The sequence below is a fragment of the Amycolatopsis sp. NPDC059235 genome, assembly GCF_042754125.1.
In the GTDB taxonomy this organism is placed as follows: Bacteria; Actinomycetota; Actinomycetes; order Mycobacteriales; family Pseudonocardiaceae; genus Amycolatopsis; species Amycolatopsis albidoflava.
The window spans coordinates 1-57,671 of sequence record NZ_JBHZAG010000058.1; the positions used below are offsets into that span (position 1 = coordinate 1).

The window sequence follows — 57,671 nt, forward strand, 5'->3', positions numbered from 1 at the left end:
GCCCCCAGGCCGTGCGCACTGCCCCTCCACACGCCGACTTAAAGGCGATCCCGCCGCGGCGGCGGAGCCGACGCCATAAAACACAGTTTGCCGCGCAGACCCGCAAACCCATCCCCGGCTAACCCGGCCACGCCAAACCCAGCCCCGGCCAACCCGGCTCCGGCTAACCCGGCCACGCCAAACCCAACCCCCGCTAACCGAGCCCCGGCTAACTCAACCCCCGGCCAACCCAGCCACACCAAACTCAGCTCCAGCTAACCCAGCCACTTCACCCCCACCCCCGGCACCCCCAACCCTGGCAACCCCACCCCCGTCAAATACAACTCCGCACCGCCTCCACGATCCAAGCCTCCGCAGTCCCCCGAGTAGCCGGTGACCACGTCACCACCCATCCACCCCCACCCTTCGGCGCGGCCCGAAACTGATACCGCCCCTGGTCGTTGTCCACCAGCCCGAACGCCCCGTGCGGATACTCCGCCAACACCGAGTCCCGCACAGCCAAATCCACCAGCACCGTCCCCTGCCGAGGCCGAGCCACCGCCGCCCGGATCACATCCAGATCCCCCCACGCCGCCCGAGGGATCAGGCCGCTGTCATCAGTCTCAATACGCACCGCGGGGCCCGGACCAGGCGGCCGGTCCGGCAGGCCGTCGAACACCCATCCGGGCAGTGCGCTGAGCATTCCGGACCGCAGCCGCGCCCGGCGGCCCAGTTTGCTCATCACCGTGGTGAAGTCCTCGTCTCCGAAGAACCGCACCTCCCACGGCTCCTCGCTCGCCGGGAACACCCCGGTGACCACTCCCCGGATGAACCCTCCGCGCAGCACTCGGTACAGCTCGACCGCCTCGGCGGTCACCTCGCCGTCGGCGGCGAGCCCGAGCGCGGCCATCCCGGCGACGAACCGCGTGTACTGCTCCACCTCCTCGGCCAGCCCGGCGCCGAGCATCGGCCCGAACGACTGCCGGACCTCCTCGGCGAGGCTCAGTCCCGAAGCCGCTCCGGCGGGCTCCTCCTCGGCCAGCACGGGCGGCACCTCGAAATGCGGGTCGTAGAACTCCATCACCGAAGGCCGCTGCGGCATCTCAGCCCGCAGCGGTCCGATGACCTCGTCGATGACGTCGAAGACGACGGGTGCTGAACTGCTCACCCCGTCATTGAACACCCTGGTACCGACAATTTCTCGAACTTTTGTTCGAGTCAACCCATCCGTGCGCCGAGCGGTCGGTCAGCGCCGCGAAACCGGATCGCCGGCACGCATCGTCGGGGCCAGGAAGCCGACCGCCACCACGAGAGCGCCGACCACCGCGAGCGCCCAGTGCAGGCCGATCCCGCCGCTCAGGCCGCTGACCAGCACCGGACCGGCGAGGAACCCGAGATACCCGCACGCCGCGACAGCCGCGATCGCCCGGCCCGGCACCTCCGGCTGCTTGCGTCCGGCCGCGCTCCACGCGAGCGGCACCATCCCGGACACCCCAAGCCCGACCACGGCGAACCCGATCACCGAGACCACCGGCACCGGAACCGCGACCACCAGCACGAACCCGGCGACCGTCACCGCGGTCGCGACCCGCATGAACAGCACCGCACCAACGCGCTCGACGACCCGGTCCGCCACCGTGCGCACCGCGATCATCGTGATCGAGAACGCGAAGTAACCCAACGACGCGACGGCCGCGCTCGCCGTGGTGACCTCGCGGAGGTACACCGCACTCCAGTCGTTCACCGTGCCTTCCGCGACGAAACCGCAGAACGCGATCACGCCCAATGGGATCAATGCCTTGCTGGGCAAGGCAAACGCCGCTTCACCCTGTCCGCGGTCAGCGCCCGGCAGGAATTGCGAAGCAGCGAAGATCGCGAGCACCAGAAGCACCACGCCAGCGGCAGTGAAGTGCGCTTCGATCGGCACGCGCCACAGCTCCATCAGCGCCGCGACACCCGAGCCAGCCAGCCCGCCGATGTTCCAGAAAGCGTGGAACCCGGCGAAAATCGGTCGCCCGTAAGCCTCTTCGACGCGCGCGGCGTGCGCGTTCATCGACACATCCAGCAGGCTGTTGCCCACCCCGAGCACCACCAGCGCGGCGACGAACAGCGGCACGTCCGGCGCGAAGGCGACGAGCGGCAGTCCTCCGCACAGCACGGCAGCCCCGCACAGCACCCCGCGCCGGCTGCCGATCTTCGTGATCAACGGTCCCGCGGCCAGCAACGCGACGACCGAACCCGCAGCAAGCCCGAACAGCCCGATCCCGAGTTCTCCGGCGCTGAGTCCGAGTTTCGCTTGCACCGCAGGCACTCGAGCCGCCCACGAAGCGAATGCCGCACCACACACCGCGAAAACCACGGAAACCGCGGCGCGAGCGCGCTGTGTCTCCCCCAACCGTGTCTCCCCCATCCGTCCCCCTGACACGAGAAAGGGCCACCCGGAGTTTTCCAGGTGGCCCTTCAGATCCTCGTTACTTCGACTTCGTCGCCGTACTGCTCCGCTTGGCCGGAGCCTTCTTCGCAGTCGTCGACTTCGCCGCCGCCGACTTGGTCGTGGTCGACTTCGCCGCGGTGGACTTCGCCGGCGCCTTGCGCGTCGTGGTCCGCTTCTTCGGAGCCGGACCCTTCGCGCGCTTCTCCGCCAGCAGTTCGGCCCCGCGCTCCGCGGTGAGTTCCTCGATGCTGTCGGACTTCCGCAATGTCGCGTTGTACTCGCCGTCGGTCACGTACGGGCCGAAGCGGCCGTCCTTGACCACCATCGGCTTGCCCGACACCGGGTCGTCGCCGAGTTCCTTCAGCGGCGGACGCGCGGTAGCCGACCGGCCGCGCTGCTTCGGCTCCGAATAGATCTTCAGCGCCTCTTCCAGCGTGATCGAGAACAGCTGGTCCTCGGTCTGGATCGACCGCGAGTCCGTGCCCTTCTTCAGGTACGGCCCGTAGCGCCCGTTCTGCGCGGTGATCTCGTCGCCCGACTCTGGGTCCTTGCCCACGACGCGCGGCAGCGACAGCAGCTTCAGCGCGTCGTCGAGCGTGATCGTCTCGACCGACATCGACTTGAACAGCGAGCCCGTACGCGGCTTCGGCAGCTTCGCCTTCGCGGCCTTCTTCTGCGCCGCGGTGGCGTCCTCGGGCAGCTCCGGCTCAGGCAGCAGCTCCGTGACGTACGGGCCGAAGCGGCCTTCCTTCGCCACGATCTCGTGTCCGCTGACCGGGTCGGTGCCCAGCACCCGGCCTTCCTGCGGCGTCGCGAAGAGCTTCTCCGCGATCTCCGCGGTCAGCTCGTCCGGCGGCAGGTCTTCGGGCAGGTTCGCGCGCTGCGACTCGCCGTTGACCTCGCGCTCCAGATACGGGCCGTACCGGCCGACGCGCACCACGACCTGGTGGCCTTCGGCGTCGCTGAACATCGGGATCGAGTTGATCTCGCGCGCGTCGATGCCCTCGACGCTGCCGTCGACCAGCTTCTTCAGCCCGCCCAGCCGGCCGACCGAGCCCTCGACGCCGAAGTCGCCGCCGAAGTAGAACTTCGACAGCCATTCGACGCGGTGCTCGTCGCCGCTGGCGATGCGGTCCAGCTCGTCCTCGAGACCGGCGGTGAAGTTGTAGTCCACCAGCCGTTCGAAGTGCCGCTCCAGCAAGCCGATCACCGCGAACGCGACCCACGACGGGACAAGGGCGGAGCCCTTCTTCCAGACGTAGCCGCGGTCCTGGATGGTCTTGATGATCGACGCGTAGGTCGACGGGCGGCCGATGCCCAGCTCTTCCAGCTTGCTGACCAGGCTCGGCTCGGAGTAGCGCGCGGGCGGCGACGTGGAGTGGCCGTCCGCGGACAGCTCGGGCGCGGTCAGGCCCTGGTCCTTGACCAGCACCGGAAGCCGGCTCTGCTTGTCGTCGGCCTCGCCGCCGGCCTCGCTGTCGACTGCCTCGACGTACGCCTTCAGGAAGCCCGCGAAGGTGATCGTGCGACCCGAAGAGGCGAAGGTGCACTCCTCGCCGGTCGCCGCGGTGCCGACGATGCGCACCGACATCGTGGTGCCCTTCGCGTCCGCCATCTGCGACGCGATGGTGCGCTGCCAGATCATCTCGTAGAGCCGGAACTCGTCGGTGTCCAGCTCTTTCGCGACCTGCCCCGGCGTACGGAAGACCTCGCCCGACGGACGGATCGCCTCGTGCGCTTCCTGCGCGTTCTTGACCTTGCGCGTGTACTGGCGCGGCGACGGCGAGACGTACTCCTTGCCGTACAGCTGCGTTGCCTGGCTGCGCGCGGCCGTGATCGCCGACTCCGACAGCGTCGTGGAGTCGGTACGCATATAGGTGATGTAACCGTTCTCGTACAGCTTCTGCGCGACTCGCATCGTGCGCTCGGAGGTGAAGCGCAGCTTGCGGCCCGCCTCCTGCTGCAGCGTCGACGTCATGAACGGCGCGTACGGCTTCCGCGTGTACGGCTTCTCTTCGACGCTCGCGACCTTGAAGTCACGCCCGTTCAACGCCTGAGCCAGCGCCCGCGCGTCGGACTCGCCGAGCACGCGGATGTCCGCGGCGTTGCCCTTGAGCTGACCGTTGGAGTCGAAGTCGCGACCCGTCGCGAGGCGCGAGCCGTCGACCGCGACGAGGCGCGAGGGGAACGTACGCGGCGAAGCGTCCGCACCGGCGTCCATGGTCGCCGAGATGTCCCAGTACGACGCCGAGGTGAAGCGCATCCGCTCGCGCTCGCGCTCCACGACGATCCGCGTCGCCACGGACTGCACGCGGCCTGCCGAGAGCTTCGGCATGACCTTCTTCCACAGCACCGGCGAGACCTCGTAGCCGTACAGCCGGTCGAGGATGCGGCGGGTCTCCTGCGCGTCGACGAGGTCGGCGTCCAGCTCGCGGGTGGCCGCGGCGGCCGCCTGGATGGCCTGCTCGGTGACCTCGTGGAAGACCATCCGGCGCACCGGGACCTTGGGCTTCAAGGTCTCCAGCAGGTGCCACGCGATGGCCTCGCCCTCGCGGTCGGGGTCCGTCGCGAGGTAGAGCTCGTCGACGTCCTTCAGCAGCCCCTTCAGCTCGGTGACCTTGGACTTCTTGTCCGGGGTGACGATGTACAGCGGCTTGAAGTCGTTGTCGATGTCGACCCCGAGCCGCGCCCACGACTCGCCCTTGTACTGCGCGGGGACGTCGGCGGCGCCGCGGGGCAGGTCCCGGATGTGCCCGACGGAGGACTCGACGACGTAGTTGCCGCCGAGATAGGGGGCGATCTTGCGGGCCTTGGTTGGCGACTCGACGATCACCAGCCGCCGTCGATCGGCACCGCTGCCCCCGGTACCGCTCTTCTTGGTCCGTGTTCCTGCCACGCTGCCCTGCTCTCCACTCATCTCCGCGCCGCCGCAGCGGCGCTCTCACCCCTGCACCAGAGGGGTACTGCGCCCGCGTCTCGACCTGTCAGTGTGCACGTCCCCGGTGTCCGCGCAGCGTCGAGGTGCCCTGTCGAGCCGCCGGGCCCTTGCCCGTCGGATCGCCGCTGACCTCGGCGATGTTTCTCCTCCACACCTAGCACGTGATGTCGGACACGTGCCGTGCAGGGTAACTGGTCATACCACCGATACCCTCCGTTAGACGGTGGCGGGTCCAAGTAAGTCGACGGTTCACTTATTCCTCCCCCCAGCCGAAAGGAACCCACCATGATCCGCCGACTGGTTGGCGTCGCGATCGCCGTCACGGCGACATTCGCGCTGGTCACCGCCCCCGAAGCAAGTGCGGCGACCACCACGTTCACCGGCGCCGTGGCGCTGTCCAACTGCTCCGGTTCAGTCGTGAAACCGGCCGCCACGCCGATGGACGCGCCCGCGATGGTGCTGTCGAACGGCCACTGCCTCGAGGAAGGCATGCCCGATCCGGGCCAGGTGATCGTCGGACAGGCCTCGAACCGGTCGTTCGACCTCCTCTCGCCGGACGGGCAGAGCTCGGTGGGCACCGTGACCGCGACCAAGGTCGTCTACGCGACGATGACCGACACCGACATCTCGCTGTACCAGCTGTCCGACACCTACGCCGACATCCAGCAGAAGTACAACGTGCCGCCGCTCGAGCTGGTCAACAGCCACCCGCAGGCGGGCACGCCGATCGACGTGGTGTCCGGGTACTGGAAGCAGATCTACTCCTGCTCGATCGACGGTTTCGTGCACGAACTGCACGAGAACAACTGGGTCTGGAAGGACTCGATCCGCTACGTGCCGGGCTGCGCGACCATCGGCGGCACGTCGGGTTCGCCGGTCGTCGACCGCACCACCGGCAAGGTCATCGGCGTGAACAACACGTCCAACGACAACGGCGAGAGCTGCACGCTGAACAACCCGTGCGAGGTCGACGAAGCCGGCAACACGACCGTGCGGCCGAACTACAAGTACGGCCAGGAGACCTACGGCATTCCGGCCTGCCTGACCCCGGCCAACGAGATCGACCTCAACCAGCAAGGCTGCACCCTGCCGAAACCGTAAGACTTCCCCACCGGAAAGGTCCCTCGTCGCTTCGCTGAGCGACGGGGGCCTTTTCTTGTGCGCAGCTACCCGACAGCCTCCAGTAAATACTGTGCGGGGCTCTCCGCCGGAGCCCCTCGACGCGGCCCGTCTGGCGTCCGTTCGCGGCGCTCCCCGGCCGGTGGCAGCTCCGGCCAGACCGACTCCGCCCCAGCGGGCGGTTCGCCGATCAGCTCCAGCAGTCCGGCCAGCTTCCGTCGCCCGCTCACCCGCACCGCGGGCAGCTCCGCCTTCGGCCCGAGCAGCCGCGCCTGGACGCCCAGCGCCGCGAGCGCGGTCAGCAATTCCTCGTGCATCCCCGGGGCCAGCGGATCGACGCCCAGCAGGTAGCCGCCGGGTTCGGGACGGCCTGCCGCGAGCGCCCACATCCGCAGCATCGCGCCGCTCAGCCGGAAGCCGCCCGGCACCGCCTTGCCCGAATCGTCCTCCACCGGACCGGTGTGCCCCGGCCGCAGCCATTGCTCGGCGAACCCGAGCAGATCGACCCGGAACGACGTGCGCACCTGCGATCTGCCGCATTCGGCCACCGCGACCTGCGCGTCCGCGCCCCGGCCGCGGCATTCCCTCGCCAGCACCCGAGCCCGCCACGACTCCTCGACCAGCACCGACAGCCGCGCCGCCGTGCGGCCGAACCCGGTGATCTGTCCTTGGCAGCACAACAGCCCGGCCAGGTCTGGCAGGCCTGGGCCGGTCGCCTCCGCCGAAAACAGCGAGATCGTCCGATCCACGCCGCCGATGATAGAACACAAGTTCGATTGAACGCGAGGGTCACGCTCAGGTTTTCCCCGATCGGTCAGCAGGTGCTGGGAGCGGGGCTTCCGGCGAAGCGCCCGGCAAGCCAGTCGAGCGCGGTGGGCGTGGCGACGGCGTAGTTGGCGATGTGGCCGAGCGCGGTGCCGGGCAGGACCGAAGGGAGCCGGATGTCGTCGACTTGCACAGTCGCGCCGCGACGGCACCAGTCGGCGGCAGTGGTGCGTACGGCTGGCGCGGGGACGATGTCGTCGTTGTCGCCAGTGGACATGAGCACCGGCGCGGACGGCGAGATGGCACCGAGCCGATGGGACGCGAGGATGGCGCGAGTTTCGGGATTCGCGTTGAGCATCGCGATAATCGACTCGCCGCGGGCGGTGAAGTCGCCGGAGCGGCGGTAACCGTAGTCGAGCGCGGTTTCCACGACGCATTGCCCGGAAACCTTCTGCAGCATGGCTTTCCCCGCGTCGTTGAGTCCGGCCTGGATGACCGGCGCGGTGTGCGGATAGGCGGCGATGATCCCGTTGAGGTAGTAGCCGAGAACGCCGGACAGCAGGGTGTCGGAGAGCTTGTCGGAGAGTGCCGCGAGATCAGTGGGAGCAGCGCCCACATAGGACCCGCGGAGATCGAGTTCGGGAGCGTAGGCACGCGCCGCTTCGGCCGCGCCGCCCGCTGCGCCGCCGCCCTGGGAGTAGCCCCAGAAGGCGACCGGGCCGCTCGGGGCCGGAGTGCCCGGCAGCCGCTGAGCGGCGCGGGCGGCGTCGATGACCGCGTAGCCGCGGATGAGCAGGCTGGCCATGGCAGCGACTTCGTAGCCCGCCATGAGATCGAAGGGCGGGCGGTAGTGCACGGGTGTGTTGAGCAGCTTCGACGGCGCGCACTGGTCGCCCTGCCCGTGCGTGCCGACCGCGAGGGAGACCAGCGGACGCGGTCCCGGGCCGCGCCAAGCTACCGTCGGCGCGAGCGGCCCAGAGGCGAGGGTTCGGTACGGATCAGGTCGCCAGGCTTCCCCGCAGGCAGGAAACCGGCGGGGTGCAGAAGTCCGTCGACGCTACAGCCGCGCTGATCAGCGCAGAGACCGCGACCAGCACGGCTGCGGCTGCGCGATCGGCGCTGTCGAGGGGATGCCTGCGTCATTGATTGCAGCCTGAAGCGCCAGTGCCGGTATACTAATACCGGTATGGCAATACCGGCCTGGGAGGGAGCTTGTTCAAGGTCGCCGAACGCGTCCAGATCCGCGACGAGCTGATCGCCTCGGCCCGCCAGGACGTCGACATCGCCGGAGCCGCCCTGGTCGGTTCGACCGCTCGCGGAACCGAGGACCGATGGTCGGACATCGATCTCGTCCTCCAGCTCGCGGAGAACGCGAACGAAGCCGCGGTAGTCGCGCGCTGGACGCGCTCGCTCGACGAGAAGTTCGGAGTCGCCGACACCCTCGACGTCATCTCACGCGAGGGAGTTCGCTACCGAGTCTTCCTCCTCGGCTCCTCGCTTCAGGTCGATGTGTCGTTCTGGCCGCACGAGCTCTTCCGCGCCACCGAGGACAGCTTCCAGCTCGTTTTCGGTCAGGCCAACGAACCGACCAGAGCCCCAAAACCGGGCAGCGAGCAGGTGATCGGCATGGCGTGGCTGTACGCGCTGCATGCCCGCTCGGCCATCGCCCGAGGTCGGACGTGGCAGGCCGTCCTGATGCTCGACGACCTACGCACCCAGATCATCGCGCTGGAATGCCTGCGGCACGGCTTGAATCCTTGGCACGGACGTGAAGTCGACCAGCTGCCCGCGCCGGTGCTGGAGACGTTGCGGGACGGCCGGGCGGCGTCGGTCGGCTTGGATGAGCTCGAACGGTCTCGGCAGGTCCTGCTTCAGCACTACCTGGCCGTCGTCGAACACCACGACGCGGAGCGGGCCGTCGCCCTTCGGCGGGCACTCGATCCTGTTCAGCGCGGCGCGGGCGGCACCACCAATTGCTGACAGCCCGCCGCGCGCTTGCCCGCCGCGGACAGGGCTGGTGTCGCGTCCAAGCCCTTGAGGACGTCGAGGCGGGAAATCTGGTCGATAGCCGACTTCGCGTCGTCCAGCGCTGCCTTCACCGCGTCGGGATCGGCGGCCGCCTCGAGTTTGCCGCGCACCTCGTCGGCCTGCTGCCGCACCGAGGTGAATTGACCGAGCAAAGCGGTGCGCGCCGGTTCGCCGCCGGGCAACGGCGCGGGGCCGACCCGGTGCAGTCCGGACACGGTCTGGTCGATGCCGGTGGCGACTGACGCCAGGAGATCGCTGGACGTGCGCGTGGCCTGCGCCGACGAACTCGGGTCGATCGAGGGCAGATTCGCCAAAGCACGAACCAGATGCGTGACCGCGCCGCAGTATCCGTCGGCCCACTTCGCGGCCGGATCGACCTGGCTCGCCGCCTCCGCGTGCCCGCCGGAGGAGACCTGCTCAGCCGGCGGCGGCGGTTGCCCGCAACCCGTCAACCCGATGCCGATTCCTGTTGCCAGCGCGGCTAAACCGGTCCACCGCGGCCGCACTCGCACCACTCCCGTCCCTCGAAATCCGTGTCCTCCGCACGGTACCGACCCGCCGGTAGTCCGCAACTCGCCCCGTCTTCCGGACGCGAAAGGGCCCGGCACGCACGAGGCGTACCGGGCCCGAATGGAGCAACGCGTCAGGCTTTCGCCTCCGCCGGAGTCTCCGCCATGACACTGCCGCGCCGCTTGGACACGACGATCGCCGCGACGATCACCGCGACCGCGACCACCGCGATCACGATCCGCCACGTGGTGTCCGCGCCGCCGCCGAGCGTCAGCGTGACCACCGCGGGCGCGATCAGCACCGAGACCAGGTTCATGACCTTGATCAGCGGGTTGATCGCGGGACCGGCGGTGTCCTTGAACGGGTCGCCGACGGTGTCGCCGATGATCGTCGCCTCGTGCGCGTCGGAACCCTTGCCGCCGTGGTTGCCGTCCTCGACGAGCTTCTTGGCGTTGTCCCACGCGCCACCGGAGTTGGCGAGGAAGATCGCCATCAGCGTGCCGGTCGCGATCGCGCCGGCCAGGTACCCGGCGAGCGCACCGGTGCCGAGGCCGAAACCGACCGCGATCGGCGCGAAAACGGCCAGCAGACCCGGCGTCGCCAGCTCCCGCAGCGAATCGCGGGTGACGATGTCGACGACCCGGCCGTACTCGGGCCGCGTGGTGCCCTCCATGATCCCCGGGATCTCCCGGAACTGGCGGCGCACCTCGTACACCACCGCGCCCGCGGCGCGCGAGACCGCGTTGACCGCGAGACCGGAGAAGAGGAACACCACGGCCGCGCCGACGATCACGCCGACCAGGGTCTCCGGGCTGACGATGTTCGCGACGAACGAACCCGTGCTGCCGACGGCCTTCGAGATCGCGTCCGAGTAGGACCCGAACAGCGCGGTCGCCGCGAGCACCGCGGTGGCGATCGCGATGCCCTTGGTGATGGCCTTGGTGGTGTTGCCGACCGCGTCCAGCTCGGTGAGGATCTGCGCGGCCTTCTCGTCCACGTCGCCGGACATCTCGGCGATGCCCTGCGCGTTGTCCGAAACCGGGCCGAAGGTGTCCATCGCGACGATGACGCCGACGGTGGTCAGCAGGCCGGTGCCGGCCAGCGCCACCGCGAACAGCGCGACGCCGCCGCCGAGCAGGAACGCGCCGAACACCGCGGCGGCGATCACCAGCGCGGTGTACACGGCGGACTCGAACCCGACCGAGATACCGGACAGGATCACCGTCGCCGCACCGGTTTCCGACGTCTTGCCGACGTCCTTCACCGGCTTGTGCTCGGTGCCGGTGTAGTAGCCGGTGATGCGCAGGATCAGCGCGGCGAGCACGATGCCGATGATCACCGCGACCGTCGCGATCACCGCCGGGTTGCCGGTGTTGTGCGCGAAGCCCTCGCCGAAATCGGCGAAGCTGCTCGGCAGGTAGATGAACGCGGCGACCGCCGACAGCACCGCGGAAATGACCGCGGAGATGTAGAACGAGCGGTTGATCGTGACCAGACCGCCCTCGCCCGCGCGCGCCTTCGTGATGTAGACGCCGATCACCGCGGTGATCACGCCGATGGCGGGCACGATCAGCGGGAAGATCAGGCCGTGCGCGCCGAACGCGGAGCTGCCGAGGATCAGCGCGGCCACGAGCATCACCGCGTAGGACTCGAAGAGGTCCGCGGCCATGCCGGCGCAGTCGCCCACGTTGTCGCCGACGTTGTCCGCGATCGTCGCGGCGTTGCGCGGGTCGTCCTCGGGGATACCCTGCTCGACCTTGCCGACCAGGTCAGCGCCGACGTCGGCGGCCTTCGTGAAGATGCCGCCGCCGACTCGCATGAACATGGCGATCAGCGCCGCGCCGAAACCGAAGCCCTCCAACACCTTCGGTGCCTGGCCGGTGTAGACGAGCACCACGATCGCCGCGCCGAAAAGGCCGAGCCCGACGGTGATCATGCCGACCACGCCGCCGGTGCGGAACGCCACGCGCATCGCCTTCTCGCGGCCGCCTTCCTCGCGCGACGCGGCGGCCACGCGCAGGTTCGCCTGCGTGGCCAGCCACATGCCGAGGTAGCCGATGGTGAACGAGAACACCGCCCCGACGAGGAAGAAGATCGACCGGCCGATCCGTTCGCTCCAGTCGTCCGCGGGAAGCGCGAACAGGAGCAGGAACACGATCACGCCGAAGATGGCGAGGGTGTTGCGCTGCCGCTTCAGGTATGCGGCCGCACCTTCCTGCACTGCCTTCGCGATGTCCTGCATCTTGGCGGTGCCCTGGCCCGCGGCCAGCACCTCCTTGAGCAGCACGTAACCGATAGCCAGTGCGACAAGGGCGACCACGGCGACCACACCGACGATGGTGTAGCCACCCCCGGTGAGCGTGATGCCGCCCTCCGCGAGGAACTGCCGGGACATTCGTCCTCCTGGGAACGCCGTCTGGCCAGCGCGGGCCCGTCGTACCCGGCGCGCCTGCACTGGCGGGGATCTGTGCCGAAGGACACGCTAGCCGTGCAAGCAATGCACGTCTCACATGACGCTCGCCACAGTGGGTGTGGATCGAGGGAGTGTATTGGTAGTGATCTGCGCGTCCGCAATGCGTCCCGGTCACAGCACGTTCGGTAACCTTGTGTGATTGGTCACTGGATCGATCTCGGCCAGGTTTTGTCGGTGCCCTGTGCGAAGCTTCGGCACGTGGTGGGAGAGCGAGGACGGAGGCTGCTGGACCGGGTCACAGCGGGGATCCCGGCGCACGAGAATCCGGTGACGCACGTGTCCCGGCTGCCGGAACGCGCGGCCCGGCACGAGCCGTGGCCGGAGTGGGCGGAGCCGTCGGTCGTGGCCGCGTTCGGCGCGGCCGGAGTGGAAAAACCGTGGCGGCACCAGGCCGAGGCGGCTTCGCTGGCGCATTCGGGCACGCATGTCGTGGTGTCCACCGGCACCGCGTCCGGGAAGTCGCTGGCGTATCAGCTGCCGGTGCTCAGCGCGCTGGCCGCGGACGGGCGGGCGACCGCGCTGTACCTCTCGCCGACGAAGGCGCTCGGCGCTGATCAGCTGCGCGCGGTGTCCACTTTGGACGTCGCGGGCGTGCGCGCGGCGGCGTTCGACGGGGACACCCCGATGACAGAGCGCGACTGGGTCCGCGCACACGCGAACTGGGTGTTCAGCAACCCCGACATGCTGCACCGCGGCATCCTTTCGGCGCACTCCCGATGGACGCAGTTCTTCCGCCGGCTGCGGTATGTGGTGGTCGACGAATGCCACAGCTATCGCGGCGTCTTCGGCTCGCACGTCGCGCTGTTGCTGCGCCGCCTGCGCCGGGTGGCGGAGCACTACGGCGCGTCGCCGGTGTTCGTGCTGGCTTCGGCGACCACCGCTTCGCCTGCCTCATTCGCCACGCGCCTCACCGGGGTCGAGTGTTCCGCGGTCACCGATGACGCATCGCCGCGCGGGGCGCGCACGGTCGCGCTGTGGGAGCCGCCGCTGCTGGACGAACTGACTGGGGAGAACGGCGCGCCCGTCCGCCGTCCGGCCGGGGTCGAGACCGCGCGGATTCTCACCGAGCTGGTGGTCGAAGGCGCGCGATCGCTGGCTTTCGTCCGCTCCCGCCGCGGAGCCGAGCTGACCGCGCTTGGCACCCGCCGCCTGCTGTCCGAAGTGGACCCTCGGTTGGCGGATACCGTTGCCGCGTACCGGTCCGGCTATCTCCCTGAGGAGCGTCGGGCGCTAGAGCAAGCCCTGCTCTCTGGTCGCCTGCTAGGTGTCGCGACCACGAATGCGTTGGAGCTGGGCGTCGACATCGCCGGACTGGACGCCGTGGTCCTGGCGGGTTATCCCGGAACTCTCGCGTCTTTCTGGCAGCAATCCGGCCGCGCCGGGCGTTCGGGCGATGAAGCCTTGGTGGTGTTCGTCGCGCGGGATGATCCGCTCGACACGTACCTGGTGCACCATCCGGCCGCGTTGCTGGAACGCCCGGTGGAGACGGCGGTGCTGGACCCGACGAACCCGTACGTGCTGGGCCCGCAGCTCGCGTGCGCCGTCGCGGAGTTGCCGCTCACCGAACCAGAACTGGAAACCTTCGGCGGCGACGCGGCCCGGGCGGTGCTGGCGGATCTGGCGTCGGAGAAGCTGCTGCGCCGCCGGTCGAGCGGCTGGTACTGGACTTCGCGCGACCGCCCGCACGGCGAAGTCGGCATCCGCGGCTCGGGCGGCGACCAGATCGCGGTAGTGGAAGCGGACTCGGGCCGAATGCTGGGCACCGTCGACCCCGGCTCGGTTTGCTACTCGGTCCATCCGGGTGCGGTGTATTTGCACCAGGGTTCGTCGTACGTCGTCGATGAGCTGGATCTGGAGACGGGTCTCGCGCTGGTGCACGCGGAGGATCCGGACTGGACGACTTCGCCGCGCGAGATCGTGGACATTTCGGTGCTGTCGACGGAAGAACAATGCCGCCACGACGGGGTGACGGTGTGCCTGGGCGAGGTCGCGGTGACGTCGCAGGTAGTGGGATATCTGCGACGGCGGCCGTCGGGCGAGGTGCTGGACCATACGCCGCTCGACCTGCCGGAGCAGAGCCTCCACACGAGGGCGGTTTGGTACACGGTTTCGGGTGAGCTGCTGGAATCTCCGCCTGGGGTTGGCCGGGGTTCGGTGGGCTCGCGGACCGCTGGGGATCTCGGCAGAGTCGCTGCCGGGTCGGCGACCGATGGGGCGGGCGGCGAGTCGGCGGGAACCGAGTACACGTCACCAGCCATCGGGAATCCCAGCCGAATCGGCGCGGGCCCAACGAGCGGCGGGGGAGCGGGAGAGCCGGCGGGGACCGGGAGTTCGCCGGACTCCGCGGAAACCGGCGGGGCCGCCACGGCGTCATCGATCAGTGGTGCGGGTGGCGAACCAGCGGGGATCGGAAGCGTGTCACCGACCGCCGCGGAGAACGACGGGGCCGCTGCGGGGAGAGCGGCCAGCCGGGCGACTGATGAGCCGGTGGGGACCGGAAGCAAGTCGCCAACCGCCGCGGAGAACGGCGGGACCACTGAGGCGTCGGCGGCCAGCCGTGCGGTTGGCGAACCAGTGGGGACCGGAAGCACATCGCCGACTGCTGCGGAGAACGACGGGACCACTGAGGCGTCGGCGGCCAGCCGTGCGGTTGGCGAACCAGCGGGGACCGGAAGCACAGAGCCAACCGCCGCGGAGAACGGCGGGGCCGCTGCGGGGTCAGCGGCCCGTCGGGCGGATGGAGAACCGGTGGGGACCGGGGGCGCCTCGTCGGTTGTCGGGGTAACCGGCGAAGTTTCGGGGCAACCGGCGGGTGGGCGGGGGCCCGGTGCCGAGGTCGAGATCGGTGGTGCGGTGGGACCGGTGGGGACCGGGGGTGCTGGCAGAGCACCGGGGGGCGCCGGTTTGCTTCCGGCGCGCGTCCCCGGTGCCCTGCATGCCGCCGAGCACGCGGCGATCGGCCTGCTACCGCTGTTCGCTACGTGCGACCGCTGGGACATCGGCGGGGTGTCTACCGCGTGGCACGAGGACACCGGGGAGGCGACGGTGTTCGTGCACGATGGGCATCCCGGGGGTGCGGGGTTTGCCGACCGCGGTTATGCCGCGATTGTCCCGTGGCTGGCCGCTACGCGGGAGGCGATCGTCTCCTGCGAGTGCCCGACGGGCTGCCCGTCCTGCGTCCAGTCGCCGAAGTGCGGGAACGGCAACGATCCGCTGGACAAGGCAGGGGCGGTGGCCGTGCTGGGATCCGTGCTCGGGGCGTTGCGTCAGCACGGGGAACAGTGCGGCCACGGTGGAACGTGAAGACTGTCTTCGGTTGTCGCGTGCTGCCTGCCGGGGTTGAACCGGATCAGGCGGCGGTGCTCTCGACCAGCATCGGGGCGTGCTCGTCGGCGAGAGCGCGGACCAGCACGTCCTGCACCTCGGCGGCGGGCGGCAGCTGCCAGCCGCACACCTCGGGCTTCACGCGCCAGTGCACGACACCGTGCTGGAACGGCGACGGGGGCAGCGGGATGTAGCTGTCCTTGCCGTGCCACTGCACGGAAATCTGGTCGGCGAGTTCGGCCGGGAGGTGCTCGGAGGGCGAGGTGAGGAACAGCCACCGGCCGTTCGGCATCGCGACGATCGGGGCCGGGTGCCCGATGGACCGCAGCAGCCGCGCGGCGCGCTTGCCCAGTTCCTGGTCGACCTCGACCGCGTCAAGCACGGTGCCGGTCGCCACGAGCAGGCTGTGGGTGCGGTCGGAGAACCAGCTGGCGACCTCGTGGGCGTGCGAGCCGACCAGCTCACGCCACTCGTCGCGCACCGGCACCGGCCGGCGCCAGGTCAGGTCGTCCCCCTCCGCGGTGATCGGTTCCGGGGTCGCCCCCGGAAGGACCGGCCAGCCGCGCCAGGCGAGGCCGATCGCCTCCGCACGCAGTTCGATGCGGAAGGCGTTCCGCCAGCTGTCCGGCCAATTCGCGTCCAACATTGCTTTCCTGCCTTCGAGGTCCGGTTTTCGCGCCGTCCGGGTCGGGGCCGTGGTGGCGCATGTCTCACTAAACGGCAAGTTGCACATTGCGGGGAAGACTCCGCGCGACAACCGGCCGTTACCGAGCGATGAACGCCCAGTAGCCCACTGTCCGGCCGATAACAACGCACCGATCACCGGCCGCTGACCCCGCCGCCGGTCCCGCGAGAACGTGCCCACCACGGGATTCGACACTTTCTCGCCTTTCCGCAGGTGTGCTGACGCATCCCGTCGAGCAGTGCGCTGACCTGGGGATTCAACCGCTCGGCGTCCGCCAGCGACCGCTGCTCGTGGCGTTCGCCACTCGTCGCCGGCGCCGGAAAAGTCCGGACGGACGGGGTGACCCGGGGACTGGTCACCGGTCCGTCGCGCCGCCGATGAGCGGTTCCGGCGGGTGACCGGAAGGCCTCCGGCGGAGGCCCACGGTGACGGTGCAGGCGGGGCCGCGCGGGGCGTGCGGGGGCGGTTGGCAGGTTGCAACTCCCTTCGGTTGGGGCGGGCGAGGCCGGTACGGGAGTGGTTCGCGCGACTGGGCGGCAGGCCGGCGGCGGGATGGTCGGCTGGCAGCGGACTGGTGGCTGGGCGGCCGGTCGGCGGGCTGGTGGCTGGGCGGCGGGCTGGCGACTGGCCGGCTGCCAGTCGGCGGACCGGTGGAGGGCTGGGCGGCGGGCTGGCGGCTGGTTGGCAGACTGGCGACCGGCCGCGCGGCCAGCCATGGCGCTGGCGGGCCAGGTGCCGGACTGGCCGCGCATTTCGCTGTCAGTCCGGCAGCGCTCGCGTGAGCCCGCCGACCGGCCGCCGAGCGTGCGGGGACACCAGTCGCAGGTGTCGGCCCACCTCCGCTAAGCGGCCGCCGGCTCCCCGGGCTGCTCGGAGTGGTTGTCGGTCAGGGAGGTTCGTCTACTGGGCCGGCGCGGGCTTTTGCGGTGGGGGCGGGCAGGCCGGGGATCGGAGCGGTCGTGGCGCGGACCTCGATGTAAGCGTCGCGGTTGTGCCAGCGGCAGCTTGTCAGCACGGCGCGCTCGTGGTCGGCGACTTCCTGGGCCCGGGCGCAGGCGGTGGTCGGCCCGGCGGCGGCGTGCGCGGCCGCGGCCAGTGCGCCCAGGTCGGCGGCGGCTTCGGTGCGGTGGCGGGCGGTGATGGCCGCCGCCAGCCACCACACCAGGACTGTCAGGGTGATCAGGGTGGCTGCGGCCAGGGCGGTCCAGATGGTGGCGACGCCGGCGTCGCCACGGCGTTCTTGGGTCATGAGGATGGGCCTGGTTCGACGATGGCGTAGGCGGTCGCGCTCAGGTGAAGAGCTGCCAGTGCGTCAGTAGTTACTTCGGCGGTGAGGCCGTCGCCGGTGCGGTGGATGGTGAGGTGCGCGCCATTCGGGGCAATGGTTTGGACCACTGCGTCGGCGGCTCCTGGCTGTCCGGCCGCGGTGAGGCGGGCGGCTTCGCGGGCGGCGTCCAGGCATCGGAGGTGTCCGGCGATCGCGCCGGTGCCCGCTAGCAAGATCGCCAGCACGGCGGTCAGCGCGCCCAAGGACAGGGCGGCTTCTACCGTGACGAATCCGCCGTCCCGGCGACGGCTGGCCATCAGGTGGCCACCGTGAGGGCTTTTTGCACCAATCCGGCCAACGCCGCGGAGACCGAGTCTCCGCTGAGGAGCACGTAGAGCGCGACGGCGAACGCCGCCGCGGCTACCGTGCCAATGGCGTATTCGGCGGTGGTGGTGCCCTCGTCTCCGGGCAGGAACCACATGGTCGGTTGTCCTTTCTCTCGTTGACGGGTTCACAGCAGGCCGCCGATTCGCCCGGCGAGGCCGAGCACTACCGGCAGCACGCCGAGGGCGAAGAACGCTGGCAGGAAGCACAAACCGACTGGCAGGGCCAGTGCGACCCCGGCTCGTTCGGCGCGTTCTTCGGCTTCGACGCCCAGTCCGTCGCGGATGCGACGGGCCAGGTCGGCCGCGGTCGAGGCGAGTGCTGCTCCGGACCGCGCGGTACGGGTCGCGGCTACTGCCAGTTCGGCGAAGCCTGGTCTCGCTCGGGTCGGTGCCCAGGAGGGGATCGGGTCGGCGCCGAGAGCTAGCAGGTTTGCTGTTGCGTGCAGGGCGTTTTCGGTGTCTGGCGGTGCGCCGGGCGCTACCGCTTCCAGGGCGGTGGGGACTGGCATCCCGGCGCGCAGACAGGCGGCGAGCATGTCCAGAACTGACGCTGAGCGGAGTCGTTCTGAGGTGTCGTCTGGGTTTTTGGGGTGGCGGGATCGACGGAGAAGCCACCAGGTGCCCGCTCCGGCGGCTAGTCCTACTGGGATTCCGGTTAGGACGGTGGCGGACAGGGCTATGACGATTGCGGCTGCGGGATGCCAGACCTCTGGTCTCGGGGCGCGGTGGGGGCGGCTGGGTTGGGCTAGGTGCCGGGGTGGGGCGGTGTTTGGCCAGAGCAGTAACGCGGCGGCAACTAGGGCGAGGGGCAGGGCGGTCATGGGGTGGCCTTGCGGTTGGTCAGGGTTCTTGACCAGGCGGTGCCTGCCCACAGCAGAGCTGCGCCTGCGACCAGGAATGCTTGTCCGATAAGGGTTTCGGTGAGGACTGCGAGCGGGTTGGCACCGATTAGCTGCCCCATGGCCAGGCAGCCGACGGGGAGCACGGTCAGGACTATCGCGCTCATCCGCGGTCCGGCCATTCTCGCGTGCAGGCGGCGGGTGAAGGCGACTTCGGCGTCGACGTCTCGGCGGGTGGCGTCTAGGGCGTCGGCGATGGGCAGGCCGTGGCGGCGGGCGAGGTTCCAGGATTGGGCGAGCGCGGGGAGCGCGGGTGAGTCCAGGGTTCCGTCGAGGCGGGCCGCGGTGGCGAGGTTGTGGAGTTCTGAGGCTAGTTCGGGGACGGCGTCGGCGGCTGCTTCGGCGGCCATTACTGGGTGGGCACCGGCTCGTAGTTCGGAGACCATCGTGCGGAGGACGGTCGAGGTGCGTTCGGCGCGGGTCAGGGTTTCGGCGGCTTCCTTTCTGCTGCGCCATTCCTGGCGGACGGCGAGGGTGAGCAGCGCGGTGGCTATCGCTGCGCCTATTCCGCCCAGTGGCAGGGCGACGGCGGCTGGGGTTAGCCAGAGCGCGCGGCGGGGCGGGATGGGGAGACGGAAAGGGAGGCGGGGTGATGGGAGGAGACGGCTTGGGACGGCGGGCCAGCACAGGATTCCGGTGCCTGCGCAGAGGAACGGCCATGCGGAGATCAACGGGGGCACCTCGATGCTGGGGCGGTTGGGTGGCGGCGGGTTATTGCAGGGGGCGTTGTTTCTGGACGGAGTTGGGGGCGGCAGGGAGGAAGGGGCGCTCGTGTTGCGGGCTAGCCGCGGAGTCGGGGCAAAGGTCGAACGGTGAGTGGTTGATTAGGACGGGCACAGTTGGGGAACGTCGGCCGGTGAGTAGTTGCGCAGGACAGGCGCGAGGTCGGTTGAGACAGGCGCGGGATCAGTTGGGAGCAGGTGCGGGCCAGTTGGGGCAGGCCGGGGGGCGGTCGGGGCAGACGCGGGATCAGTTGGAGAAGGTCGGCTGGTGAGTGGTTGCCCGGTGTGAGCGCGGGAGCTGGCAAGCGCAGAAGTCGCGAATGCGGAAGCAGCGCGCTGGCGGCGAGCGGCCGCGCGTAGAGCTAGTCATGAGTTGGCTCCGATGTGGTCAAGGCGGTGAAGAGGGGGCGGCGGCTCGTCCAGTGACCGTCGCGCCAGATGGGGTGGGTTTTTACTTCTCCGTGGTACCGCTGCAGTACCGCGACTTCCGTCAGGCGGCGGCCAGCGGTTGTGCGGCGCATGTGGAGGATTACGCGGACTGCTGCGGATAGTTGGCTGTGCAAGGCATCCCTGGGGAGACCGCCCAGAGCAGCTAAGGCTTCCAGGCGGGCGGGGGCTTCCGCGGGAGAGTTCGCGTGCAGGGTGCAGGCGCCGCCGTCGTGGCCGGTGTTCATGGCGTTCAGCAGGGAGCACACTTCTGCTCCGCGGACTTCTCCGACGATCAGGCGGTCTGGGCGCATTCGCAGCGCTTGGCGGACTAATTCTGGGAGTTCCACTGCGCCTGCGCCTTCTACGTTGGCGGGGCGGGCGACGAGGCTGACGAACTGGGGATGGGTCGGGCGCAGTTCGCCGGCATCTTCTACGCAGACGATTCGCTCGGTTGGGGCTACTGCGCTGAGCAGGGCGCTCAGGAGGGTCGTTTTTCCGGCGCCGGTGCCGCCCGTGACGAGGAAAGCTAGGCGGTGCTTGAGGATTGCTTGGAGGATGCTCAAAGCGGTGGCGTCGATGGAGCCGTGTGCTTGGAGGGCGGCCAGGTCGTGAGTCACCGGGCGTAGGACGCGCAGCGACAGGCAGGTGCCGTTGGCGGCGATGGGCGGAAGTACGGCGTGGACGCGGATTCGGCCTTGGCGGGCGGGGAGCCAGCCGTCTACGTAGGGCTGGGCGTCGTCCAGGCGGCGGCCCGCGGCTAGGGCCAGGCGTTGCGCTAGGCGGCGGACGGCGTCCTCGTCGGGGAAGCGGATTGTGGTGTGGGTGAGGCCAAGTGGGCCGTCGGTCCATACCTCGTCGGGGGCGGTTACTAGGACGTCGGTGATGGTGTCGTCTTCCAATAAAGAGGCGAGGGGGCCTGCGCCTACGAACTCGTCTCGGGCTTGGCGGACGGCGGCTAGCACTGCGTCGTGGCTCAAGGCGCCGCCGGCTTCTGCGCGGACGGCTTCGGCTAGGGCGATGGGGTCGGTGCCCCGGCTTTGGCCTGCCAGGCGGTGGCGGACTCGTTCTACTAGGTCGGTCGTCATCTACGCGGCCTGTTCGAGGGGAAGGGGACGCAGGTTCGCCAGCACGGATCGGGCGGCGGTGGCCAGTGCGCCCTTCGGGGGCAGGTCGAATTCGCCGGATTCCAAGGTGGTGGCTACTCGGCGTTCTGGAGGTACGGAAGCGAGCACGGGCGGGCCTAGCATGCCTGCGGTTTGCGCGGCTGAGACGCCGTCGATGGGGTGTCCACTTGCGACGATCGCGAAACGCTCGGTGTGCGGGCGGAGGCGGTTCAGGACCTGTTTCGCCGCCATGCAGGCGCGGAATTCGACGGGGACGACCAGGACGACCAAGTCGGCGACGGAGGCTACGGCGACGGTGCCTTCGTCGAAGTGGCGGGGCAAATCGCAGACGACGGTGCGGCCTGCGCGGCTGCCTGCGGCGACGACTGCCGACAAGGCTCGTGGGGCCGGGCCGTCGCCGGAGCGGCCGCAGGACAGTACGGGGAGCTTGCCGCGAGTCGGGAGCGAAGCGATCAGCGAAGGGACGGAGACTCGGCCGGACAGCCGAACTTCCGGCCAACGCAGGCCTTTCGTGTGTTCCAGACCTAGCGGGAGGTCCAATCCGCCGCCTAACGGGTCGCAATCGACTAATAGCGCGGTGCTGGTGCGGGCGGCTTCTACGGCGACCGCGGCAGCAAGTACGGAGGTGCCGGAACCGCCTCGGCCGCCTACGAAAGCTATTACCGGGCCTGGGGATTCCGCTGGCGCGTCGGTGACATCGGCGAACGCGCCGGTCAGACCCGCTTCGTCGTCGGGCAGGCTGAAGACGCGGCGAGCGCCGAGTGCGGCCGCGCGGCGCCAGGTTTCCAGGCTGGGTGTGCCTTTGCAGACGAGGACGACGCTGTCGCGTGCTGGCATTGGCGGGCTGTCAGCGGCGATGTCCTCGTCCAATACCACGAGCGGGGCGCGCGTCCATCGTCCGCGTGCGGCGGCTAGGTCTGGCGCGTGGTCGAACTCGCAGCCGACTACGGCGGCGACGCGGCGGATCTCTTCGAAGACGGTTCCCTCGCCGGAGACGACGAGCGGTTGTGCGGTGGCCATGTGCCCCTCCCCTGGGTCTCGTGGGCCGGACTTCCACCGTCGCCCTCCGCCGGAGCGGTCGGCAATGCCTGTTTTTCCGTCCTGTGGATAACCCGGGGGTTGTGGACAACCGGAGGGGCGAAATCGATCCAGAACCGCCGGAGTGTCCGGCCGTACCGGACAATGCGCGGACCCGCACATTCGGACGAGAAAACGATTGCTGCGGAGAACCTCCGGAAAATCAAGTGAAAAGAAGTAAATTTGCCGCACCGGGACAAGTAACCAGCACAGCCGCAGGAGAAAACGCAGAAAAGGTAAGCGTGCGGTTAATTGATCTTGCTCGTAGACCGCGCCGGGAACGACCGGAACAGCCCAGGTCAGGGGCGAAAAAGCAGTCCGTGCAACGGTTTCCGCGGCAGACCTGAAAATTGTTCGCTCATCCGGAAACGGGGAGAATAGAAGGCGGCCCTCGCCAGGGGGGAGGGACGAGGGCCGCCAGGGGTTCAGCCCCGGGGGGTCGGACTGAACCAGCCCGGTTCACGACCGGGTCCGTTCACTGTAACTCCGTTAGCTATGAGTTGGCTGTGTGAGTGACACATACGATTCGATAACGGCACCCGAGGCCGTAAGCGAGCCGATGTCATCGATTTTCCGGCCGACGCCACGACCGGTGTGCTGCCAACAACACGGCGCGGTACGCCTATCCTGATCACGTGGCCGAACCCCGCAGCGAAGAAGCACCCCGGCGCGTCGCCGCCTTCTTCGATCTCGACAAGACGATCATCGCGTCGTCCAGCGCGCTCGCGTTCAGCAAGCCGTTGCTGCGCGAAGGACTGATCAACCGTCGCGCGGCGCTGCGAAGTGCTTACGCGCAACTGGTTTTCTCGCTCGCCGGCGCGGACGCGGACAAGACCGAGCGGATGCGCGCCGAGGTTTCCGCGCTGTGCGCGGGCTGGGATGTCGCACAGGTTTCCGCCATCGTGCGCGAAACATTGCACGACGTAGTCGATCCGCTCGTCTACGTGGAGGCGACCGACCTCATCGCGCGCCACCTCGCCGACGGACACGACGTGATCGTGCTTTCCGCGACCGGCGAGGAGGTCGCCGCTCCGGTCGCCGAGATGCTCGGCGCGACCCGCTGCGTCGCCACCCGCATGGAGATCGTCGGCGGCCGCTACTCCGGCGAGGTCGATTTCTATTGCTACGGCGAGAACAAAGCCGTCGCCGCGAAGCAGCAAGCCGCCACCTACGGCTACGACCTCGCCGACTGCTTCGCCTACACCGATTCCAGCACCGACATCCCCCTGCTGGAGGTGGTGGGTCACCCGCACGCGGTGAATCCGGACAAGGTGCTGCGCCGCACCGCGGACGAGCACGAGTGGCCGGTCCTCGCGTTCGAGCGGCCGATGTCGCTGCGCACCCGGATCCCGGCCAAGTCCGCGGGGATGGTCGCGCTCGGCGTGGGCGCGGTGGCGGCGGGCGCGACCTGGTACAGCCTCAGCCGTCGCCGCCGGTCTCGCGGCACCGACGACTGAGCACCCGCGTGGCGGTACCAATACTCCGGTTTCCGCAGCTAGGTCCGTTGCTGAGGGTGGTGTTGTCACCGGATCGAGCCTCTGTACCGGTGCACCCGTACGCGCACTTGAAGTGACCGCGCTCACGGCGTAGAAAGTAGGTGCGGACGTTGATTCGGCCAGGACAGAGGTAGAAGAGAAGCCTCTGTCACCCCGGGCAACCTCCGTGCGCGGACTCCGGGTACCCACGCGCAGCACGCCGCGGGAGGCTCGTCGTCTAGGGACTGCGTACCGGGACGCCGGACGCCGAGTCCATGAAGGTACGACCAGAGTTGCACGCTTGGTCGCCCGAGATGTTCGCGCTGACTGGCGGCGCCCGTTGGCTTCGGCTGACGGGCGCCGCCAGTGTTTATGTCCAGGCAGGCGCAGCCAGCTCCGGAGCGAGCGCAGCGGACCGAGCCAGGCTCGAAGAAATCCGCGCGCGGCCAGACCCGCACCAGGTGCCGTCCTCCCAGGTGAACCCGGCCGTTCCTGCGCTCGGCCGATGGACAACCCCGTATCGCGGTGAGTAGCTTCCCGATACCGGTGCTGCCCGGTGGACGCTTCACGACTCGCGTCCGCACCCGCGGCGGCACGCGACACTGGGAGGCAATTCGTGACGAACCGACTCGCGCGCACGCGGAGGATGCAGGTGTTCGCCGTTCCCCTTGCGGGGGTGCTCGCCGTCGGGGGGTTGAGTTCCTCGGCGTTCGCGGCGCCGAAACACCAGCAGCAGACACCCCAGCAGCAGACGGCGCAGCTCGACGCCGCGGCCGCACAGGCGTTGCGCGGCATGAGCCTGGAAGAAAAAGTGGGGCAGCTGTTCGTCACGTGGGTGAACGGCAAGTCCGCGGACGAGGTCAACCCCAAGAACCAGACCGACTTCGGCGTCGACACCGCCGCGCAGGCCGTGCAGAAATACCACCTCGGCGGCGTCATCTACTTCCACAACACCAGCCGCGACAACTTCGAGAGCCCCACGCAGGTCGCGAAGCTGTCCAACGGCCTGCAGCGCGCCGCGATCTCCAGCGGCGCGCACATCCCGCTGCAGATCGGCACCGATCAGGAGGGCGGCACGGTCACGCGGATGAGCGCGCCGGCCACCGAGTTCCCCAACTCGATGGCCATCGCCGCCGGCCGCGACACCGGCAGCGCGACCAAGGCCGCCACGATCCTCGGCCACGAGCTGCGCGCGGTCGGCATCAACCAGGACTACGCGCCGGACGCGGACGTCAACTCCAACCCGGCCAACCCGGTGATCGGCGTCCGGTCTTTCTCCGGACGACCTGACCTGGCCAGCAGTTTCGTGACCGCGGAGGTCAAGGGCTACCAGGAATCCGGACCGGCGAGCCAGACCGTCTCGTCCACCGCGAAGCACTTCCCCGGCCACGGCGACGCGGCGACCGACAGTCACACCGGGTTGCCGAAGATCAATCGCACCGAAGCGGAATGGCGGGCGATCGACGTGCCGCCGTTCAAGGCCGCGATCGCCGCGGGCATCGACTCGATCATGAGCGCGCACATCCAGTTCCCGAGCCTCGACCCGTCCGGCGAGCCGGCGACGCTGTCGAAGCCGATCATCACCGGCAAGCTGCGCGGCGAACTCGGCTACAACGGCGTCGTGATCACCGATTCGCTCGAGATGCAGGGCGTGCGGGAGATGCACAGCGACGCCGAAATCCCCGTCCTCGCCCTGAAAGCGGGCGTGGACCAGCTGCTCATGCCGGTGCACCTGGACGTCGCGATCAACGCCGTGCTCGCCGCGGTGAAGTCCGGCGACCTGCCGATGCAGCGGATCGACCAGAGCGTGCTGCGGGTGCTGAAGCTCAAGCTGAAGCGCGGAATCCTGTACGCGCCGTTCAACAACCCTTCGCAGGTCATGAAGAAGGTCGGTACGCCGGAGCACCTGGCGACCGCGCAGGGCATCGCCGACCGGTCGGTCACCGCGATCGCCAACGACGCCGGAGTGCTGCCGCTGAAGCAGAAGCCGTCGACCGTTCTGGTCACCGGCTGGGGCGCGACCACGACGCAAACGCTTGCCGCCCGCTTCAACGCGCACGGCACGAAGGCAACCGCGCTGGCCACCGGGCAGACTCCGACCGACGCGCAGATCGCCGAGGCCGCCGCAGCCGCGAAGCAGAACGACGCTGTCGTGGTGCTGACCAACAACCTCGGCGGATTCCCCTTGCAGGGCAAGCTTCTTCAAGCGCTGATGGACACGGGCAAGCCGGTGGTCGCGGTCGCCGCACAGATTCCGTACGACGCCGGATACGCGAACCCGGTGCCGACCTGGCTCGCCACCTACGGCTACATCACGCCGTCGCTCGAAGCGCTGGCCAAGGTCGTGCTCGGCGAGACGAAGCCCAGCGGGAAGCTGCCGGTCGACGTCCCGGCCGGGGCGGACGTGCACACCGTCAAATACCCCTTCGGACACGGACTGACCTGGTGACTCTCAACCGCAGGAATTTCCTGGCCGTTCCGGCGCTCGCCGTCCCAGTGCTGGCGAGCGGCTCGGCGGCGGCACAGGCGGCACCTGAAGCAGCACAAGCTGAGCTGGAACGCCGGGTCCTCACCGGTGCCGAACAGCTCGCCGCGCAGGGCTGGCGTCCGCTCGCCGGACGCAAGCTCGGCGTGCTGTCCAACCCGACGGGCGTGCTCGCCAACGGGGACCACATCGTCGACTCGATGGTCGCGGCGGGCGTACGTCCCGTCGCGGCCTTCGGGCCAGAGCACGGCTTTCGCGGCAGCGCGCAAGCCGGTGGCTCCGAAGGCGACTACACGGACCCGCGCACCGGCATCCCCGTGTACGACGCGTACGGCGCTGACGCGACGAAGCTCGCTTCGCTGTTCCAGAAAGCCGGACTGGACACTGTCGTCTTCGACATCGCCGACGTCGGCGCGCGCTTCTACACCTACATCTGGTCGCTGTACACGGCGATGGTCGCCGCTGCGAAGGTCAACGCGGCCTTCGTAGTCCTAGACCGGCCAAACCCCATCGGCGGAAGACTGTCCGGCCCAGTCCTCGACCCGAAGTTCTCGTCCGGCGTCGGGCTGAAGCCGATCGCGCAGCAACACGGCATGACGGTCGGCGAGCTGGCGCGCTTCTTCGCCGCTGAGTTCCTACCTGGCGAAGGCGTGAAGCTGGCGAAGCTCGAAGTCGTTCAGGTACGCGGCTGGCGACGCGACAGCTTCTTCGCCGACAGCGGTCTCCGTTGGATCCTGCCAAGCCCGAACATGCCGACGCCGGACACAGCGCTCGTGTATCCAGGCACAGGCATGTTCGAGGGCACTGTGTTCTCCGAAGGACGCGGCACGACACGGCCGTTCGAAATCATTGGCGCGCCCGGCCTCGACTGGCATTGGCGCGAGGAACTCGAGAAGCTCCGCCTGCCGGGCGCAGCGTTCCGCGAGATCTACTTCGTGCCCACCTTCGGCAAATTCGTGAATCAGCCGTGCGGCGGCGTACAGGTCACCGTCACCGATCCCCGGGCCTTCGACGCGATCAACACCACCGTCTCGATGTTCGTGACGGCCAAGCGCGTCGCGCCCGACAAATTCGGCTGGCGGCCGGACCACATGATCGACAAGCTGTCCGGATCCGCGCGGCTGCGCACCATGGTCGACGCCGGCGCCGGAGTGGACGAGATCACCGGCGCGTGGCGCGCCGAACTCGCCGACTTCGCCCGCAGACGCCGCCCCCACCTGATCTATCGCTGAGGAGAGCGGCCATGCGTGCTAGGAAAGTGCTCGTCGCGACGTTGGCCGTACTGGTCGCGGCCACGACGACCGCGGGAGCAGCAACGATCGACAACCGACACGGCGGCTTCGCCGGGCGCTTCGACCGTCCGCAGCACGGGTTCGCCCCGGCGAGCACGAAGCTGCGCGACGGCAGCCCGGGCGAGGTCAACCTCGATCCGCAGCCGATCCGCGACGCCGAGCAGTTCCTGAAGAGCTGGACACAGCCGGACGCCAGCGGGCATCCGCACTTCTCCGGCGCGGTCGGCCTGCTCGCGCACGACGGCGTGGTCGTGGACCGCTACGCCGTCGGCGGCGCGCTCCGGTACGCCGACGCCAAGGGCACCGAACTGCCGCCGGAGCAGCAGGTTCCGATCCGTAACGACACCATTTTCGACATGGCGTCGATCTCGAAGCTGTTCACCTCGATCGCCGCGCTGCAGCTGACCGAGCAGGGCAAGCTGGACGTCAACGCGCCGGTCGTGCGCTATCTGCCGGAGTTCGGCGTCAACGGCAAGCAGGACGTCACCGTGCTGCAGCTGCTCACGCACACCTCCGGTTTCGACGCCGACCCGTCGCCGTCGCTCTGGCAGGGCTATCCGGACATCCCCTCGCGGCGCAAGGCGGTGCTCGACAGCCCGCTCAAGAACGCGCCGGGCAGCACCTACCTGTACTCCGACCTCAACATGCTGACCCTCGGCTTCCTGATCGAGAAGCTGTCCGGCAAGCCGCTGGACCAGGTGGTGCACGACCGCATCACCGCGCCGCTCGGCATGGTCGACACCGGCTACAACCCGCCCGCGTCGAAGCTCTCGAGGATCGCCGCGACCGAGTACGAGACCACCCCGCCGCGCGGGCTCGTGCGCGGACAGGTGCACGACGAGAACGCCTGGTCGCTCGGCGGCGTCGCCGGGCACGCGGGCGTGTTCTCGACGGCCGGCGACATGGCCGTGCTTTCCCAGACCATCCTCAACGGCGGCAGTTACCGCGGGCACCGGATCCTGCGCCCGGACACCGTCACGAAGATGCTCACGAACTACAACCAGCGCTTCCCCGGCGATGAGCACGGGCTCGGTTTCGAGCTGGACCAGCCCTGGTACATGGGCGCGCTGGCGTCGCCGATCACCGCGGGCCACACCGGTTTCACCGGCACGACGCTGGTCATCGACCCGGAATCGCGGTCGTTCGCATTGCTGCTCACCAACCGCGTGCACCCCACGCGCACCTGGGGTTCCATCAACCCCGCCCGTCAGGTCTGGGCGACCTCGCTCGCCAAGGCGATGGCCGTACAGCCGGTCGAAGGCCCCGACGCTTGGTACGCGAGCTTGGGAAACAACGGCGTCGCTACGCTCAGCACACAACCGCTTCCAGCGGGTGCGCCACTGCGCGTGTCCTTCGCCGCTTTCGTCGACACCGAGGGCCCGAGCGACCCGTTGCAGCTGGAATCGAGCACTGACGGGGTTAATTGGCAACCTGTTCCGATGCAGGCCTGTGGCCCGGGTGCGCCCGACGACGAGACGCCCACGCTGGGCGGACACGGGCACCGTTCCTGGTGGCGGGTGTCCGCAGAGGTGCCCGCGCCGGCCGCTACCTCGCTCCGGTGGCGTTACAGCACCGATCCGAATTACACGGGTCGGGGAGTTTCCCTCGATAGTGTGAAAGTCACCCAACGCGGCCAGGTCGTTCTCGATGGTGAGCGAAACCCCTCGGAGCTGGCCTCTTCGGGATGGAAATTGAGCACTCGGTAGGCACCCCGCCGCGCATTGCCACCTTGGTGTCCCCACTCAGTGGAACAAGACTCCTTCGCTAGACACACTTAGTTGCCAAGTCGTTAGCTTGAGGTCGTTAACACCGTGGACTCGGTTGGCGACTTTCTTGACAACGATTAATCGCAAACCGAAGTCCGCAGACACGGACGGGTTGTGGTTCTGCCGAAGGATGTGGGTAGCCTTGTCGCAAATGCCAACGGTTAGTAACTTTCCGACGGCGGATGATACCGATTCCGTAGTCAGCAGCGCACCCTCTGAGCACTTCGCAGGTCAGACCGCGGTGCGCGACGCGGATGCGAGCCCCTTGGTTCGCATCCGCTCCCTGCTGCCCGGACTCGCCCGCGCCGAGCAGCGCGTCGCGAAGGTTGTCCTGGAAGACCCGGCCGCTGTCGCGCGCCGCAGCATCACCGAGGTCGCGCTGGCCGCGAACACCTCCGAGACCACCGTTACGCGGTTCTGCAAGGCCGTCGGCGTCGGCGGCTACCCGCAGCTGCGCATCGCGCTCGCCGCGGACACCGCCCGCACCGAGGCGCGCACCTCGCGCAACCTCGGCGGCGAGATCGGCCCTGGCGACGACCTGGCGTCCGTCATCGGCAAGGTCAGCTTCGCCGACGCGCGCGCCGTCGAGGAGACCGCCGACCAGCTCGACGTCGCCTCGCTGCAGAGCGTGATCGACCTCGTCGCCGAAGCCGGCCGGGTCGACGTGTACGGCGTGGGCGCAAGCGCTTTCGTCGCCGCTGACCTGCAGCAGAAGCTGCACCGGATCGGCCGCGTGAGCTTCTCCTGGTCGGACACGCACATCATGCTGACCTCGGCCGCCGTGCTGAAGCCGGGCGACGTCGCGGTCGGCGTTTCGCACACCGGCGCGACCACGGACACCGTCGAGGCGCTGCGGGTCGCGCGCGAGCACGGCGCGGTGACCGTCGCGGTCACGAACTTCCCGCGCTCGCCGATCACCGAGGTCGCCGACCACGTGCTCACCACGGCGGCCCGCGAAACCACCTTCCGGTCCGGGGCGACCGCGAGCCGGATCGCCCAGCTGACCGTGATCGATTGCCTCTTCATCGGCGTCGCACAGCGCCACATGGAGGCGTCGGTCAGCGCGTTGGACGCTACGAGGGACGCGGTCGGCTCGCACCGGCTCGGGGTCAGACCCGACGGTCGTCGTCGTCCGCGGGAAACCGGCAAGTGAACCAAGAAGCGAGGATCTGATGTCCGTCCCCTGCCAGACGGTGCACGTCGATTCGCCCACCGAACAACGAAACCCGCGCACGGTGGACATCGATCTGATGTCCACCATGGGGATCCTCGGCGCGATCAACGCCGAGGACCGCCGGGTGCCGGACGCGGTGGCCGCGGTGCTGCCGCAGCTGGCCCGTGCGGTCGACTACGCCGTAGAGGCGCTGCGCGGCGGGGGGCGCGTGCATTACGTCGGCGCGGGCACCTCGGGCCGCCTGGCGACGCTGGACGCGGCCGAACTGGTGCCGACGTTCAACGTGCCCGGCGACCTGTTCATCGCGCATCACGCGGGCGGTGAGAAGGCCCTGCGGCAGGCCGTCGAGAACGCCGAGGACGACGCGGACGCCGGCGCGGCGGAGATCGCCCACTCGGTGCAGCCGGGCGACTTCGTGCTCGGTCTCGCCGCCTCCGGGCGGACTCCGTACGTGCTCGGCGCGCTCGCCGAGGCCAGCCGGATCGGCGCGCACACCGGGCTCGTCTCGGCCAACCCGCGCGCCGCGCAACCGGCGGGCGTGGACGTGCTGATCGCCGTCGCCACCGGTCCCGAGGCCATCGCCGGCTCGACCCGGATGAAGGCGGGCACGGCGCAGAAGCTGATCCTCACCGCGTTCTCCAGCGCGACGATGATCAAGCTGGGCAAGACGTACTCGAACCTGATGGTGAGCATGCGCGCGACGAACGCGAAGCTGCGCGGCCGCAACATCCGGATCCTGCAGGAAGCCACCGGCATGACCATGGCCGACTGCTCGGACGCGCTCACCGAGGCCAGCGGCGACCTCAAGGTGGCGCTCGTGCACCTGTTGTCCGGCAGCGACGTCGCCCACTCCGCCGAAGCGCTGACCGCCGCGGGCGGGCACGTGCGCAAGGCGCTCGACCAGCTGCACCTGCGCGCCGGCTGAGCTTTACCCGATTGTCCGTGAAGGGCTCCTTGAGGGAATCTGATTCCCTCAAGGAGCCCTTCACGGCTTTCCGGGGAGAGAGAGGACGGCGATGACGCAGCGGCTCACTCGCGGCGACCGATGGTCGATCGGCGGCATGGCGGCCGTGATCCTGCTGCTCAACCTCGTCGGCTGGGGACTTCTGGTGCTGGTCGTCGCGCCGCGGCATTACGCACTCGGCGCGGGCGGCACGTTCGGCGTCGGCCTCGGCGTCACCGCGTTCACGCTCGGCATGCGGCACGCGTTCGACGCCGACCACATCGCCGCCATCGACAACACCACGCGCAAGCTGATGTCCGACGGGCAGCGTCCGCTGTCGGTCGGATTCTGGTTCTCGCTCGGGCATTCGACGATCGTCTTCGCGCTGTGCCTGCTGCTGTCGATGGGTGTCCGCGCGGTCGCCGGGCAGCTGGAGGACGACGGCTCCGCGCTGCACGAGACGACCGGCCTGATCGGCACTTCGGTGTCCGGGATTTTCCTGTACCTGATCGCGATCATGAACCTCGTCGTACTCGTCGGGATCGCGCGGGTGTTCGCCCGGATGCGCCGCGGCGAACTGGACGAGGCCGAGCTGGAACGCCATCTCGACAACCGCGGCCTGATGAACCGGCTGTTGCGCGGGGCCACCAAAGCGGTGCGGAAGCCGTGGCACATCTACCCGGTGGGAGTCCTTTTCGGACTCGGTTTCGACACAGCGACGGAAATCGGATTGCTCGTGCTCGCCGCGGGCGCGGCCGCTTTTGCCTTGCCCTGGTACGCGATTCTCGTGCTGCCGATCCTGTTCGCCGCCGGGATGAGCCTGTTCGATGCCGCCGACGGCGTGCTCATGAACTACGCTTACGGCTGGGCGTTTTCCCGGCCGATCCGGAAGATTTATTACAACCTCACGGTTACCGCGCTTTCCGTGGCGGTCGCGCTCGGCATCGGGACTATCGAACTGGTGACGCTGCTCGCCGAGAAGCTCGACATCACGTCCGGCCCGCTCGCCGCGATCGCCTCGGTGGACCTGGACTACGTGGGCTTCGCGATCGTCGGACTGTTCATCGTCACCTGGTTGGCCGCGTTCGCGATCTGGAAATTCGGGAGAATAGAGGAGAAGTGGGCCGCGCGGCTGGGTACCGCCGACTGACGCTGGAGGGGGCACCGTGAAGAGACAAATGCTGATACTGGCGAGGGCGTTGGCGCTCGTGCTCCGCCGCCAGACCGACGTGCCGCCGGACGGCGTCGCGATCCACTACAGCCGCACCATCCGGCCGATGTTCTGGGTGATGCTGGCGGTGAACCCGGTCGACATCGTCATGGTCGAGGTCGTGGTGAAGTCCGTACCGGTGCGGATCGCGTTGCTGGTAGTGGAAATCCTGGGTGCGCTCGCGTTTCTGGCGATCGTCGCGACCCTCTACAAGTACCCGCACTCCGTCAGCCGGGAGGGGCTGCGGGTGCGGTATCTGTCCTTCTTCGACCACCGGATCCCGTTGGCCAGCATCGATTCCGTCCGGCAGGCGAGCCGATCGCTGAAGGCGCGGGGCGGCGTCAGCGTGCCCGAAGACGGGGTGCTGGCGGTGGGAATCAACCAATCGACCAATCTCTCGGTCGTCCTGCGCGAACCGCGGCTGGTCGATCTCGGCCGCAAGGGCACCGTCGAAATCACTCAGCTCGACCTCTGGGCCGACGATCCGCGCGCCGCCGTCGCGGCGATCCGGGACCAGTTGCCCGCGAACGTGTGAAGCTGCCGGAAGCGGCGACGGATCCCCTCGCCGCCGCGCCCGGCAACACCCCCAGTGCGGTTCAGAACGAGCCGACCGGCTGGCGGATCGCGGCGTTGAGCCGGTTCCACACGTTGATCCCGGCGATGGACAGCAGCAGCGACGAAAGCTCCTTCTCGTCGTAGATGTCCGCGGCGGCGTCCCAGACCTCGTCCGGGACCGGGTCCGTCCGGTCGGCCAGCCGGGTCACGTGCTCGGCCAGGTCCAGCGCCGCGCGCTCGGCGTCGGTGAAGTAGGTCGATTCGCGCCACGCGCCGACGCCCCAGATCCGCTCGTCCTTCTCGCCCGCCTGCTTCATCTCCCGCGCGTGCATGTCGACGCACATGCTGCAGCCGTTGATCTGGCTCACCCGCAGGTGGATCAGGTGGTGCGTGGTCGCGGGCACGGTGCTGTCGTTGGTGGCCTTGCTCAGCGCCATCAGCGCCTTCATCGCGTCCGGCTGCACCTGGATCGGGTGGGTCATCCGAGCCTGCATGGTGATCTCCTCCTGTCACGTCCGCCGCGTTCGGCGGGTCTTGCTGGTAGGACCCGGCCCAAGGAGAAGATGTGACAGTGCGGGACGAAAAACAGGACGAGAATTTTTGGGCGGCTCAGTTCGAGGAGCATCGGCCCAGGTTGCGGGCGGTGGCGTACCGGATGCTCGGTTCGTTCGCCGAGGCCGACGACGCCATCCAGGAGACCTGGCTGCGGGTCACGCGGTCGTCCGGAGAGGACATCCGCAACACCGGCAGCTGGCTGACGACGATCGTGTCGCGCCAATGCCTCAACATGCTGCGCTCGCGCGCGACTCGCCGCGAGGATCCGCTGGACATCCGGGTGCCGGACCCGGTCGTGGAGACCGGGGACGGCGTCGATCCGGCGGAGCAGGAGGTCCTCGCGGACTCGGTCGGGCTCGCGCTGCTGGTGGTGCTGGAGGCGCTCGACCCGGCGGAACGGCTCGCCTTCGTCCTGCACGACATGTTCGCCGTGCCGTTCGACGAGATCGCCACGATGCTCGACAAGAACACCGCCGCGGTACGGCAGCTGGCGAGCCGAGCGCGGCGGCGCGTGCAGGGCGTGACGCCCGCCGGTCCGGCGGATCGAGCCCAGCAGCGCAAGATCGCGGACGCCTGGCTCACCGCCGCTCGTGGCGGCAACTTCGAGGGGCTGGTCGCGCTCCTGCACCCGGACGCTCTGCTGCGCGTCGACACCGGCGGGCTCGGCTCGAAGGTCGTGCGCGGCGCGGCCGAGGTCGCTGGCAGCGCGTCGCAGTTCCGTCCGGTCGGTTTGGTGTCGCAGTACGCGACCGTCAACGGCGGCCCGGGCATCGTCGCCCTGCGCGACGGGAAGCCGGTTTCGGTGCTGTCGTTCACCGTCTCCGACGGGTTGATCACGGAGATCAACATCCTCGCCGACGCCGAGCGGGTCGCGGCGCTGAACTTCTGAGCTCAGCCGAGCCGGTCCAGGGCAGCTACCGCTTCGGCGGGCAGCTGCACCTGGCCGGCGGCGAGGTTCTCGGCGAGATGCGCCGGGGTCGCCGTGCCCGCGATCAGCAGCGTGCCCGCGTAGCGCTGCAGCAGCCAGGCCAGCGCGACCTGGGCCGGGGTAGCGCCGAGTTCGGCCGCGATCCCGGTGACGACCGGGTTTCCGGTGACGTCCTGGCCCAGCTCGAACGCGGAACCCAGCGGGAAGTACGGCACCCAGGCGATCTCGTGTTCCCGGCACAGCTCCAGCACCGGCTCGGTGGCGCGAGCGAGCACGTTGTAGGAGTTCTGCACGCAGACGATCCCGGCTTCGAGCGCGTGTCGGAGCTGGTCGGCGGACACATTGCTGAGCCCGAGCAAGCCGATCTTTCCGGCTTCGCGCAGGGAAATCAGTTCAGCCAGCTGGTCGTCGATGTCGACGAGCTGGTCGCCTTCCGCGATCAGGCCGGGTCCGGCGTCCGCGCGGCGCAGGTTGACCACGTCGAGCCGTTCGACGCCGAGCGAGGCGAGGTTGGCTTCGACCTGGGCTCGCAGCTGCTCCGGCTGTTGCGCGAGGCGGAGCCCTTGCGGTGATTCCTCGGCGCCGACCTTGGTCACCACCACCAGGTCGTCCGGATAGGGCGAGAACGCTTCGCGGATCAGGTCGTTGCAGCGGCCGTCGCTGTAGAACTGGGCGGTGTCCAGGTGGTTCACGCCCGCTTGGTTCGCTTCGCGGAGCAGTTTTACCTGGTCAGCGCGGTCGGTGCCGGGGCGGCCGAGCTGCATCACGCCGTAGCCGATCCGCGCGACCTCGCGGCCGGCGAGCTTTGCGGTGCCGCCTGGAGAGGTGGTTGCCGTCATGAGGAAAGACTCCTGCCGTGGCATAGTTGAAGTTGATGCGGAGGCGCCTCCGTATCACCACCGTAGCAGAACCGGAGGATCCTCCGCTTTGTCGAGCCTGAAGAAACCGCGCGCGGACGCTGAACGCAACCGTCTGCGGCTACTAGCTGCTGCCCGCAAGGCGTTCGGCGAAGGCGACGAGCCCGTCACGCTGGAGCGCGTCGCACGCGAAGCAGGCGTCGGCATTGGCACGCTCTATCGCCACTTCCCTACCCGCGAAGCGCTCGTCGAAGCGCTGTACCGGGACGAGCTGGCACAGGTCGTCGCGAGTGCGCCGAAGCTGCTTGAAGCCGAGAAGCCGCTTCGCGCGCTGCGTCGGTGGATGGACCGCTTCGCCGAGTACGCGAGCACGAAGCACGACATGGCCGACACACTGCGCGCGATCATCGAGGCGGGCACTGTCGACATGACGCAGGTCCGCGCGGAGCTGACCGAGGCTGTGCAGCTGATCCTGGACGCGGGTGTTGAGGACGGGACGCTTCGGGCGGATGTTCGTGCGCAGGACGTCGTCGTGACTGTGGTCGGCGCGTGCAGCATGCGGACACTGCCAGGCGGACCGGAACAACTGGGCCGGATGCTCGACCTCATCCTCGCCGGGGTCCGTCAGCCGCCGAGCTGATGCACGCGCAACGCTAGCTGGATCTCCAGCGAACGCTCGGGTTCACGCCAGTCCTCGCCCAGCAGCGCGGCCAGGCGTTCCATCCGTTGCGCGACCGTGTTGACATGGACGTGCAGGGTTTCCTTAGCCCGCGCCAAATTCCCGCCTGCCGCGTAGTACGCGCGCAGCGTGCCGACGAGGTCGGTGCCGCGGCGGGCGTCGTAGTCGAGGACCGGGCCGAGCGTTGCCCGGACGTAGCCGGACAGGTCGGAATGCCTGCCGAGCAGGACGCCGAGGAATCCGAGATCGGCCATCGCCGCGCCGTCGCCTTCGCGGCCGAGTGCCAGCAGAGTATTAACGCATCGAACAGCTTCAGTGTACGCCTGCGCCAACGCTTCCGGCCCGTTCGCCGGACCGGCCGCGCCGACGGTCACCGGACAGTCCACAACAGACTTCAGCTCGGCCGCGATCCGTGCTGCGGCAGGCTGATCCGGTGCGAGCGCGACGACTTGCTCCGCGTGGACGCCGACCAAATCGCCGTACCGTGCGCACGCCGCAGCGAGTCCGCGTCGAGAAATGCCCGAGGCGTGCGCGACCAAAACCGTGTGCGGCGAAGACAAATCGACACCCAACCGGCGGGCGCGAGCCACCAGCGAACCCGGGTTACGGGTCGGCGCGGTGAGCAGGTCGGTCAGCAGCTCGCCACGCACTTGGTCCTCGGCTTGCGCAACAGAACGGCGCAGCAGCAACAACAACGCCGTGACGACAGCCGCGCGTTCAAAGAGCCGACGGTCGTCCCCGGCCAGCTCCGGTCGACCGGAAAGCGTCAGGCTGCCTAGCAACTCGCGGCCCGCCCGGACCGCGCATACCCAGACATCCTTTGTAGACACTGCGCGGCCATTGGCGTGCGACGAGGCGACCGCGGCAGCGTCAAAAGCGACCGAGGTACCGGCCAGCAGTCCGCCTTCTTCGTCGTGCACAGCGATCGAGCCACGCAATACTCCGGCCACTTCCGCCGCCACCGCGGGCAGATCCGCACCGCCGAGCACGAGGTCCATCAATCGGTCGTGCGCGTCGTCAGCCCGCCGCATCGTCGCGTTGGCCGCGTTCAACTCGGCTGCCGCGGACCGTGTTTCGTCCAGCAGATGTGCGGTGTCTAGCGCGATCGCAGCGTGCGCGGCCAACGACGACAACAGCGCGACTTCCGCCGTCGAGAACGCCCGCGACGACCGGTCGGATGCGTACAGCACGCCCAGCACCTTGCCGCCGATTGCCAACGGCACGCCGAGGATCGCCTTCAACCCCTCTTCACGGACACCAGCGTCGATCGGGTTCGTGTGCCGGAACCGCTCGTCCTCGAAGTAGTCCGCGGTCGCGTAGGGACGCGCGGTCTGCGCCACGAGCCCGCCGAGCCCCTCGCCCATTCCGAGAACAATCTGTTGGAACAGCGCGGAAACCGACCCGTCCGTAACCCGGATGTACGTCTCGCCGTTCGCCTCGTCGTTGAGGCTGAGATACGAAACGTCCACACCCAACAGGGTCCGCGCACGGCGGACGATCGACCGCAGCACCGCGTCCGGATCGCGCAGCCGGGCGAGGTCGCTCGCGGTGTCGAACAACGCGGTCAGCTCGGCTTCTCGCCGCCGGTGCTCGCTGAGCGTCTCGCGGATCCGCAAAGCCAGCTCAGTCGCCGAACCGATCGCCGCGGCCTGCTCCGCGGACAATCCCCGGGCAGCGACGTGCGCCAGCTGCTCGCTGCTCGCTCCGGCGGCGAGCAGTTCGAGCAGCCGGCGATACGCCTCGGCAGTGGGGTCCACACCCGTCATGCTGTCATTGAAGCCTGCCGTTCGGCCGCCGTCTCGCGCAACGACGCGCCGCGCGTCTCGCGGGCGGCAAGCAGCGCGACCAGCGACAACAGGCACATCGCGACCACGTAGACCGAAACCGGCACCGTGGAGTGGTACGCCTCGAACAGCGCCACCGCGATCAACGGCGCGACCGCCCCGGCCGCGATGGACGACAGCTGGCCGCCGACCGAAAGCCCGGTGTAGCGCACCCGCGTCGGGAATTGTTCCGCGAAGAACGCCGCCTGCGGCCCGTACATCGCACCGTGCACGACGAGCCCGACCACGGCCGCGCCGATCACCGACCAGGTCGTGCGCAGGTCGAGCAGCCAGAAGAACCCGAACGACCACGCGGCCATTCCGATCACACCGAACAGGTACACCGGCTTGCGCCCGATCTTGTCGGACAGCAGTCCCCACAAGGGAATCGTCACGAAATGCACCGCCGAGGCGACGAGCACCGCGGTCAGGCCAGTCGCTTTCGGCAGCCCGAGCCCAGTCGTCACGTATACGAGAATGAACGCGGTGATCACGTAGTAGGACACGTTTTCCGCGATGCGCGCACCGAACGTCACTGCCAGCGCACGGAAATGCCCGCGGAAGACGTCGACAATCGGTGCCTGCTCACGTTCGTCCGCGGCCGCCTTCGCCGCGATGAACACCGGCGATTCCGAAACCGCCAGCCGGATCCACAGGCCGAGCACGACCAGCACCCCGGAGAGCAGGAACGGAACCCGCCAGCCCCACGCCTGGAAAGTCGCGTCCGACTGGGCGGACGCCAGGATCGCGAGCACCGCGGTGGCCAGCAAGTTCCCCGCCGGAACGCCGGTCTGCGGCCAGGACGCCCAGAACCCGCGCCGCCGGTCGTCGCCGTGCTCGGAAACCAGCAGCACCGCGCCGCCCCACTCGCCGCCGAGGGCGAAGCCCTGGATCAGCCGCAGCAGCGTCAGCAGCACCGGCGCGAGCACGCCGACCGCGCTGTACGTGGGCAGCAGACCCATCGCGAACGTCGAGCCGCCCATCATCAGCAGGCTCACGACCAGCAGTTTCTTGCGGCCGATCCGGTCGCCGAAGTGCCCGAACACGAGCCCGCCGATCGGCCGCGCGAGGAATCCGACAGCGTAGGTGAGCAACGCCAGCAAGGTGCCGGTGAGCGGATCGGCGGTCGGGAAGAACAGCTTGTTGAAGACCAGCGCGGCGGCCGAGGTGTAGAGGAAGAAGTCGTACCACTCGATGGTGGTTCCGATCAGCCCGGCTCCGACGACGCGCAGCAGCTTTTTGTCCATAGTGGACTCCACTCCGTTGTGGGGAAAGGGGAATTCAGCCAGCGGTCCAGCCGCCGTCAACGGGAAGCGACGCGCCGGTGACGTGTCCGGCGGACTCGCCGCACAGCCACACCACGAGATCGGCGACGTCCTCGGGCTCGATCAATCGCTTGATCGCGGCCCGGCGCAGCAGAACCTCTTCGAGCACTTCTTCCGGCGGCACCCCGTGCTCGGCCGCCTGCGCTTCGATCTGTCCGGTGACGAGCGGCGTACGGACGTAACCCGGATTCACGCAATTGCTGGTCACACCGTGTTCCGCACCTTCGAGAGCGGCCACTTTGGACAGTCCCTCAAGGGCGTGTTTCGCCGTGACGTAAGCGGCTTTGTAGGGACTCGCCCGCACGCCGTGCACGCTGGACATGTTCACGATCCGTCCCCAGCCGCGCGCGTACATCGCGGGCAAGCACTGGCGGATCAGCAAAAACGGCGCAGTCACCATCAACGACTGAATGAAGGCGAACCGCTCCGGCGGAAATTCCGGCAACGGCGCGACGTGCTGTACGCCCGCGTTGTTGACGAGCACATCGACGTCCGCGGGCAGGGTCTCCAGCGCCGCCGGGTCGGTCAGGTCCACCACGTGCGCCTGCCCGCCGACCTCGGCAGCCGCCGCCTCCGCCCCGGCGACGTCCACCACGTGCACCTTCGCCCCGGCCGCGCCGAACGCCCGCACGCAGGCCAGCCCGATGCCGCTGCCGCCGCCGGTCACCAACGCGGTGCGGCCGGCGAGGGAACTGTCACTGGTCATGGCCGGAAACAGTAAGTCGCTCCGACCAGGGCGACCATGGGTCAACCCACCACAGAACGCCGTTCGGCGATGTGGTCAGGCCACACTGGTCAGCCAGCGGCCGAGGAGATGCTCCGAGCCTCGTTCGCGCCGGTTTCAAAGGCCTCGCAACAGAAGAGCAGCCACTCGCGCACGCCGTCCGACGTCCCGGCAGCGAACCCCTGCGCCAGTTCGACATACCGCGGAACGCGCCGGAAGTACGCGACCTCCGGCACCGTCAACGCCTTCGGGTCGAGCCCGGTCGCGACCATCGACAGCCGCGCCGCCGCCCGGGCGACCACTCCGTCCGCCGAACCGAACGGGGCCAACGCCAGCAGTTCGCCGTGCACGACCGCGGTCAGCACCGGCCCGGGCACGGAAGTCGCCCCGGTGACGAGCTGAGCCAGCAACTCCAGCCGCTCGCCGCCTCGCTGCGGACGGCCGAGCTGATCCGGATCGGAGACCACATCGGACGCGGCCAGCAGATGCAGCCGAGCCAGCGTCTGCAACGGAGCCCGCCGCCAGGTCGGCAGCAGCGACTCGAGTTTTTCCGCCACCCGCAACGATCCGGCGAGCAGCGCGTCGGTCACCGAACCGTCTTCCGGCAACTCGGGATTGGCCCCGTCGATCCCCGCCGAAGCCCGCGCGGCCCGGACCGAAGCCTCGGCCGCGGTCTCCGCTCCGCCACGCAGGTTCGCGGGAAGCCGGTGCACGGCGAAGATCGCGTCCTGCGCCGCCTTGGCCGCCGCGGCGACGCCGTCCAGCTCCAGCAGCGGCTTCAGCGGGTCACTCATGCGTCCAGCACCTGCCCAGCCCGCTCGACCACCGGAGGCAGCACCGACCACGGGAAGTTGATCCACCGGTCAGTCCGCTTCCACACGTACTCGCACTTCACCGTCGAAGCGGGCTTCTCGTAAACCACCGCGCACCGCACGTCCGCGACGTGGTCGGCGCAGAAGTCGCGGACCAGCTTGAGCGTCGCCCCGGTGTCCGCGACGTCGTCGGCGACCAGCACCTTCTTGTGTGTGAGATCCACCACGTTGGGCACCGGCGGCAGCATGACCGGCAGGTCCAGCCGCTGGTCGACGCCGGTGTAGAACTCGACGTTCATCACGTGCAGGTTCTTCACGTCGAGCGCGTACCCGAGCGCGCCGGCGACGAACAGCCCACCGCGCGCGATGGAGAGAATGAGATCGGGGACGAAACCGTCCGCGGCGACCTCCTGAGCCAACTCCCGGCTCGCCGAACCGAACAACTCCCAGGTGAGGTTTTCTCGTTCCTCGGCCATGCGCGCTCTCTTTCTCCGGGTGCTCCAGGGAGCATAAGCGGCCGAATAGTGGACTGCTGAAATGACCGGTAAATGGCACTTCGGCACTGCCACTTGCCGACGTAGCGTGATCGCGTGACCTGGAGCGAGCACCCCGTCCTGTCCGGCCGCCACGTACGGCTCGAACCCCTCACGCCCGAGCACGCGCCCGGCCTGCTGGAGGCCGGAGCCGACCCGGGCATCTGGGCCTGGCTGAGCGTCCGCCAGCCCGCCGACCTCGGCGAAGCCGAGACGATGGTGAAGAACGCGCTCGCCGACCCAGACCGCCGCCCGTGGGCGCAGATCGACGTCGCGTCCGGCCGCGTCGCGGGCACCACTTCTTATTACCAGGTAGTAGCGAAACACCGGATCCTCTCGATCGGGCACACCTGGATCGGCGCGGATTTCCAGCGCACCGCACTCAACACCGAGTCCAAATTCCTCCTGCTGCGCAACGCCTTCGAGGACTGGGGAGCCCAGCGCGTCGCGTGGGAAACCGACAACCGCAACCTCCGTTCGCAACGCGCCATCGAACGGCTCGGCGCGCTGCGCGAAGGGGTGTTGCGGGCGCATCGGATCCGTCCGGACGGCACGACCCGCGACACGGTGCTCTACTCGATGACGGACGCCGAGTGGCCGGGCGCCCGTGCCCGGCTGCTCGCCCGACTCGGCTGAGCCTCGCCGCACGTCGCTTGGAGCTGTGCGCGCAACGTGGCTGCAACCTTGTCGTAGGCGGACTAACGTCGCTAGCGTTCCCTGAGCCGCGGGTTCGCACTACAGGAGGCTTTGCACCATGACCGAGCAGTCCCCAGCGTTGGACAACCTGCTCACGGAGAGCCGCACGTTTCCTCCCAGCGAAGAGTTCGCTGGTCAGGCGAACGCGAAGGCCGAGTTGTATGCGACGGCGGACGCTGACCGGGAGCAGTTCTGGGCCGGGCAGGCAGAGCGGCTGTCGTGGGACACCAAGTGGTCCCAGGTATTGGACTGGACCAATGCGCCGTTCGCGAAGTGGTTCGTGGGCGGGAAACTGAACGTCGCGTACAACTGCGTGGACCGGCACGTCGAGTCCGGGCACGGGGACCAGGTCGCGATCCACTGGGTCGGCGAGCCGGGCGACACGCGCGACATCACCTACGCGCAGCTGAAGGACGAGGTCTCGAAGGCCGCGAACGCGCTGTCGTCGCTGGGCGTCGTGGCCGGGGACGTCGTGGCGATCCAGCTGCAGATGGTCCCCGAGGCGATTTTCGCGATGCTGGCGTGCGCGCGGATCGGCGCTCTGCACAGCGTGGTGTTCGGCGGCTTCTCGCCGACGGCGCTGCGCGCGCGGGTGGACGACGCGGCCGCGAAGGTCGTGATCACTTCGGACGGTCAGTACCGCCGGGGCAAGGCCGCGCCGATGAAGGCAAATGTCGACGAAGCCTTGCAGGGCGCGGAAACCGTGCAGAAGGTCATCGTCGTCAAGCGCACCGGCAGCGACCTCGAAGGCGAGACGCCGTGGACCGAGGGCCGCGACCTCTGGTGGCACGAACTGGTCGACGGACAGTCCGCTGAGCACAAGCCGGAAGCGTTCGATTCCGAGCACCCGCTGTTCATCCTGTACACGTCGGGCACCACGGGTAAGCCGAAGGGCATTCTGCACACCTCCGGCGGCTACCTGACCCAGACCGCGTACACGCACAACGTCGTGTTCGACCACAAGCCGGGCGAAGACGTCTATTGGTGCACAGCCGACATCGGCTGGATCACCGGGCACTCCTACATCGTGTACGGGCCGCTGGCGAACCGCGTGACCCAGGTCGTCTACGAAGGCACGCCGAACACTCCGCACGAGGGCCGGCACTGGGAAATCATCCAGAAGTACAAGGTCTCGATCTACTACACCGCGCCGACGCTGATCCGCACCTTCATGAAGTGGGGCGAGGACATCCCGGCGAAGTACGACCTGTCTTCGCTGCGGGTGCTGGGAAGCGTCGGCGAGCCGATCAACCCCGAGGCCTGGATCTGGTACCGCGAAAAGATCGGCGCGAACAAGACGCCGGTCGTGGACACCTGGTGGCAGACCGAAACCGGCGCGATCATGATCTCGCCGCTGCCCGGCGTCACCGCCGCCAAGCCGGGTTCCGCGCAGCGCGCGCTGCCGGGCATCTCGGCGAAGGTCGTGGACGACACCGGCACGGAGGTGCCGCACGGCGGCGGCGGATACCTGGTGCTGGACAAGCCGTGGCCGTCGATGCTGCGCGGCGTGTGGGGCGACGACGAGCGCTTCCGCGACACCTACTGGTCCCGCTTCTCCGAGCAGGGCTACTACTTCGCCGGCGACGGCGCGAAGTACGACGGAGACGGCGACATCTGGCTGCTCGGCCGCGTGGACGACGTGATGAACGTGTCCGGGCACCGGATCTCCACCACCGAGGTCGAGTCCGCTCTCGTGTCGCACCCGACGGTCGCCGAGGCCGCGGTCGTCGGAGCGACCGACCCGACGACCGGACAGGGCATCGTCGCGTTCGTGATCCTGCGCGGCAACGCCGTGGACGGAGGAGACGGCGCGGTGCAGGAGCTGCGCAACCACGTCGCGAAGGAGATCGGGCCGATCGCGAAGCCGCGGCAGATCATGGTCGTGGCCGAGCTGCCGAAGACCCGCTCCGGCAAGATCATGCGCCGGCTGCTGCGCGACGTCGCGGAGAACCGCCAGATCGGCGACGTCACCACGCTCGCCGACTCGTCGGTCATGGACCTCATCTCCTCCGGACTGAACTCCGGCAAGGAGGAGTAAGTTCTTCACCGTCAGGAAGGGACTCTCCCGGCTGGGAGGGTCCCTTCCTGCATTGATCCCCCAGAAGTGCGGGCATCGAACGCATGTTCTAAGATGCCCGCGTACCCAACCCAGATCCGGGCAAGGAGACGACACGAATGTCCGTGGAAGCCTTGACGCACGACGAGGACACTGCGGCCGAGACGGCGGCGGCGTCATCGCCGCAGGCCGCCGCCACCCCGGAGGCCCCGGAAGTCGCCGAGCCCGCTGCCGCCCCGGCGGCTTCGGACTCCGCCCCGGCGGACGCCGCGAAGCCGGAGTCCGCTGAGGAGACCTCGGCCGTCGACTCGCCGAAGCCGAAGCGCGGCCGCCCGAAGGCCGCGGCGTCGACGGCGAAGAAGACCCGCACCGTGGAGCTGACGCTGACCGTCACCGGCACGGCCGACGGCGAGTGGCAGGCCGAGCTGAAGAACGGCGCCAAGTGGGTCGCGAAGGGCCTGGCGGTCCCGGCCGCGGCGGTTTCGCGTGCGGCCAAGGAACTGCACGAGGAGCTGTCCGGCCCGATCGACGAGGTCATCAACGCCGCCCGCGAGGCGCAGGCCGCGAAGGTCGCGCAGCTGGAGGCCGAGCTCGAAGCCGCGAAGGCGGCGCTGGCCGAACTCGACAACTGAGCTAGACCCGGTTCGCCCGGGTCCGGTGTCCACTGTGGCGCCGGACCCGGGCGTTCGTCGTTTCAAGCCCACGAAAGTCACCGGAGCTGGTCAGGCAAGGCACAATTCATTGAGGATTGCCTTTCTTAACCGCATTCCAGCAGTATGGGAAAATGTCGCGCGGAAACAATTTCCGTGATTCACTGAAGCGGTGACCGAAACGATGGGCGACGCGGTGCACGCGCACGAGCCGCACGAGGACCTCGGCGGCAAGCTGAACTGGCTGCGCGCCGGGGTTCTCGGCGCGAACGACGGGATCGTGTCCGTCGCGGGCATCGTCGTGGGCGTCGCGGGAGCCACCGCGGACAGCACCACGATCCTCACCGCCGGAATTGCCGGTCTCGTCGCCGGCGCGTTTTCCATGGCGGGCGGGGAATACGTGAGCGTGAGCACCCAGCGCGACACCGAACGCGCTCTGCTGCGGCTCGAGAAGCACGAACTGAAAACGATGCCGGAGGCCGAGGAGCGCGAACTCGCGCAGATCTACGAGGACAAGGGCCTCTCGCCGGAGCTGGCGAAGCAGGTCGCGCGCGAGCTGACCGACAAGGACCCGCTGCAGGCGCACGCGGAGGCCGAACTCGGCATCGACCCGGACAACCTGACCAGCCCGTGGCAGGCGGCGTGGGCGTCGCTGCTGGCGTTCTCCGTCGGCGCGCTGCTTCCGTTGCTGGCGATCGCCTGGACGTCGGTCAGCGTCCGAGTCTGGGCGTGCGCGCTGGCGGTGGTCGTCGGCCTCACGCTCACCGGGTTCGTGAGCGCGAGGCTCGGCAACGCGCAGGTGGGGCGCGCGATCGCGCGCAACGTCGGCGTCGGCGCCCTCACCATGCTCGTCACTTACTTCGTCGGGGTGCTTTTCGGCACCACTGTGGGTTAGCTCAGCATTCTTCGACGCCCGGCACGGCAGGCACCGGCCGCGCAGGGGCCCGGCGCAGTTCGGCGAGGGCGCTGCCGATCGTGAACAGCAGCGTCAGCGCCGCCGCGCCGATCAACGCGGTGACCGGGGTGAACGAAGCGAGCGCCAGCGCCGTCAGCGTCGCGGTGAGTGTGTAGCCGACGCCCTGCACCGCGTACATCACCGAATAACCACCCGTGTGCGCCTCCTCGGGAAGCGCGTCGCGGAGCGAGAGGTTCCGGGTCACCGCCACGGCAGCCTGGCACAGGCCGCCGATGACCAGGACGACGCCGATCCCGACCAAGCCGGGCACCACCGCGATCAGCGCCACGCAGGCCGACATGCCGACCAGCAGCACCAGGCTCTGCGTCCGCACCGCACCGGGCCACTTCCGCAGTCCGTAAAGGAACGCGCCCAGCGCGCTCGATCCGGAGAACACCGTCAGCAGCACGCCGGCCCAGCCGGTCTGCAGATGCCGGAATTCCAGCAGGGGCGTGAGAATCAGCTCCGCGGCCGACAGCAGAGCCATCGACGCGGCGCTGGTCAGGTAAATCGGCCAAGCCGACAACAGCTGACGGCCGTGCCCACGAGTCTTCGCCGTCGCCTTCGCCGGTGTCGCGGCACCGGCTGGCCCCGGCAACAGCGGCAAGGTCACCGCCGCTACCGCCATCGCCACGGCGGCCAGCACGAGCGGCACCGCGGCACCGGCCCACAGCGCCAGCGAAACCGCCAGCCCTGGTGCGATGGCCCAGATCGCCTGGGTCAGCGTGGACTCGGCGCTCAACGCCGACGCGACGACGTCCTCGTCGACCAACCGGGTGAGCATCGCGCGCATCCCGCCCGGGCTCGCGGCCGGACCGGCGCCGGCGAGCGCGGCCAGCACCACCAGTACCGGGTCCGGGGCCGAGGAAACGAACGCGAGCACCCCGAAGGCGAACGCGCCCGCACCCAATCCGAGCGCCAGCCCCGGCTTGCCCCTGCTGACCGGCAGCGTGCCGATGAACAGGGCGCCGAGCACCTCGCCGACGACGTAGGCCGCGGCGAGGGTCGCGCCAAGCGAATAGCCGCCCGGCCGGTCTCTGGCAAGGAAAACCAGCCCCAGCGGCGCCATCGCGATGGGCAGCCTGGCCACGATCGCGACCAGCGCCCACAGGATCACCGACTTCTTGGCCAGGCCCCGATAGCCCATGAACCGCGCCTCCGTTCCTCGATCCGATCTGTACGGAGCAGTCCTCAGCCGAACCGGAGTTCCCCGATCCGGTTTTCCAGCTCGGTGGCGTGTTCCACGCTCGCCGCGATCAGGCAGTACTCGACGGTCCCGCCGGTGACGTCGTCCGACGTGAGCACCACGCCGGTGCGGCGGCCGCGGTCGAACGCGAGGCCGGCGCGCCGCAGCGCGGCGAGTGCTTGATCGAACGAGGGCACCGGCCAGAAGTGTCGTTGCATCACCACCCGCTCGTCCAGGAACGCTGGGCCGATCAGGTGCTGCGCGATCCGGGTGACGTGGGTCGATCCGCCGACCCGGCCGTTGACCTCGTTGAGCAGCACCTCGCCCGCCGGCGTGACGATCCCGTCGATGCTGATCAGCCCGCGGTAGCCGATGCCGCGGATGGCCTGGCACAGGTTTTCCGCCGCCTCGAGGTATCCCGGCCAGCCAGGGTGCGCCGCGGACTGCGCCGGGATCACCAGGCCGTTGAAGATCGGCTTGGTCAGCATTTCGCCGTGGCCGAACAGCGAGACCCCGTCGTCGGTGATGCTCATTTCGACGTACACCGGGGTGCAGTCCGGCACGTAGTGCTCCACCACGACCCGGCGCCTGCCCTCGCCGGAGTACCACGGCCAGCGCCGGGAGACCAGCTCGTGCAGCGCCGCCCGGTCCGGGACGGTGAGCACCTCGGCGGCTCCGATCGGCGCGACCCCGTCGTACGGGCTCAGGATTTCGTTCCCGTAGCCGCCGACGTGCTGATCCTGTTTGACGATCGCGCACCGTCCGCTGGAAAGCAGCTCCCACAGCCAATCCTCGGTGGCCGCGGCGTCCGCGGTCACCCGGCCTTCGGGGATCGGGCAGCCGGTGCCGCCCGCCAGCGCCCGGAAGACCGACTTGCTGTTGAGCAGGTCGCTTCCACCCTGCCCGACAAAGCCGAATCCGGGAGTGTCCGCGGCCAGCCCGTGCCGCCGGGCCAGCCGGACCATCACCGCGTCGAAGATGATCGGGAACAGCCGGGTGGCTCCGGTTTCCTCGATCGTCTCGGCCAGCACCCGGGCGAAACCGCTGTCCTCGAAACGATCCGCGGAAAGGACGTCGAGTCCGAACCGGCCCGGCGGGGGCGTCAGGATCCGCACCTTGCCGAGGTCGATGTCCATCAATTCGGTGAGGTACCGCGCGAAGGACTCGCTCGGCGGATGCGGCACCACGACGGTGTCGCCCTCGCCGACGTAGAAAAGCATGCGCTGGGCGGTGTATCCGGCGAGCCGGCGCTGCTCGGCGGTGAGCACGGCGAGGTCGCCGACCATCTGCTCGGTGCGGTTGTTGGCCACGAAGAGAGTGGGCATGTCGCTTCCTTTCGCGTCGGGCGGGCGGATTCGGGGCGGCTCAGCCCGGCCAGGCGCTGGCCACCAGCCGCGCCTGGTCGGGGTTGAGCCGGGGATCGCACAGCGGTTCGGTCCCGGCGGGAAGGCCGGCGAGTTCCTCCTCCTGGAGGACGCATTCGACGACGTCGTCCGGGGTGGCCTCCAGGTGCAGGCCGCCCGCGACCCCGTGCTCGGCCGTGACCGCGCTGTGGAAGCCGAGCATCTCCCGGATCAGGGAGCCGACCAGCCGGGTCTTGCGTCCTTCGGCGGCCCGGAAAGTGTTGCCGTGCATGGGATCGCACAACCAGATCGCCGGATGTCCTTCCCGCCGCACCGCCGCCACGAGGTCCGGCAGCCGATCGGAGACCTGGCTCGCGCCCAGCCGGGCGATCAGCGTCAGCCGTCCCGGCTCCCGGCGCGGGTCAAGGCGTTCGCAGAGTTCGACCAGCTCCTCGGGGCCCAGCCCGGGGCCGACTTTGCAGGCGACCGGGTTGGCGACCCTGGCGAGCAGCTGCACGTGGGCGCCGTCGAGCCGGCGGGTGCGATCGCCGATCCACGGCCAGTGCGCCGACGCGAGCACCAGCTGGCCGTCTTCCCGGCGCAGCAGCGGCAGCTCGTAATCCAGCACCAGCGCTTCGTGGCTCGTCCACACCCGAGACCGGTTCAGCCCGGACGGACGGGTCTGCCGCAGCGCTTCCGCCACCCGCGCCGCGGCCTCGTAGCCGGCCAGCAGCCGCCGCGGGTCCGGGGTCCGGGATTCCGCGTCGAAGGCCGGGTCGTTGACCAGGTGGCCGCGGAACACCGGCAGCTCGACACCGTCCTTGACCTCGACCGGCGACGACCGCGGTTTGGCGAACTGGCCGCCGATCCGGCCGACCGTCACGACCGGACGGCGAGACTGTTCGCTCATCACGTCGCTGAGCCGCATGAGCAGTTCCGCCTTGCGGACGACGTGCTCGTGCGTCGAATGCCGCGGGTCCTCCGCGCAGTCCCCGGCTTGGAGCACTCGCAACCGGCCCTCGGCGACCCCGGCGAGAAGACCGCGGAACTCGTCGATTTCGGCCGCGGTGACCAGTCCCGGCGCGGCCCGGAGCCATTCGGTCGACCCGGCCAGCGCCGCCGGGTCCGGCCAGCTGGGCTGCTGGCCGGCCGGAAACGCTCGCAGTGCGCTGAGTTCGACTTCCGGCACCGGCGTCGCGGGCCGGGTGACGGCGAAGCTGGGAGAGACGACGGACATCGATCAATCCTTTGCGGTCGGAACGGAAGGAACGCGGCCGGCAGTGCGCGCCCCCGGCCACAGCGCCGTGGTAACGAGGTTTCGCAGCAGATGCGGGCCGTGTTCGGTGAGCAGCGATTCCGGGTGGAACTGGACTGAGGTGAAACCGGGGCCGCTCAACGCGTGCACCTCTCCGGTGGTCTCGTCCCGGCTCAACCGCACCGGCTCGGAGCCGTACGGGCTGAGCAGGCTCTCGCTGTCCGACCGCGCGGCGAACGTGTTGTAAAAGCCCACCTCGACGTTCTCGCCGAACAGGTCGATCCGGTGCCGCACGCCCTGATTCGGTTCGGGACGGCGGACCACGTCGAGCCCCAGCAGCCTGCTGAGCACCTGGTGGGACAGGCACACCGCGACGAACGCGCGGCGGTCCGCCAGCAACTGCCCGATCAGCCTGCCCAGCTCGGCGATCTTCGCCTGGCCGGTGTCGTTCGGGTCGCCGGGACCGGGGCCCGGCACCACCACGTCGAAGTCCCGGTGCGACGGCAGATCCCGCCAAGGGGCAACGGAAACGACGAGGCCGAGCGCCCGCAGCTGGTGGGCGAGCATCGCGGTGAAGGTGTCCTCGTTGTCCACGACCAGCGCCCGCAGCCCGGTCAGTTCGGGTGCCTGCCAGTCGATGTCCGCCCGGTCGCGCAGCCAGAACTGGGCGAGGCCGGTGTTGCGGGCGGCAAGGCCGCGCCGGATTTCGGGATCGTCGCTGAGGTTTGGCGCCGGTGCGCTCTCCGTCTTGCGCCGATCGCCGCGCAGGGCGCCGAGGAGACCGGCCGCCTTGGCGTGGGTCTCGGCCACCTCGCTGTCCGGATCGGAGTGGCGGACCAGCGTCGCCCCGACGCCGAAGGAGAGGGAACCGTCCGTAGCCAGTTCGGCCGTGCGGATGAGGATCGCGGAGTCCATCTCCGGCCTGCCCTCGCCGTCGCGGCCGATCAGCGCGGCCACCCCGCTGTAGTAGCCCCGGCCGGCCGGCTCGTGCCGTTTCAGCACCTGGCACGCGCTTTCCACCGGGCTGCCGGTGACGGTCGGGGCCAGCAAGGTCTGCCGCAGGATCTCGTGCGGCGGCCTGCCGGTCCGGCCGCGGACGAAGTACTCGGTGTGTGCCAGGTGCCGCATCTGGCGGAGGTACGGGCCGTCGATTTCGACACCCTCGTCGCAGATCCCGGCCATCATCTTGAGTTCCTCGTCGACGACCATGTACAACTCCTCGACCTCCTTGCGGTCGCCGAGGAAGCCGAGCGTTTGCTCGACCGAGGGGCCGTCCGGGCCGAAGCGGAGAGTGCCGCTGATCGGATTCATCGTGGCGACGCCCGCCGACAGGCCGACGTGCCGCTCCGGACTCGCCCCGATGAACGTGCGCGCGCCGGTGTGCACGAGGAAGGTCCAGTGCGCGCCGTCCTCGCCGAGCAGCAACCTCCGGAACAGCGTCAACTCGGTGGACACGGAGCAGTTCCGGACCCGCGCCGAAAAGGAGCGCTTGATCACGAAGTTGGCCCCGGCCCCAGAGCCGATCTCCTCGTCGAGCACCTTCGCCACGATGCGGGCGTACTCGTCGTCGGCCAGGTCGAAACCAGCCTCGGCGAAGCTCACCTCGCGGTCGGGCACCGCGGCGAGGAACGCCGTCCGGCTCAGTCGCTCCGCGGCGCGGATCCGCATGACCAGCAGCGGCGCGTGGTCGTCTTGGCAGGCGTAGCCCCGCTCGGCGACCTGCCGGAACGGCACCAGCACCAGCGTCTCCGGACCGGCCCCGGCTGGTTCCGGCGGTTCCGCCGCCAGCTCCGCGAGGTTCTCCGCCTCGGTCACCGGTCCCCGGAACAGCTCGAGTGTCCCGGCCCCGGTGGCGCCCGGCCGGTGCAGCAAGGCGAACGGTTTCCCGTCGGCCGCGAGTTCCCGCAGGAGCAGCTCCTGGTCGCTCACGGGCTCCCCTCCTTCCCCAGTACGTCGTGCAGGAAACCGCCGACAGGTCCGGTGACGGCGGGCAAGCGCTCCGGCCGCAGCAATCCGAAATGACCGCCGTCGACCACCTCGATCCGCAGCTGGTCCGAAAGCCGTTGCCAGGCAGCGCTTTGCTGGGCCACCGGACCGTCCGCGCAAGCCAGCAGCAGCCCCGGTCCGGCGTAAGACACGCTGACTTCGTGGTCGGCCGCGGCCCGCACGTGCGCGGACGCGGTACGGAGAAGACGGTCCCGGTCCGGCCCCGGAAGCGAGGCGGGCCATCCGTCCACAATGGATTCGGTAAACGCGGCGAGGTTCGCGTCCGGCCGAAGCCGGACGTAGCTGTCGAGCAGCACCACGGCGGGCCGGTGTCCTTCGTGCGCGTCGAGGTGCGCCGCGACCTCCCAGGCCAGCACCCCGCCGAGCGACCAGCCCGCCAGCACCGCGGGCGCGGCGGGCAGGCCGCGGATCGCGGACAGGCACCGCGCGACCATCGCCGGCACGTCGGTGTCCGGCTCCTCGCCCGCGGCGAGACCGGCCGCCAGCACCGCGTGCACGTCACCGTGCTCGGCAAGCGCGGCGGCCATCCCGAGGTAAGGCAGGAAACCGCCGCCGGCAGGCGGAAGCACGATGACTTGGCGGCCGGAGCGCCCGGAAGCGAGCTTCTGCAGCTTCGGGGCGAGGACCGCGCCGGTCACGCGGCACCTCGCAGGCTGTCCTCGACCAACCCGGCCAGCGCGCGCACGGTCGGCTCCCGGAAGAAATCGAGCACCGGCACTTCCACGCCGTGCTCGGCCTCGATCCGGCTGAGCACGACCACCACGTTGAGCGAGTGCGCACCGTGCTCGACCAGCGAACCGTCGAGGGAAACCGGCGCGCCGAGCGCCTCCTCCCACCACTGCCGCAGCTGCGTCTCCAGCGGATTCGCCGGCGCGCCTGCTTCGGGCGGCGGCGCGGCGGTCGCCTCGGAGGCTTTGCGCACCAACGCTTCCCGGTCGATCTTCCCGGTGAAACCGGTGGGGATCGAGCTGACCGGATGTACCCGGACAGGCACCATGTAACCGGGCAGCCGCCGGGCGAGAGCCGCGCGCACCGCCTCCGGTTCCGGGTCGCCTTCCGGCACGAAGAACAGCTCCAGCCGCTGTCCCGGCGCCACCGCCGCGACCGCGCGCCGCACCCCGGCCACGGCGCTCGCGGCAGCCTCCACCTCGCCCAGTTCGACCCGGTAGCCGCGGATCTTCACCTGACCGTCGCCGCGGCCGAGGTAGACCAATTCCCCGCCGGCGTCGGCGAGCACCTGGTCACCGGTGCGGTATTCGCCGTCGACGAACCGTTCGGCCGTCCGCCGCGGATCACGGACGTAGCCCAGCGCCGGCGCGATTCCGCCGAGCCGCAGCTCGCCCGCCACGCCGGGGGGAGCCAGCCGCCCGGCCGCGTCGACGATCCGGGCGGCCACGCCGGGCAGCGGACGGCCGATCGGAGCGTGCACCGGCCACGGCTGGTTCTCCGCCCGGAAGACCGCCGCCGTCGTGACGTGGGTTTCGGTGGGGCCGTACATGTTCACCAGCACGAGGTGCGGCCGTTCGGCGAAAAACAGCTGCACCGTTTCGTCCGCGACCAGCTGTTCTCCCGCCACGCACAGGAAACGGGCCGCGGGCAGCCGCTCCCCGGACGCGCGGGCGGCCCTGGCGAACGCGCCGAGCGCGGCCGCGGGCAGGTAGAGGTGGGTCACCTCGGTCAGCGCGGCCCGGCGCACCAGCGCGGGCAGGTCCTGCCGGTCGACCGGCCGCCGGGACACGACGGTCCCGCCAGCCAGCAGGGTCGGGAAGATCTCCTGGAACGACACGTCGAAGCCGAGCGGCGCGTACTGCAGGAACCTGGTCCGCTCGGACATCTCCAGCGCGGTGTGCTGCCACGCCGCCAGATTCGCCAGCGGTGCGTTCGCCATCAGCACGCCCTTGGGCCGCCCGGTCGAGCCGGAGGTGAACATCGTGTAGACGCCCTGGCCCCCGCCGTCGGCCGCCGCGGGCTCCGCCGGAGTGCCGCGTAGCTCGTCGAGCGGGTACACCTGTGCTCCGGGGAATTCACCGTCGCCGATGACCGTCCGGCAACCGGCTTGCTCGACCATGCCCGCCAGCCGTTCCGCGGGCAGGTCCGATTCCAGCGGCAGGTAGACAGCCCGGCGGGCGAGGATCGCCAGCAACGCGACCACGCTGCCGACGAGGTCCCCGGTGGTGACGCCGACGACGTCGCCCGCCGCCACGCCCCGCTCGGCGAGGCCGCCGGTCACTTCCCGGACGCGGGCCGCCAGCTCGCCGTAGGTGAGCCGGGTCCGCCGCTCCTCCACCGCGATCGCGGCCGGTGCGGCGTCGGCGACTTCGAGCACCCGCCCGGCGAAATCGCACTGTGGCACCACGTTTCCGGGCAGCGGCGGCACTTCCGGACCGTCCGCGAACAGCTCGCGCACCGTCCCGTGCTCCCGGCCCACCGCGGCGATGGCCGAACGCAACGAATCGAGGTAGCCGGACACCACCGGTTCCGGCAGCAGCCGCAGGTCGTGCTCGACTTCCAGCAACCACCCCTGCCTGGTCGGTTTCACCCAGAGCAGCAGATCGAACTTGGCGGTGCCGTTCCCGTGCTGGCGCATCGACCGGACCGGCGCGCCCGCGCCCGCCTCCGCCGGTTCCTGCATGGTGAGCAGCGTGGTGAACACCGGGTTCCGGTTGCCTTGCCGCTCCGGCTTCAGGTACGCGGCGACCTGGCTCAGCGGGACCACCGCGTTCCCGCGCGCACGTTCTGCCTCGGGGGCGACGGCACCGGTGACGAAGTCGGTGAACGACTGTCCCCATTGGACATTCACCGCCATCGGAACGGTGTTCACGAAAAATCCGCACAGGTCGTAGGCCGCACCGGTGCGGCGGGTCATCACGCTCGTCCCGAAGACGACGGTGTCCTCACCGGAGTGCCGGGCCAGCGTCGCCGAGTGCAGCGCGGAGAACAGCGTGAACGGGCTGATCTCCAGCTCCCGGCAGATCTGGTCGATTCCGGCGGATTCCGTTGGCGTGAGCGGGATTTCCCGGCGAGCACCGGTGAAAAGCGTTTCGGCCGGACGGCCCGGAAACGGGTACAGCACGGTCCGCGACGCGCCCCGGAGCCGCTCGGCCAGCTCGGCCGCGGCGACGTCCGTTTCCGGTGCGCCCGCTGCCGCGACCTGTGCCGCGAGTTCCCCGGCGAACGCCGCTTCCCGCCGCGGCACCAGGCTTTCAACGTCCAGGCGACCACGCAGCGCGAGGTTCAGCTCGGTCAGCAGCACCCCGACGGAGTAGCCGTCGAATACCGAATGGTGCGCCGCGAGAACGAGCGCGGCCCGCGACCGGTCGTCCGCGCGCAGGTGCACCGCGCGCACGAGCGGCGGCCGGTCCAGCGCGAAGGCCGTGGTCCCGACCTCGTCGAGCGCGGCGGACCGGCGGCGGTCGAACTCCGCCGCGGGCGCGGACCAGGCCCGCAGCACGCCGGAACCGCCGGCGTCCGGGGCGGCCAGCAGCGCACCGTCGTTCGGCTGTTCCGGCAGGCCCGAGCGCAACGCGGGCTGCACCGCCAGCACCGCTTCGAAGGCCGCGGCGAGGTCCGCCGGTTCGCAGGCCGGATCGAGGTCCGCCTCCACCACCACGTTGTAGAGGTGGGGCACCGGGACGAACCGGTCGACCGCGAGCAGTTCCCGCTGTGCGTCGGTGACCGGCAGCGCCACCGCCCGCACGTTCCCCAGGTCGCTTGACATGCGATTTTCTCCCTCGGCTCGATGTGGGCGGGCTCAGGCGGGCAGTCGCAGCCATTCGCGCACCGGGACGGTGACGGTCACCGGTTCGTCGTCCGCGCCGAGGACGACGCCCGCCGCCTGCTCGACGAACAACCGGGCAGGCGCGTTGCGCGCGGTCGGCCGCACCGGAAGCCGCAGCGCGGAAGCGCCCGCCTCGGCGGCCTTGTCCGCGGCGAACCGCAGCACCTCCTGCTCGACCCGGCGGTTCAGGACCCGGCAGCTGAGCAGGAAGACCGGCAGCTCAACGGCGTCGTCCCGGAATTCGGCCACGACCAGTCCGACCGTGCCGTAGTCACCGAAGCGGTCCGAAACCCGCACCGTCCAGCCACGAGAGCCGGCGGACAGCAGCCCGCGAAGTTCGCCGACCGCGTAGACCGTCCCGGCCAGGTTGAACTGCGTCGTGCGCGCGGTCAGCTGAGCCGCCCGGTCGAGCATGTCCTCGGTCAGCTCGATGAAGCCGACCTCGATCTCGCAGCGGTCGAGGAAATCCTGGTAGTCGGCGCTGGAATCGCGCAGAGCAACGCGCTCGCCGCGGGTCGAGTACCAGTCGGCGCGCAACCGGTCCTCCTCGGTCACCACCAGCTGGTCGAAGGCCCAGGTTTCGGCGAGCTGGCGATCGATCCCCTCGGCGTCGTGCGCGAGTTCCAGCACCGTGACCTCCGGCAACTGCGCCCGCACCGAGGCGCACTCGACCACGTCGTCGTCGACGAACACGAACGAACTCAGCGACAGGTCCAGGTCCTCGGCCAGCTCGCGCAGCGAATGCGCCTTCGGATTCCACCCGATCCGATGAGCCGAGACGTGTTCCCAAGCCAGCACCATGCCCGGGTTGCGGTCGAAGACCTCCTTGACGTCGGCCTCGTTGTTCCGGCTGCACAGGCACAGCAGCTTGCCCTGGGCGCGCTGCTCGAGCATGAACTCCTGCAGCCGCCGATGCGCGGGGGTGACCTGGACTCCGCGTGCCCCGTCCTCGCCGCAGACGCCTGCCCACAACGTGTTGTCGCAGTCGAGCACCACGACCTTCTTCGGCTTGGCCCACACGCTCGCGGCGAGCCGCACCAGCTGGGTGCCGAGAGCGGCGCAGTACTCGTCGGTGTAAGGCAGGTGCCCGATCCGGTCCGCGTACTCGTCGTGCACTTCCGTTACGCCGTAACGGATTTCCAGGTCGTCGACCGTGACCGGGTGCACCGCGGGCACGGCCTCCGCGACCGCGGTGATCCGGGCACCGGCTTCCTGGACCCACTGGCTGGCTTCCGGCTGGGCGCGCACCGCGGGCGAAGCGGGAAGCACCGCGACAAACCAGGTGGCCACCGCCAGGTCCGGGAGCCGCTCCAGCATCGTGACGAGTTCCGCGAGCATCGTGTCGGCTCGCTCCCGGGACTCGGCGAACCCCTTGCCCCGAAAGAAGTCTTCGGGCCGCAGCAGGAGAAAGTTGACCCCGTTGTGTCCGCGAAGAGGGCTTCCCGGATCGTGCAGCGCCTCCAGCACCTGACCGTACGGCGCGACGGCGAGCGGGCGCCCGCCTTCCCGCTCCGCCAGCACCGCCGCCATCGGACCGGTCACGGCGTCGAGGGTGAACGTGCCGGCCACCGCGATTCCCGGCTTCTCCACGGCGCTCATGCGGGCTTCGCCTCGACGTGCTCGCGGACGACGCCGACGAACTCCGCGACCGTGGTACCGGGCAGCAAGCTGTGCACCGGAAGCTCGACGCCCAGTTCCCGCCACAGCCGGGAAAGCACTCGCACCGCGCGCAGCGAATCGCCGCCCAGCACGGCGAACCGGGTCTCAGGAGCCGCCTCGGCCGCGCCGAGCACCTCGCGCAACGCCGTTAAAACCGTCTCCTCGACCCGATCGGGCCGGCCAGCCGAGTCCACGGCCAGTGCGGAATTCCGGTAATTCTCCATGAAATCACCCCAAGGAAGTAATTGCCTGGTTTATTGCGCTCCGGCGCGCATGTGCTGGGAGAAAACTCGACCACACAGCGGACTTCCGCACTATTGCGGACTTTCGGAGGCTACCGCACCATTCACGAGAAGGACAACCAACTAACGAATCCTTGCGCCAGTGCCATTTCCCGGCCGAGCTGTCAACCGGTCGCGTTCATTCCCCTCGTGCGGTAGCCCTCGTGAACGGAGCCCGTAAATGTTGCTGACCCCCGCCGATCTCGCCTTGTTCGCGGACGCCAGCGGAGACCGCAATCCACTGCACGTCGACCCCGAATACGCTCGTCGGACGCCGTTCGGGCAGCCGGTCGCGCACGGCGTGCTCACCGCGGTCGCCGCGCTGGACGAGGTTCCCGGGCCGCCCGGCGAGGTGACCGCCGTCGACCTCGAATTCAGGCGTCCGACACATGCTGGTTTTCCCTATAGCACCAATATTTCTCACGAACTGGACGGCCGGACGCGGATCGCCGTGACAGAGGGGCAGGAAACCTGCCTGACCGTTTGGCTGACCCACGGACCCGCCGCCAC

General features: G+C 69.4%; 48 protein-coding genes (1 of these 48 running past the window's edge). 18 read left to right on the top strand and 30 right to left on the bottom strand.

The features are described from left to right. Positions 1 to 313: 313 nt before the first annotated feature. The 3 genes from ACFXI3_RS30765 to topA form a co-directional block, all read right to left on the bottom strand. Entirely contained in the window at positions 314 to 1,162 is an 849-nt protein-coding gene (locus ACFXI3_RS30765; RefSeq protein WP_344265608.1) for an ESX secretion-associated protein EspG, read from the bottom strand. A gap of 63 nt (positions 1,163 to 1,225) precedes the next feature. Continuing rightward, entirely contained in the window at positions 1,226 to 2,389 is a 1,164-nt protein-coding gene (locus tag ACFXI3_RS30770; protein WP_378404220.1) for an MFS transporter, read from the bottom strand. Positions 2,390 to 2,450: 61 nt separating this feature from the next. Continuing rightward, positions 2,451 to 5,330, bottom strand: a complete 2,880-nt coding sequence (gene topA, locus ACFXI3_RS30775) for a type I DNA topoisomerase (protein ID WP_378404222.1) — start codon at positions 5,328 to 5,330, stop codon at positions 2,451 to 2,453. 306 nt (positions 5,331 to 5,636) lie between these two features. Between topA and ACFXI3_RS30780 the strand changes: the two genes are divergently transcribed. Next, the gene (locus ACFXI3_RS30780) at positions 5,637 to 6,452 is read left to right on the top strand and encodes a serine protease (RefSeq protein WP_378404224.1); all 816 of its coding nucleotides are present in this window, start codon (positions 5,637 to 5,639) and stop codon (positions 6,450 to 6,452) included. Between the two features lie 65 nt (positions 6,453 to 6,517). On the opposite strand, the gene ACFXI3_RS30785 is transcribed toward ACFXI3_RS30780, so the two are convergent. Continuing rightward, positions 6,518 to 7,219: a hypothetical protein gene (locus ACFXI3_RS30785; RefSeq protein WP_378404226.1), complete on the bottom strand. Its 702-nt coding sequence runs from the start codon at positions 7,217 to 7,219 to the stop codon at positions 6,518 to 6,520. A 65-nt stretch (positions 7,220 to 7,284) separates the two neighbouring features. Beyond that, complete coding sequence (locus tag ACFXI3_RS30790) at positions 7,285 to 8,064, bottom strand: lipase family protein (protein WP_378404228.1); 780 nt, start codon at positions 8,062 to 8,064, stop codon at positions 7,285 to 7,287. A gap of 383 nt (positions 8,065 to 8,447) precedes the next feature. Here ACFXI3_RS30790 and ACFXI3_RS30795 point away from each other — a divergent pair, with 383 nt between their 5' ends. Further along, entirely contained in the window at positions 8,448 to 9,215 is a 768-nt protein-coding gene (locus tag ACFXI3_RS30795; protein ID WP_378404230.1) for a nucleotidyltransferase domain-containing protein, read from the top strand. On the opposite strand, the gene ACFXI3_RS30800 is transcribed toward ACFXI3_RS30795, so the two are convergent. After that, positions 9,182 to 9,775, bottom strand: a complete 594-nt coding sequence (locus ACFXI3_RS30800) for a hypothetical protein (protein WP_378404232.1) — start codon at positions 9,773 to 9,775, stop codon at positions 9,182 to 9,184. The two genes, ACFXI3_RS30795 and ACFXI3_RS30800, sit on opposite strands and share 34 nt — an antisense overlap. A gap of 131 nt (positions 9,776 to 9,906) precedes the next feature. Continuing rightward, complete coding sequence (locus ACFXI3_RS30805; protein ID WP_344265633.1) at positions 9,907 to 12,168, bottom strand: sodium-translocating pyrophosphatase; 2,262 nt, start codon at positions 12,166 to 12,168, stop codon at positions 9,907 to 9,909. Between the two features lie 276 nt (positions 12,169 to 12,444). On the opposite strand from ACFXI3_RS30805, the gene ACFXI3_RS30810 reads away from it, so the two are divergent. Further along, positions 12,445 to 15,549 (top strand): DEAD/DEAH box helicase, encoded by a 3,105-nt coding sequence (locus ACFXI3_RS30810; protein WP_378404234.1) that lies wholly within the window; start codon positions 12,445 to 12,447, stop codon positions 15,547 to 15,549. Between the two features lie 46 nt (positions 15,550 to 15,595). Here the strand turns inward: ACFXI3_RS30810 and ACFXI3_RS30815 are convergent, their stop codons facing one another. From ACFXI3_RS30815 to ssd, 8 genes are all read right to left on the bottom strand, one after another. Then, on the bottom strand, positions 15,596 to 16,216 hold the full coding sequence (locus tag ACFXI3_RS30815; RefSeq protein WP_344265639.1) for a bifunctional DNA primase/polymerase: 621 nt from the start codon (positions 16,214 to 16,216) through the stop codon (positions 15,596 to 15,598). Between the two features lie 925 nt (positions 16,217 to 17,141). Further along, entirely contained in the window at positions 17,142 to 17,504 is a 363-nt protein-coding gene (locus ACFXI3_RS30820; RefSeq protein WP_378404236.1) for an Rv3654c family TadE-like protein, read from the bottom strand. Beyond that, the gene (locus ACFXI3_RS30825; RefSeq protein WP_378404238.1) at positions 17,501 to 17,839 is read right to left on the bottom strand and encodes a TadE family type IV pilus minor pilin; all 339 of its coding nucleotides are present in this window, start codon (positions 17,837 to 17,839) and stop codon (positions 17,501 to 17,503) included. The genes ACFXI3_RS30820 and ACFXI3_RS30825 overlap by 4 nt, the downstream gene beginning before the upstream one ends. Next, positions 17,839 to 18,003: a DUF4244 domain-containing protein gene (locus ACFXI3_RS30830; RefSeq protein WP_344265646.1), complete on the bottom strand. Its 165-nt coding sequence runs from the start codon at positions 18,001 to 18,003 to the stop codon at positions 17,839 to 17,841. Before ACFXI3_RS30830 ends, ACFXI3_RS30825 begins: the two co-directional genes overlap by 1 nt. Positions 18,004 to 18,033: 30 nt before the next feature. After that, the gene (locus tag ACFXI3_RS30835) at positions 18,034 to 18,444 is read right to left on the bottom strand and encodes a type II secretion system F family protein (RefSeq protein ID WP_377926767.1); all 411 of its coding nucleotides are present in this window, start codon (positions 18,442 to 18,444) and stop codon (positions 18,034 to 18,036) included. 281 nt (positions 18,445 to 18,725) lie between these two features. Then, entirely contained in the window at positions 18,726 to 19,478 is a 753-nt protein-coding gene (locus tag ACFXI3_RS30840; protein WP_378404241.1) for a type II secretion system F family protein, read from the bottom strand. A 413-nt stretch (positions 19,479 to 19,891) separates the two neighbouring features. Further along, a complete protein-coding gene (locus tag ACFXI3_RS30845) occupies positions 19,892 to 21,043 on the bottom strand; it encodes a TadA family conjugal transfer-associated ATPase (RefSeq protein ID WP_378404243.1) in 1,152 nt (383 codons plus the stop codon). Continuing rightward, a complete protein-coding gene (gene ssd, locus ACFXI3_RS30850; RefSeq protein WP_378404245.1) occupies positions 21,044 to 22,102 on the bottom strand; it encodes a septum site-determining protein Ssd in 1,059 nt (352 codons plus the stop codon). Between the two features lie 692 nt (positions 22,103 to 22,794). On the opposite strand from ssd, the gene ACFXI3_RS30855 reads away from it, so the two are divergent. The 8 genes from ACFXI3_RS30855 (at position 22,795) to ACFXI3_RS30890 (ending at position 33,039) form a co-directional block, all read left to right on the top strand. Then, positions 22,795 to 23,616, top strand: coding sequence for an HAD family hydrolase (locus tag ACFXI3_RS30855; RefSeq protein ID WP_378404247.1), 822 nt, complete (start codon positions 22,795 to 22,797; stop codon positions 23,614 to 23,616). Positions 23,617 to 24,280: 664 nt separating this feature from the next. After that, positions 24,281 to 26,083 carry a glycoside hydrolase family 3 protein gene (locus tag ACFXI3_RS30860; RefSeq protein WP_378404291.1) on the top strand — a complete coding sequence of 601 codons (1,803 nt, stop codon included), beginning with the start codon at positions 24,281 to 24,283 and terminating at the stop codon, positions 26,081 to 26,083. Continuing rightward, a complete protein-coding gene (locus ACFXI3_RS30865) occupies positions 26,080 to 27,351 on the top strand; it encodes an exo-beta-N-acetylmuramidase NamZ domain-containing protein (RefSeq protein ID WP_378404249.1) in 1,272 nt (423 codons plus the stop codon). Before ACFXI3_RS30860 ends, ACFXI3_RS30865 begins: the two co-directional genes overlap by 4 nt. An 11-nt stretch (positions 27,352 to 27,362) precedes the next feature. After that, a complete protein-coding gene (locus ACFXI3_RS30870; RefSeq protein WP_378404251.1) occupies positions 27,363 to 29,117 on the top strand; it encodes a serine hydrolase in 1,755 nt (584 codons plus the stop codon). 211 nt (positions 29,118 to 29,328) lie between these two features. Beyond that, a complete protein-coding gene (locus ACFXI3_RS30875) occupies positions 29,329 to 30,330 on the top strand; it encodes a MurR/RpiR family transcriptional regulator (protein ID WP_344265668.1) in 1,002 nt (333 codons plus the stop codon). Positions 30,331 to 30,346: 16 nt separating this feature from the next. After that, positions 30,347 to 31,276: an N-acetylmuramic acid 6-phosphate etherase gene (locus ACFXI3_RS30880; RefSeq protein WP_378404293.1), complete on the top strand. Its 930-nt coding sequence runs from the start codon at positions 30,347 to 30,349 to the stop codon at positions 31,274 to 31,276. 91 nt (positions 31,277 to 31,367) lie between these two features. Further along, positions 31,368 to 32,444, top strand: coding sequence for a HoxN/HupN/NixA family nickel/cobalt transporter (locus ACFXI3_RS30885; protein ID WP_378404253.1), 1,077 nt, complete (start codon positions 31,368 to 31,370; stop codon positions 32,442 to 32,444). A gap of 16 nt (positions 32,445 to 32,460) precedes the next feature. Beyond that, complete coding sequence (locus ACFXI3_RS30890) at positions 32,461 to 33,039, top strand: hypothetical protein (protein WP_378404255.1); 579 nt, start codon at positions 32,461 to 32,463, stop codon at positions 33,037 to 33,039. 61 nt (positions 33,040 to 33,100) lie between these two features. Here ACFXI3_RS30890 and ACFXI3_RS30895 read toward each other — a convergent pair whose 3' ends face one another. Beyond that, a complete protein-coding gene (locus ACFXI3_RS30895; RefSeq protein ID WP_344265677.1) occupies positions 33,101 to 33,553 on the bottom strand; it encodes a carboxymuconolactone decarboxylase family protein in 453 nt (150 codons plus the stop codon). A gap of 71 nt (positions 33,554 to 33,624) precedes the next feature. Here ACFXI3_RS30895 and ACFXI3_RS30900 point away from each other — a divergent pair, with 71 nt between their 5' ends. Beyond that, positions 33,625 to 34,503: a sigma-70 family RNA polymerase sigma factor gene (locus ACFXI3_RS30900; protein WP_344265680.1), complete on the top strand. Its 879-nt coding sequence runs from the start codon at positions 33,625 to 33,627 to the stop codon at positions 34,501 to 34,503. A gap of 2 nt (positions 34,504 to 34,505) precedes the next feature. On the opposite strand, the gene ACFXI3_RS30905 is transcribed toward ACFXI3_RS30900, so the two are convergent. After that, the gene (locus tag ACFXI3_RS30905) at positions 34,506 to 35,381 is read right to left on the bottom strand and encodes an aldo/keto reductase (protein WP_378404257.1); all 876 of its coding nucleotides are present in this window, start codon (positions 35,379 to 35,381) and stop codon (positions 34,506 to 34,508) included. 88 nt (positions 35,382 to 35,469) lie between these two features. Here ACFXI3_RS30905 and ACFXI3_RS30910 point away from each other — a divergent pair, with 88 nt between their 5' ends. Continuing rightward, positions 35,470 to 36,039 carry a TetR/AcrR family transcriptional regulator gene (locus tag ACFXI3_RS30910; RefSeq protein ID WP_378404259.1) on the top strand — a complete coding sequence of 190 codons (570 nt, stop codon included), beginning with the start codon at positions 35,470 to 35,472 and terminating at the stop codon, positions 36,037 to 36,039. Here ACFXI3_RS30910 and ACFXI3_RS30915 read toward each other — a convergent pair. From ACFXI3_RS30915 to ACFXI3_RS30935, 5 genes are all read right to left on the bottom strand, one after another. Further along, on the bottom strand, positions 36,024 to 37,844 hold the full coding sequence (locus tag ACFXI3_RS30915; protein ID WP_378404261.1) for a helix-turn-helix domain-containing protein: 1,821 nt from the start codon (positions 37,842 to 37,844) through the stop codon (positions 36,024 to 36,026). The two genes, ACFXI3_RS30910 and ACFXI3_RS30915, sit on opposite strands and share 16 nt — an antisense overlap. Then, positions 37,841 to 39,148 carry an MFS transporter gene (locus tag ACFXI3_RS30920; RefSeq protein ID WP_378404263.1) on the bottom strand — a complete coding sequence of 436 codons (1,308 nt, stop codon included), beginning with the start codon at positions 39,146 to 39,148 and terminating at the stop codon, positions 37,841 to 37,843. The genes ACFXI3_RS30915 and ACFXI3_RS30920 overlap by 4 nt, the downstream gene beginning before the upstream one ends. 34 nt (positions 39,149 to 39,182) lie before the next feature. Beyond that, a complete protein-coding gene (locus ACFXI3_RS30925; RefSeq protein ID WP_378404265.1) occupies positions 39,183 to 39,932 on the bottom strand; it encodes a 3-hydroxybutyrate dehydrogenase in 750 nt (249 codons plus the stop codon). Between the two features lie 89 nt (positions 39,933 to 40,021). Beyond that, positions 40,022 to 40,744 carry an oxidoreductase gene (locus tag ACFXI3_RS30930; protein WP_378404267.1) on the bottom strand — a complete coding sequence of 241 codons (723 nt, stop codon included), beginning with the start codon at positions 40,742 to 40,744 and terminating at the stop codon, positions 40,022 to 40,024. Further along, positions 40,741 to 41,238, bottom strand: coding sequence for a phosphoribosyltransferase (locus ACFXI3_RS30935; protein WP_116204936.1), 498 nt, complete (start codon positions 41,236 to 41,238; stop codon positions 40,741 to 40,743). The genes ACFXI3_RS30930 and ACFXI3_RS30935 overlap by 4 nt, the downstream gene beginning before the upstream one ends. Before the next feature lie 114 nt (positions 41,239 to 41,352). Here ACFXI3_RS30935 and ACFXI3_RS30940 point away from each other — a divergent pair, with 114 nt between their 5' ends. The 4 genes from ACFXI3_RS30940 (at position 41,353) to ACFXI3_RS30955 (ending at position 45,592) form a co-directional block, all read left to right on the top strand. Next, entirely contained in the window at positions 41,353 to 41,931 is a 579-nt protein-coding gene (locus ACFXI3_RS30940; RefSeq protein ID WP_344265704.1) for a GNAT family protein, read from the top strand. A gap of 118 nt (positions 41,932 to 42,049) precedes the next feature. Continuing rightward, positions 42,050 to 44,029 (top strand): acetate--CoA ligase, encoded by a 1,980-nt coding sequence (gene acs, locus ACFXI3_RS30945; RefSeq protein WP_378404269.1) that lies wholly within the window; start codon positions 42,050 to 42,052, stop codon positions 44,027 to 44,029. Between the two features lie 137 nt (positions 44,030 to 44,166). Continuing rightward, positions 44,167 to 44,679 (top strand): DUF6319 family protein, encoded by a 513-nt coding sequence (locus tag ACFXI3_RS30950; protein ID WP_344265710.1) that lies wholly within the window; start codon positions 44,167 to 44,169, stop codon positions 44,677 to 44,679. A gap of 190 nt (positions 44,680 to 44,869) precedes the next feature. After that, entirely contained in the window at positions 44,870 to 45,592 is a 723-nt protein-coding gene (locus tag ACFXI3_RS30955) for a VIT family protein (protein WP_344265713.1), read from the top strand. 1 nt (position 45,593) lies between these two features. Here ACFXI3_RS30955 and ACFXI3_RS30960 read toward each other — a convergent pair whose 3' ends face one another. Genes ACFXI3_RS30960 through ACFXI3_RS30995 form a run of 8 tightly spaced genes read right to left on the bottom strand, consistent with a single transcriptional unit; the run spans position 45,594 to position 57,104 of the window. After that, entirely contained in the window at positions 45,594 to 46,799 is a 1,206-nt protein-coding gene (locus ACFXI3_RS30960; protein WP_344265716.1) for an MFS transporter, read from the bottom strand. 44 nt (positions 46,800 to 46,843) lie between these two features. Next, a complete protein-coding gene (locus tag ACFXI3_RS30965; RefSeq protein ID WP_344265719.1) occupies positions 46,844 to 48,163 on the bottom strand; it encodes a peptide ligase PGM1-related protein in 1,320 nt (439 codons plus the stop codon). Between the two features lie 40 nt (positions 48,164 to 48,203). Next, on the bottom strand, positions 48,204 to 49,418 hold the full coding sequence (locus ACFXI3_RS30970; RefSeq protein WP_344265722.1) for a 3-deoxy-7-phosphoheptulonate synthase: 1,215 nt from the start codon (positions 49,416 to 49,418) through the stop codon (positions 48,204 to 48,206). A gap of 3 nt (positions 49,419 to 49,421) precedes the next feature. Next, on the bottom strand, positions 49,422 to 51,365 hold the full coding sequence (locus tag ACFXI3_RS30975) for an anthranilate synthase family protein (RefSeq protein ID WP_378404272.1): 1,944 nt from the start codon (positions 51,363 to 51,365) through the stop codon (positions 49,422 to 49,424). Then, on the bottom strand, positions 51,362 to 52,081 hold the full coding sequence (locus tag ACFXI3_RS30980; RefSeq protein ID WP_344265728.1) for an alpha/beta fold hydrolase: 720 nt from the start codon (positions 52,079 to 52,081) through the stop codon (positions 51,362 to 51,364). The genes ACFXI3_RS30975 and ACFXI3_RS30980 overlap by 4 nt, the downstream gene beginning before the upstream one ends. Next, positions 52,078 to 55,161, bottom strand: a complete 3,084-nt coding sequence (locus ACFXI3_RS30985; RefSeq protein ID WP_378404274.1) for an AMP-binding protein — start codon at positions 55,159 to 55,161, stop codon at positions 52,078 to 52,080. The genes ACFXI3_RS30980 and ACFXI3_RS30985 overlap by 4 nt, the downstream gene beginning before the upstream one ends. A 33-nt stretch (positions 55,162 to 55,194) precedes the next feature. Further along, the gene (locus tag ACFXI3_RS30990) at positions 55,195 to 56,820 is read right to left on the bottom strand and encodes an HAD-IIIC family phosphatase (RefSeq protein WP_378404276.1); all 1,626 of its coding nucleotides are present in this window, start codon (positions 56,818 to 56,820) and stop codon (positions 55,195 to 55,197) included. Next, on the bottom strand, positions 56,817 to 57,104 hold the full coding sequence (locus ACFXI3_RS30995; protein ID WP_344265737.1) for an acyl carrier protein: 288 nt from the start codon (positions 57,102 to 57,104) through the stop codon (positions 56,817 to 56,819). The genes ACFXI3_RS30990 and ACFXI3_RS30995 overlap by 4 nt, the downstream gene beginning before the upstream one ends. Positions 57,105 to 57,342: 238 nt before the next feature. On the opposite strand from ACFXI3_RS30995, the gene ACFXI3_RS31000 reads away from it, so the two are divergent. Then, a protein-coding gene (locus ACFXI3_RS31000) for an SDR family NAD(P)-dependent oxidoreductase (protein WP_378404278.1) crosses the window boundary here: on the top strand, positions 57,343 to 57,671 show its 5' end (the start). The gene runs 1,123 nt beyond the window's last position; the window shows 329 of its 1,452 coding nt (coding positions 1-329); its start codon is at positions 57,343 to 57,345; the stop codon falls past the right edge of the window.

Coding starts and splice junctions, on each gene's coding strand:
- ACFXI3_RS30995 (WP_344265737.1), bottom strand. CDS start 57,104: ATGGAGAATTACCGGAATTCCGCACTGGCCGTGGACTCGGCTGGCCGG.
- ACFXI3_RS30820 (WP_378404236.1), bottom strand. CDS start 17,504: ATGACCCAAGAACGCCGTGGCGACGCCGGCGTCGCCACCATCTGGACC.
- ACFXI3_RS30875 (WP_344265668.1), top strand. CDS start 29,329: ATGCCAACGGTTAGTAACTTTCCGACGGCGGATGATACCGATTCCGTA.
- ACFXI3_RS30905 (WP_378404257.1), bottom strand. CDS start 35,381: ATGACGGCAACCACCTCTCCAGGCGGCACCGCAAAGCTCGCCGGCCGC.
- ACFXI3_RS30960 (WP_344265716.1), bottom strand. CDS start 46,799: ATGGGCTATCGGGGCCTGGCCAAGAAGTCGGTGATCCTGTGGGCGCTG.
- ACFXI3_RS30780 (WP_378404224.1), top strand. CDS start 5,637: ATGATCCGCCGACTGGTTGGCGTCGCGATCGCCGTCACGGCGACATTC.
- ACFXI3_RS30930 (WP_378404267.1), bottom strand. CDS start 40,744: ATGAGTGACCCGCTGAAGCCGCTGCTGGAGCTGGACGGCGTCGCCGCG.
- ACFXI3_RS30790 (WP_378404228.1), bottom strand. CDS start 8,064: ATGGCGGGCTACGAAGTCGCTGCCATGGCCAGCCTGCTCATCCGCGGC.
- ACFXI3_RS30870 (WP_378404251.1), top strand. CDS start 27,363: ATGCGTGCTAGGAAAGTGCTCGTCGCGACGTTGGCCGTACTGGTCGCG.
- ACFXI3_RS30915 (WP_378404261.1), bottom strand. CDS start 37,844: ATGACGGGTGTGGACCCCACTGCCGAGGCGTATCGCCGGCTGCTCGAA.
- ACFXI3_RS30770 (WP_378404220.1), bottom strand. CDS start 2,389: ATGGGGGAGACACGGTTGGGGGAGACACAGCGCGCTCGCGCCGCGGTT.
- acs (WP_378404269.1), top strand. CDS start 42,050: ATGACCGAGCAGTCCCCAGCGTTGGACAACCTGCTCACGGAGAGCCGC.
- ACFXI3_RS30990 (WP_378404276.1), bottom strand. CDS start 56,820: ATGAGCGCCGTGGAGAAGCCGGGAATCGCGGTGGCCGGCACGTTCACC.
- ACFXI3_RS30920 (WP_378404263.1), bottom strand. CDS start 39,148: ATGGACAAAAAGCTGCTGCGCGTCGTCGGAGCCGGGCTGATCGGAACC.
- ACFXI3_RS30965 (WP_344265719.1), bottom strand. CDS start 48,163: ATGCCCACTCTCTTCGTGGCCAACAACCGCACCGAGCAGATGGTCGGC.
- ACFXI3_RS30805 (WP_344265633.1), bottom strand. CDS start 12,168: ATGTCCCGGCAGTTCCTCGCGGAGGGCGGCATCACGCTCACCGGGGGT.
- ACFXI3_RS30835 (WP_377926767.1), bottom strand. CDS start 18,444: ATGCTCGCCGCCTGTCTGCGCGCCGGGATGCCAGTCCCCACCGCCCTG.
- ACFXI3_RS30860 (WP_378404291.1), top strand. CDS start 24,281: ATGCAGGTGTTCGCCGTTCCCCTTGCGGGGGTGCTCGCCGTCGGGGGG.
- ACFXI3_RS30935 (WP_116204936.1), bottom strand. CDS start 41,238: ATGGCCGAGGAACGAGAAAACCTCACCTGGGAGTTGTTCGGTTCGGCG.
- ACFXI3_RS30825 (WP_378404238.1), bottom strand. CDS start 17,839: ATGGCCAGCCGTCGCCGGGACGGCGGATTCGTCACGGTAGAAGCCGCC.
- ACFXI3_RS30950 (WP_344265710.1), top strand. CDS start 44,167: ATGTCCGTGGAAGCCTTGACGCACGACGAGGACACTGCGGCCGAGACG.
- topA (WP_378404222.1), bottom strand. CDS start 5,330: ATGAGTGGAGAGCAGGGCAGCGTGGCAGGAACACGGACCAAGAAGAGC.
- ACFXI3_RS30895 (WP_344265677.1), bottom strand. CDS start 33,553: ATGCAGGCTCGGATGACCCACCCGATCCAGGTGCAGCCGGACGCGATG.
- ACFXI3_RS30985 (WP_378404274.1), bottom strand. CDS start 55,161: ATGTCAAGCGACCTGGGGAACGTGCGGGCGGTGGCGCTGCCGGTCACC.
- ACFXI3_RS30970 (WP_344265722.1), bottom strand. CDS start 49,418: ATGTCCGTCGTCTCTCCCAGCTTCGCCGTCACCCGGCCCGCGACGCCG.
- ACFXI3_RS30925 (WP_378404265.1), bottom strand. CDS start 39,932: ATGACCAGTGACAGTTCCCTCGCCGGCCGCACCGCGTTGGTGACCGGC.
- ACFXI3_RS30885 (WP_378404253.1), top strand. CDS start 31,368: ATGACGCAGCGGCTCACTCGCGGCGACCGATGGTCGATCGGCGGCATG.
- ACFXI3_RS30830 (WP_344265646.1), bottom strand. CDS start 18,003: ATGTGGTTCCTGCCCGGAGACGAGGGCACCACCACCGCCGAATACGCC.
- ACFXI3_RS30845 (WP_378404243.1), bottom strand. CDS start 21,043: ATGACGACCGACCTAGTAGAACGAGTCCGCCACCGCCTGGCAGGCCAA.
- ACFXI3_RS30815 (WP_344265639.1), bottom strand. CDS start 16,216: ATGTTGGACGCGAATTGGCCGGACAGCTGGCGGAACGCCTTCCGCATC.
- ssd (WP_378404245.1), bottom strand. CDS start 22,102: ATGGCCACCGCACAACCGCTCGTCGTCTCCGGCGAGGGAACCGTCTTC.